This is a genomic window from Streptosporangium sp. NPDC005286, from assembly GCF_040607515.1.
Classification (GTDB): Bacteria; Actinomycetota; Actinomycetes; order Streptosporangiales; family Streptosporangiaceae; genus Streptosporangium.
In genome coordinates, this window is the sequence record NZ_JBEXGU010000063.1 from 1 (window position 1) to 48,710 (window position 48,710).

The following is a 48,710-nucleotide window of genomic DNA, read 5'->3' on the forward strand; positions in this document are numbered from 1 at the left end:
TCGCTCTTCCGTTCTCGGCGGAGCCCGCCGGGCCGGGGCCGGAAACCCCGGGACGGCACGGGTCCGGGCAGGACTTCACCGCGCTGTTCGAGCCCAGGGCGGTGGCCGTGGTGGGCGCGTCCGCGAGCAGACCGAACTTCGGGAACATGTTCCTGGAGTTCTACAAGGCCACCGGCGTGCCGCTGGTCGCGGTGCACCCGGAGGCGGACGAGATCAACGGTGTGCCCACGGTGCCGACCCTCGCGGAGGCGGACGCCGACTACGCGCTGGTCGCCGTACCGGCCGACCGCTGCGCGGAGGTGGTACGCCATGCGAAGGGCCTCTCGTTCGTCCAGGTGATGAGCGGCGGGTTCGGCGAGGCCGGGGCCGCCGGGCTGGAGGCCGACCTGGTCAGGGCGGCACGGGAGGCCGGGGCCCGGCTGCTCGGACCGAACTGCATGGGCGTCTACAGCCCGCGCGGCGGGCAGACCTTCATCGGCGGCGAGCCGGGGCCTCCGGGTCAGGTGGCGCTGATCTCGCAGAGCGGCGGCCTGGCCGGAGAGGTGGTCAGGGTGGGCGAGCGGCGCGGGCTGGCGTTCAGCCGGGTGGCCACGGTCGGCAACTCCGCCGACGTGACCCCCGCCGAGTTGCTCGGCTGGCTCGGCGGTGACGAGCACACCTCGGTCGTCGGCATGTACCTGGAGGACCCCCGGGACGGCCGTGCCCTCTTCGAGGCCCTGATGTCCGTGCGCGGACGGCTCCCGGTCGTCCTGCTGGTCGGCGGCCGGAGCGGCCAGGGGCGCAGGGCGGCCGCCTCGCATACCGGCGGCATGGTCGGCGACGGCCGCGTCTGGCGGGCCCTGGCCGACCAGACCGGCGCCGTCCTGGTCGGCAGCCAGGACGACCTGATCGGCGCCCTGTCCTTCTTCCAGTCCCACGCCTCCAGGATCGCTCCCCCCGCCGGGTCCGTCACGGACACCGCGCGGGGGCCGTGGACGGGCCGCGGCGAGGACGGCCTACCCTCCGTGCTGGTGATCGGCCCGAGCGGCGGGGCCAGCGTGCTGGCGGCGGACGTCCTCGACGCGGCGGGGCTGGTGCTGGCGGCGCTGCCCGACGAGACGCGGGACGTGCTGAAGGCCCTGGGCGCGGGGGCCGCCGGCACCTCTCCGGCCAATCCGCTGGAGGTCCCGGTGGGTCCGCGAGGCCGCCCTGAGCTGGTCAGGGAGGTCATCGGGGCGATCGTGGCGCACCGGCCGTACCCCGACGTCGTGGCGCACGTGAACGTGCAGAGCTTCTTCACCTTCGGAACCTCCGCCGACCCTCTCTACGCGTACGCGCACAACCTCGCCCGGGCACAGCGGGACCTGCCGGGAACCAGGATCACCCTGGTCACCAGGAACGGCGAGTGCGCGCCGCCCGGAGTCGAGGACGAGGTCCGCGCGATCGCCGCCGGTGCGGGAATCCCCGTCTACCGCTCGATGGAGGCGGCCGCCGTGGCCGTCGCCGCCGCCGCACGTTTCATCCGAGGAGCTTGACATGGGTCTTCTGGACGGCAAGGTCGCGCTGGTCACCGGTGGGGCCAGGGGCATGGGCGAGTCCCATGTACGGCTGTTCCTGCAGGAGGGGGCGCGGGTCGTCTTCGGCGACGTGCTCGACGAGGAGGGCAAGGCGCTCGCGGAGGAGACCGGGGCGCTCTTCGTCCACCAGGACGTGACCAGGCCCGAGGACTGGGAGCGCGCGGTCGGCGCCGCCGTCGATACCTACGGCAAGCTCGACGTCCTGGTCAACAACGCTGGAATCCTGAAATTTCGTCGGATCGAGGACATGGCGCTGGAGGAGTTCGAGCGCGTCCTCGACGTCAACCTCAAGGGCACCTGGCTCGGCGTCAAGTCCGTCATCGAGCCCATGAGGGCCGCCGGCCGGGGCTCGATCGTGAACATCTCCTCGGTCGAGGGTTTCATCGGCGCCGAGGGCATGTCCGCCTACTCCGCCTCCAAGTTCGGCGTACGCGGGGTGACCAAGGCCGCGGCCCGCGAGCTCGCCCAGTTCAAGATCCGGGTGAACTCCGTGCACCCCGGTGCGATCAACACCTCCATGGTGCTGGATCCGGAGATCATCGCCAAGGTGGACGCGGAGGCGTTCATGAAGTCCATGGTCATCAAGCGTTTCGCCAAGCCTGTCGAGGTATCTCATGTGGTGGCCTTCCTCTCCTCCGACCGGGCGAGCTACTGCACCGGTAGCGAGTTCACGGTGGACGGCGGCCTGCTGACCGGCGCGGGCTACTGATCCACCGGCGCCCATCCGGTCACGGTCACGGCGCGTACGGGGGCGAACCCCCCTGCGCATAGTGTGGATGGTGCCGGTCGGACCCGAACATGTGACGGTTCGCCTGCCGAGGCCGGCGTGAGGCGCTGATGAACGCTGATGGATGAGGTGGCACCGGCCACCCCGAAACGGTGGCAGACAGCGGGGCTGCCACCCGAGGTGACCAGTTTCGTAGGACGTCGGCATGAGGTGGCCGAGGTCAGGCGCCTGCTGTCCAAAGCCCGCGTGGTGACCCTCACCGGCCCCGGCGGTGTCGGCAAGACCCGGCTGGCCCTGCGCGTCGCGGCCGACGTCCAGCGGGCCTTTCCCGACGGGGTGTGGCTGGTCGAGCTCGCCGGGCTGAAGGACCCCGAACTGCTCGGCGCGTCGGTGAGCGAGGCCCTGACGATCAGGGACACCTCGCACCGCCCCCCGGTGGAGGTGGTCGTCGAGCACCTCGGGGAGAAGCGTGCGCTGCTGATCCTCGACAACTGCGAGCACCTCCTGCGGGACTGCGCCGTGTTGGTGGAGATCCTGGTGCGCTCGGCCCCCGGCCTGCGGATCCTCACCACCAGCCGGCAGGCGCTGGGCATCGCCGCCGAGCAGACGCTGGCCGTGCCGACGCTGCCGCTGCCGCCGCCGGCACCCGACTCCGACCGTCCGAGACTGCCCGCCGAGCCCGCCACGCAGTCCGAGGCGGTACGGCTGTTCGCCGAGCGGGCCTGCGCCGTCCTACCGGATTTCACGGTCACCGAGGCCAACCGGGCCGCCGTGGAGCAGATCTGCCGCAGGCTGGACGGCATCCCGCTCGCGATCGAGCTGGCGGCCGCACGGTTGCGCGCGCTCTCTCCCGAGGACCTGCTGGCCAGGCTGGACGACCGGTTCCGGCTGCTCACCGGAGGTTCGCCCACGACGCTGCCCCGCCAGCAGACGCTGCGCGCGCTGATCGACTGGAGCTACGCCCTCTGCACGGAGAAGGAGCAGCTGCTGTGGGCGCGCGTTTCGGTGTTCGCCGACGGCCTGGACCTCGAGGCGGCCGAGGCGGTCTGCTCGGGGGACGGCATCGATCGCGAGGAGGTGATCGACCTGGTGATCGGGCTGGTGGGCAAGTCCGTCCTGATCAAGGAGGATTCCCCCGCCACCCCCTCGGTGACCCGCTACCGGCTGCTGGAGACGATCCGGCAGTACGGCCGGGAACGGCTCGTGGACCTGGGACAGGAGACCGCGCTCCGGCGGCTGCACCGCGACCACTACCGGTGGCTGTCCGCGGAGGCGTACGCGCAGCGGTTCGGCCCGTTCCAGGTGGCCTGGTTCGGCAGGTTGAATCTCGAACACGCCAACCTGCGCACCGCGCTGGAGTACTGCTTCACCGACCCCAAGGAGACCTCCGCCGCCCTGGGCATGGCCGCCGACCTGCTCTACCACTGGATCACGAGCCACTATCTCAGCGAGGGACGCCACTGGCTGGACCGGAGCCTGTCGGCCGTCACCGGGCCCGACGAGATCCGGGGCCGCGCGCTGTGGTCCAACAGCTGGCTGGCCATCATCCAGGCCGACGTCACCGCCGCCGCGGCGATGCTGGAGGAGGCCCGGGTGCTGGGGGACCGGCCGGGGCACGAGCCGATCCTGGGCTACGTCGCGCTCTACTCGGGAATGATCGCCATGTCCCGGGGAGACCTCGGAGCCGCGATCGAGCTCTACGAGGAGGCGGCGGCGCGTCACCGCATCGACGACGACCCGGCGGGCCTGGCCCTGACGCTCATCCGGCTCTGCCTCGCCCACTCCTTCCTGGGCGACTGGACGAGTTCCGTCTCCGCGGGCGAGGAGTGCCTCACGCTCTGCGAAGCCCACAGGGAGGGCTGGCACCGGGCTTACGCGATGATGGCGCTCGGCATCGGGGTCTGGTCCCGGGGCGACGCCCGGCGCGCGATCGAGCTGGAGAAGGAGAGCCTGAGGTTCAACCGTTCGCTCGACGACCTGCTGGGCATCGGCGTCAACCTGGAGGCGCTGGCCTGGATCGCCGCCGCAGAGGGAGACCACCGGCGGGCGGCCGTACTACTGGGGATCCTGGAGACGATCTGGCAGGCGATCGGAGCGCCGATGTCCGGGTTCGGACACCTCATGCACTACCACAACGAGTGCGAGGCCCGTACGCGTGAGGCCCTCGGGAAAGCGGCCTTCGACGCCACCGTCAGGCGGGGCGCGAAGCTGCCCTGCGACGAGGCGCTGGCCTTCGCCCTCGACGAGGGCACTCGCTCCGGCAGGCATCCCGACAGGGCCGAGCCGTCGCCGTCCCCGCTGACCCGCAGGGAGACCGAGATCGCCCAGCTCGTCGCCCAGGGGCTGAGCAACAAGGAGATCGCGGCCTCGCTGACGATCGCCCAGCGCACCGCGGAGGGTCACATCGAGCACATCATGACCAAACTGGGCTTCCACTCCCGGGCCCAGATCGCCGTCTGGATCGGCGAGCGCAACCGGGACACGGACGGGAGTCACCCATCCGACACCTGATGGGAGAAGGGGACGCCGGAGCCGACGAGTGCGGCGATCTCGTCGGCTCCGGCGGCCGGCGGACGGCGAGTCGGGGAACTCTGCCTCCGCTTTTCGGAGGTGGTACGTGGGTTCGGCTCCCGGCGGGGGCGGGGGTCACCGGCGCGTATGGCGGACCCGCGGTCAGCACTCGGCGGCGGCGTGCGCGGGAAGCTCGAACCAGACGGCCTTGCCGTCGCAGGTACGGTCGCTGCCCCAGCAGCAGGAGAGCAGGTCGAGCAGGTGCAGCCCGCGTCCCCGCTCGTCGTCCTCACAGGCCTGGTACACGCGGATCGGGGAGGGGTCCGTGTCCGCGTCCTCGACCTCGCAGCGCAGCAGGCCGTCCTCGAAGGAGAGGGCGAGCCTGATGGTCCCCCGCGAGTGGTGCAGCGCGTTGGTGACCAGCTCGCTGACGAGCAGCTCGGCGACCGTGCTGTGCTCCTCCCGCAGCCCCCAGTCCGCCAGGCAGGCGCGGGTCATCCGGCGGGCCCGGGGCACGGATGACGACTCGGGAGTGAGGGAGAACGACGTCTCCTGCACGTCCGGCTTCTCAGGGAAGAGGGTCATGGGCGCCACCTCGACCGGGTGCGGCTCGCGCACGCGACCACCGTCGGCGACCGGCCACGGCTGGGTGACCCGCTGGAGCGGCGTGCTCGCCCCCTGGCCGGCGGAAACGCGAACCGGACTCATGCCGCCTGCCTCATTGGAACGCGGTGAGTGGGCATGTCGTGGACGGGAGTGCTCCGCCCGTCCGGCAGGAGCGCTCCGGTGTCATCGAAGACCACGACGCCGTTGCAGAGCAGACCCCACCCCTGCTCGGGGTGGAAGGCCACGAGGGACGCGGCTTCGTGATCGGGGGCGCTTGCGAGAGGGCATCGCGGCTGGTGCTGACACATGGCTCGTACCTTTGATCCTTCATTGGTTGCAGTTGAGCCTTCGATGTGACGAGCATCTCCCAGCACCGATACCGGCATATCGGGATAAATACCCATATCCATACCCATTTCGCCGATGGTAAAGAGATCGGCCCTCGGCAGGGGGGATGGTCAACAGGACCGATCCGCGCGGAGACAGCGCTCCTGGCTCCGATTGCGGACGCCCCGTAGATCTTTTCGCCAAATGCTCTACTCACGCAAGATCGCGCGAAAGCCCCCTGACGTCGCCTTTTGTCTAGGTATATGACGCCGAGTGACTTTGCGCGCACTTTAGACTGTCGTGACCTGTCCTTGAGGCCGGGTAGCCTCCCTCGTCACGGAAGACAACCGGCCAGTGGTGCCGCCGCACGCGTCTCACCCGTCCCCGGGAGGCTCGCGTGAACGCGCCGTCGCTCAACCGTTCGCTGATTCTCAGTGCTTCCCTGTGAGGATCAGCGAGCCACCGCGTTGCCGTGGCAGCGTTCTCCCTTTCGGGAGTTCCCGTTTCACCGGCGCGAGCCTGGCGCGAACGCCAGGACTTACCGCTCCTCCACGGGCATTTAACGTCTCCCCGCAACTCTGGGCGACGTCGGCCGCGAGCGCGGCCAGGTTGAGCGCGGCGTTGAGATCCCGGCCCAGGACCAGGCCACACGCCGCACAGTTGTAGGTACGTTCGGACAGGGGCAGTTTGGCTTTCACCGCGCCGCAACCCGAACACGTCTTACTGGACGGATACCAACGATCGGCCACGATCAGCCGCCCACCGCTCCAGCCGGTCTTGTAGGTGAGCTGACGGCGTACCTCACCCATCCCGGCGTCTGCGACCGCGCGGGCCAAGCGCCGGTTGGCGAGCATCCCGGACACGTTCAGGTCCTCGACCACGACCGTGCCGTACGTGCCCGCCAGGCAGGTGGTGAGCTTGTGCAGGCCGTCGCGCCGCTGGTTCGCCACCCGGGCGTGCGCCTTACCGAGCGCCGCCTTGGCCTTGAGCCACCGGGCCGACGCCTCGCGCCGCCCGCCGTCGGGGGTGCGTGGTCCCACCCGGCGGGCGAGTTGCCTGTTCAGTCTGCGCAGCCTGCGCAGCGCCGTCCGGTGGTGCTTAGGATTGGGGACGACCTCGCCCGTAGACAGCACGGCGAGGTCCTTCACCCCGAGATCCACGCCCACGACCGCCCCCCGCCGGGACGGCACCCGTTCGGGCCGGTCGATCTGGCAGGTGAACGCCACAAACCACCGGCCCCCCTCCAACCGGACCGTGGCCGACAGGATCCGGCCGGTGCCGCGCTCGAGGTGGCGGGCGAGTTTGCGGGTGGACTCACAGGTGCGGATCGTGCCCAGCCGGGGCAGTGTGACGTGGTGGCGATCAGCTTCGACGCGGAGGGTGCCGGTGGTGAACCGGCAGGCGGGGATGGTGCGGTGCTTGGACTTGAACCGGGGAAACCCGACCTTCTTACCCGCCCGGGTGCCGTTGCGGGAGGCCGACCAGTTCTTCAGCGCCCGCGCCACCCCGTCCAGGCCACTGTTGTAGGCCTCCTTGGAGTTCTCTGCCCACCACGGCGCCACCCCGTTCTTGGCCGCGTTCCACAGCCTGCGCAGCGCGTACAGCGACCAGGGCACCTCGGTCAGCAGCTTGGCGGGCACCCCGTAGGTCTTCTCCGCCTCCCGCTGTGACAGCGCCGCCTTGATTCGGGCCAGCGCCCAGTTGAACACGAACCGCGCCGCCCCGCCATGCGAGAACAACGCAACGGCCTGGGCGGGGGTAGGGTCGAGGGCGTAGCGGTATGCCTGATGAACCCGCACCACCCCACCCCCGGCCTTTACGCACCGCCACTGATCGCTGACGATGAGCTTACTTTCGGAAGGTGATCAACAACTCCCGGATGGCGAGAAAGCCTGACGCCGGCCCGGAACCAAACCCCGGCGTCGCGTGCCATCCTCTCCGACACCTCGGCCCGCCGGGCGGAGGTGTCCAGAGAAGAGCTGATAAACGCTGATACAACATCCAGTAGTTCACAACCCCGATGAATCTAGAAATGGTCGGCGGCGAAGGCGGCCAGCGCGGCCACGGCGTCGCGGCTGCGTCGCCAGGGGCGGACGATCATGCGGTCCACGCCGAGCCTCTCCCAGCGCGGGATCTCGGCGGGGCCGCCGAGCTCGTAGGCGTGCGCGGTGACCGAGAAGGGGCGGTCGTCGCGGAGCCCGGCGAGCCTGTCGAGCTGCGGGCGGATCGTCTCCAGGGAGTGCGGCATGCTGATCCAGCCGTCACAGAGCCGGGCGGCCCGCCGCAGGGCCGCGCCCGACTCGCCCCCGGCGAGGATCGGCAGCCGGTCCTGGACCGGTTTGGGCTCGAACGCGACCTCGGGGAAGTCGTAGAAGCGTCCCGCGTGCGCGACGACCGGCTCGGACCAGAGCCGCCGGGTCACCTCGATCGCCTCGTCCAGGCGTGGGCCCCGGGTCGCGAAGTCCACCCCGGCCGCCAGCCACTCCCCCTCGTACCAACCGGCGCCGACCCCGCAGATCGCCCGCCCTCCCGAGACCCTGTCCAGGGTGGCGAAGGCGCGGGCGGAGACGAAGGGATGCCGCAGCGCGTAGAGGTGCACGGCGGTGCCGAGCCGTACCCGCGAGGTCAGCCCGGCCAGCCAGCACAGGTAGGCGGGGGCGTCGAAGAGCGGGGTGACCGGGGAGATACCCGGCCTGTCGGTTCCCGGATAGACGGCCAGCGACAGGTCGGTGGTGAACACCAGGTGCTCGGGCAGCCAGACCGACTCGAACCCCAGCTCGTCGGCGGCGACCGCGACGTCCCGCCACGCGTCCGGATGGATCAGCCCCAGCGGGACCCCGAACCTCACGACGCCTCCCTCGGTGGCCGTGCGGGAACCGCGCCCCCGTGTGACCGGCCCCGCTCACGGCCGGCCGGGACCTCCCGGCTCACGGCCACCTCACCGGTCCGGCGGAACCGAGGATCTCGGCTCTCAGCCGGGACCGGTGCAGGGCGGTGCCGCCGTAGGCGGCGGAGAGGGACCACACCCGGGCGAGCCACAGGTGCAGATCGAGCTCCTCGGTGTAGCCGATCGCGCCGTGCACCTGAAGCGCGGTCCTGGCGGCCAACTCGGCGGCCTCTCCCGCGGCGGCCTTGGCCGCGGCGACGTCCCGGCCGGCGGTCGGCAACTCCCTGTCCACCGCGAAGGCCGCGGCGTAGACCAGCGGCGCGGCGAACTCGACGGCCACCGCCACGTCGGCGAGCAGGTGCTTGACCGCCTGGAAGGACCCGATCTGGACACCGAACTGCCTGCGGGTCAGCGCGTGGCCGACGCTCGTCTCCAGCAGATGCCTGGCCGCCCCGACCAGCTGGGCGGCGACCGCCACGGTGACCGCGCGGACCGCGGGGGCCACCGGGGCCGTGAGCCGGGTCACACCGTCGGACACACCGTCGGACACACCGCCGGACCCCGCGTCGAAGTCCACCGCGAACAGCCTTCTGGTCCGATCGACCCCCGACTGGGGCGTGAGCCGCGCCCGCCCCGGCCGCACCGCGTACGGGACGCCGTCGCGCTCGACGACCAGCAGGTCCGCCAGGTCCGCGTCGGGAGAGTAGACCTGGTCGCCGATGCGCACGCTCACCCGCAGCGAGCCCGCGGCGAGCTTGCCCAGCCCCGGGTCGCCGGCGAGCAGCACCGGGGCCGCCACCGCGGTCTCGGCCACCGGACCGGGGAGCGCGACCCTGCCCGTCTCCTCGAAGGCGAGCACCGCGTCGAGGAGCCCCAGCCCGAGGCCGTCGTGTTCCTCGGGGACCAGCAGCCCGAACAGTCCGATCTCGGCGAGCCGGGACCAGGCGGGGGTCCGCTCCGTCCGCGCGGCCCGAGCCGGGCAGTGCGCGGCGAGTACCTCCCTGACCGTGGCGGCCAGTGCGAGCTGGTCATCGGTGAAGGCGAAGTTCATCGTGGAAGCCCCAGGACGCGTTCGGCGATGATGTTGCGCTGGATCTCGTTGGTGCCCGCGTAGATCGGTCCGGCCAGGGAGAACAGGAAGCCGTCCAGCCAGCGCCCGCCGTCCTCGGCCTCGGGGGCACCCCCGTCCAGGAGGCCGCGCTCGCCGAGGAGCCGCAGGGCGAGGGTGTGCATGCGCACGTCCAGCTCGGACCAGAAGACCTTGCCCATGCTGGAGGCGGAGCCGATCTCCTCCCCCGCCGCCAGACGGCGGGCGGTGCCGAAGGTGTGCAGGCGGTAGGCCTCGGCGTCCAGCCAGGCGCGGGCGACCTGGTCGGCCAGGGCGGGATCGGTGCCCTCGGTGCCACCCGAGCGGGCCAGCCGGACCAGCCGGTCGGCCGTGGCCGTGAACCGGCCGGGGCTGCGCAGGGTGAGTCCCCGCTCCGAGGAGGTGGTCGCCATCGCGATCCGCCAGCCCTCGCCGGGGGCGCCGAGCACCAGGTCGTCGGGGACCTCGACACCGTCGAAGAACAGTTCGGCGAACCCGTGCTCGCCGTCGAGCTGGGCGATGGGCCGTACGGTGACGTCGGCCAGCGGGAACATGAAGTAGGTCAGGCCCCGGTGCCTGGCCGAGGCGGGGTCGGTCCGGAACAGGCCGAAGCCCCAGCCCGCGTAACAGGCCCGGGAGCTCCAGGTCTTCTGCCCGTACAGCCGCCAGCCGCCCTCCACCCGCTCCGCGCGGGACCGCAGGGCGGCCAGGTCACTGCCCGCCTCGGGCTCGGACCAGGCCTGCGCCCAGACCTCGTCGGCCCTGGCCATCGCGGGCAGGAAGCGCTCCCGCTGCTCCGCCGTGCCGTACGAGAAGATCGTGGGGGCCAGCAGGAAGATGCCGTTCTGGCCGACCCTGCCGGGGGCGCCCGCCGCCCAGTACTCCTCCTCGAAGATCAGCCACTCGACGAGGCCCGCCCCCCGCCCGCCGTACTCGACGGGCCAGGAGACCACCGACAGCCTGTCGGCCGCGAGCAGGCGCTCCCACTCGCGATGCGCCTCGAAGCCCTCCCTCGTGTCCATCGAGGGCAGCGGGACGGCCGGGACATGCCGGGCCAGCCAGTCCCGCACCTCGGCCCGGAATTCCCGCTCCGCGGGAGTGAAGTCCAGATCCACTACACCAACCTAGCGCACGCTTGGGTAAGCGTACAGCGGGCCGTACCGCGAAAGGCCCGGAGCGGTGGTTCCGCTCCGGACCTCGACACACGGGTGGTGCCCCTCGCCCGAAGGGCACCACCCGTGTGCTTGCCCGGCGTCACCCGTCCGAACGCCGCTGCGCGGACGACCGTCCGGCGCATTCGGACGGGTGACGCCGATTCCGCTCGGGCGGGCGCCGCCAGCGCTCCCCCCCAGGAGCGGGCATCCACCCGAGCGGACGTGATCAGCGCTGCTCGGGCGGGCGCTGCCCCATGTTCCGGCGCAGCTGCTCCAGCTCCGCCTCCAGACCTGCGATCCGGGTGTTCGCTCCTGGTCCGCCCGTCCCCTGCTGGGGCTGCGGCGGGCCGTACGGCGACTGCGGGCGGACCGCCCGGGTCTCGGGCCCCGTCGGGAGCGGGTAGGGCGGCCGCTGTTGGTACTGCTGCTGCGGCGCGCCGTACGGCTGCCCCTGCTGGCCGTACTGCGGCTGGCCGCCCTGCGACTGCGCCGGGTAGCCGGGCTGCGCCCCGTACGGAGCGGGCGGGAAGGAGGCCGGCCCCTTGGAGCGGCTCTTGCCCCTGGCGACCGCGACGATCGTGCCGATCACGAACGCGGCGACCAGGCCGCCGCCGCCCCAGAGCAGCCACGGCAGGATCGGGGTACCGCTCTCGTCCTTGCCCGCGGTGATGGCCTGCTGGGAGTCGCTGATGTACTTGGCGACGTACGGGTGGTTCGGCTGCAGCGCCTGCACCTCGCGGAACTTGGGCAGCGCGTCGGAGTACCTGTTCTGGAAGAACAAGTCGAGCGCCTCGTTGTAGGCCTTCGTCGTCGTCGACTCGGCCGGCTTGATGTTCTTCTCGTTCAGCTTCTCCTTGACGATGCTGACCGGCAGCACGAAGCTCTCACCCTCGGTGGAACCGCCGTCCTGCTGGATCAGGCCGCCGACCAGGATGCCGATGACCTTGCCGTCCTTGCTGAACACCGGACCGCCGGAGTTGCCCGGGTAGGAGGGCGCCTGGGTCTGGATGTACGGCACCCCCTCGGGGGTCTGGCGGCTGGCGTTGTAGGGACCCTCGGTGAACGCCGGGTCGAGCTTGGACTCAAGGTTGAAGATCGAGGTCTGCGTCACGGTGCCGGGGAACCCGCTGATGTAGAGGGTGTCGCCGACGCGCACGTCCGAGTCCTCGCCCAGCGGCACGGTCGGCAGGTTGTTCTGCCCGTTGGCCTTGAGGATCGCGACGTCCTTGCCCGGGTAGACCGTGCCCTTGGCGACCAGCTCGATCGGCACCGTCTTGGTGGTCTTGTCGACGCCGCCGCCCGGCAGGCTCTGCAGCAGCGAGAGCGAGCTCTGGACATTGCGGATCTTGATGTTCTCCGCGTTCCAGATCTGGAAGATCTTCGCCGCGTTCCGGAGGATCTCCTCGTCGGAGGCGATGTCTCCGAGGCTGGCGACCAGGTCCGCGGCATCCTTCTCGTTGATCTTCGTGAGCGCCTGTGCCGCGAAGGTCTGGGCCAGCTCGGTGTCCTCCTGGCCGACGCAGTGCGCCGCGGTCACCATGTAGCCGTCCGGCGTGATCCACCAGCCGGTGCACAGCCCGCCCGCCGTCGCCTCGACGACCCGCTCCTGCCCGCCGGGCGAGAAGTAGCGGCCCGGGTTCTTGGCCATCTGCTGCACGACCCAGCGGTAGATGCTGTTCTCGTCGGAGGAGATCTTGCCGCTCTGTACGGCGTTGATCCCCTGCTGCGTCAGGGTCCTGATCGCCTCCAGGTTCGCCTCGGGCGTCGGCACGGCCACGTCCGCCGTGTAGGACACCGAGGTCAGCTGGACGGACGGGTGCGTCCTGGCGGCCAGCCACGTCCCGACGGGGACGTCGACCTCTTTGGGTTTGGCCACCGCTGTACCCGGCAGTGCCAGCGTGCTCGCCAGCACCAGGCCCGCGACGGCGCTGATTCTTCCCCACATCTTCGTACTCTCCCCAAAACTTGCTTCCCGAGGCGAGAGCATGACGGGGACCACTTGGGGAGTACTTGGAAGCGACTGGTAGGCCGCCGAGAGCGCCCGACGACGTGCTGGAACCTTCCCGGCGCTCAACGGGCAGGACGGCCTCGCGCCGGTAAGCGATCAAGGTATGGGCGAGTATATGCCCACAACGGCGAGCGTCGAATCCGTACGCGCCGCGCGGCCCCCGACCGCCCCGGAATCTCACCCGCACGGAGAACGAGGTCAGCCGAGATAGGCGGCACGGACCACGGGATCCTCGCGGATCTCGGCGGGAGCGCCCGAGGCGATGACGTGGCCGAGGTCGAGGACGACGAGACGGTCACAGGTGTCCATCACGAATCCCATGTCATGTTCGACCAGCAGGATCGTCGTCTCCAACGCCCCGATGACCTCCTCGATGCGAGCGGTCTGGTCGGCGTCCAGACCGGACGTGGGCTCGTCGAGCAGCAGGAGCGACGGCGCGTCCGCGAGGGCGCGGGCCAGCTCGACCAGGCGTCGCGACCCGGCGGGAAGTGCCGCCGCGTAGGCGTCGCGCAGCCCGTTCAGCCCGCAGAGCTCCAGCACCTCGTCCACCCGCTCCCCGCGTGCCCGCTCCAGGTTCCGGCGTCCCCGCCAGCCGACCAGGTCGGCCGGGAGCCCACCTCCCCCGCCCCTCCACTCCATCGCGGCCAGCACGTTGTCCGCCACGGTCAGCCGGCCGAACACCTGAGTCCGCTGGAAGGTACGGCGCAGTCCGGCACGCGCCCGCCGCACCGCCGGGATCCCCGTGCTCTCGCGGCCCATCACCGAGACGGAACCCGAGGTCGGCCGGCGCAGTCCGGAGATCACGTCGAACAGCGTGGTCTTACCCGCCCCGTTGGGCCCGATCACCCCGCAGACCTGGCCCGCCGGCACCTCGAAGGAGACATCGGTGAGCGCGTGGACGCCCCCGAAGGAGACCGACACGGCCTCGACCCGCAGCGCCGCGCTCATCGCCACCCCGTCTCTCATGTCACGACACCCCCAGATAGGCGGCGGTGAGCCTGGCGCCGTCCACCTCGGCCCGGGGGCCGGTCCAGGTGACCCTGCCCAGGCGCATGAACGCGACGGTGTCGGCGAGTTCGAGCACCGAGGTGGCCTTCTCCTCCACCAGGAGCAGCGCGACGCCGCGCTCGCGCAGCTCGGCGAAGACCTCGAAGACCTGCTCGACGAGGAGCGGTGCCAGGCCGAGCGAGGGCTCGTCGGCGATCAGGACCCGAGGCGGCCTGACCAGAGCGGGAGCCAGGGTGAGCAGCTGCTGCTCACCGCCGGAGAGTGCCCCGGCGGCAAGCCTCCGGCGCCTGGCGAGTTGCGGCAGCCGCTCGTAGACGGGACCGGGATCGGCGAGCCAGGTCCGCAGATTCTCGTCCACGGTCAGCCCGGGGAAGACACCGCGCCCCTCGGGTGCGAGCAGCACACCTTCCCGCGCGCGGCGGTGGGCGGGCCAGGAGGTCACGTCGACCCCGTCCAGGACCACCCGCCCCGCCGTCACCCGGAGATCCCCCGCGGCGACCGCGCAGGTGGTGGACTTGCCCGCGCCGTTCGCGCCGAGCAGCGCCACCACCTCTCCCGGCCGTACCGCGAGGTCCACCCCGCGCAGCACCGTGACGTCCCCGTACCCGGCGACCGCGCCCTCCAGCCGGAACAGCGCGTCCTCGACGGCGGGTGCCCGCGGCGGTGCGGTGACCGGGCGGTGGCCGGTCCCGTTCATCGCCTTCGGCTCCGGAGCGGGCCCCGCGCTCTCGTCCCCCTCGCGCGGGGGTGTCTCGCGTTGGAGGGCCGCGGCGCGGTCACCGCGCGTGCGCCGGCGGTGGCGGGCCTCGCCCAGCTGGGCGAGCACCCCGTCCGGATGCCTGGCCAGGATCATCCCGCCGGCCCCGAAGAGGATCGCCCCGACGTGCGCGGAGACGTGCCACCCGGCCAGCAACTCGGGGAAGATCGCGGCGATCAGCCCCCCGAGCACCGCGCCGCCGATCCTGCGGACGCCCTGCAGGACGACCACGGCCAGCCAGACGAAACCCGAGAAGGCCGGCAGGTCGGTGGCCGTCACCGAGCCCTTGGAGATCGCGAACAGCACTCCGCCCAGCCCCGCGATCCCGGAGGCCAGGGCAAAGAGCATGATCTTGGTACGGGGGGCCGAGATGCCGGAGGTGGTCGCGGCGGCGGGCGCGGAGCGGACCGCCAGGACCGCCCGGCCCGAGGCCGACCGTTCCAGGTTCCGCACCAGGAGCCCGACCAGCCCGATCAGGGCCAGCAGCAGCAGGACCCGTACCCGGGGGTCGGTGGTGTCGGCGAACCCCAGTCCGAGGGCGGGCAGCGGCCAGCCGATCGTGCCGTTGCTGAACTCGTCGATCTGGAAGAGCACCTGGTCGGCGAGGAGGGCGAGGGCGAGCGTGGCCAGGGTGAGAATCCGGCCGCCCAGCCGGAGGGCGGGCAGCGCGACGAGCACGCCGACCGCTGTCGCGCCGAGCACCCCCAGCAGGATCGCCACCGGTAGGGGCAGGCCGGAGGAGAACGCCCAGCCGCAGGTGAGCGCGGCCATCGAGGCGAAGGACGCCTGCGCGAGGTTGACCATGCCGCCGATGCCGGTGACGACCACGAACGAGCAGAAGATCAGCGCGAGGACGAGCCCCTGGGCCACCACGCTCACGTAGAAGTCGTCGGCCGGGCGGGTGAGGGTCCAGGCCAGCAGCGCGACCAGGCCGAGCGCCCACGGCAGGCGCCGCCGCCACGGCGGCAGGTCGGCCAGGTGGTCGGGCGGCGGCGCGTCCTCGGCGGCGGACCCCGCGATGCGGCCCCTGGACCGGTTGAGCAGGATCAGCCCGACGAACAGCAGGATCACCGGTACCGCCGTGCGCAGTCCGGTGACGTCCTCGGCGAAGTCCGCGTACCCCGCGACCAGGTTCTGCACCACGCCGAGCCCGAGCCCGGCCGCGAACGTCCATGGGATCGACCGGAGCCGGCCGAACACCGCGGCCGTCGCCGAGACGAACAGCATCACGGTGAACGCGGTGGAATCCAGGCCCAGGGTCGAGACCGCCAGCACCCCGGCGAGCCCGGCGAGTGTCGAGCTGAGCGTCCAGGCCATGGCCGAGGAGGCGTCGACGTCGATCCCGCGCAGGGTGGCCAGCCCGCGGCAGTCCACCGAGGCGCGCATTCTCAGGCCGTACGGCGTGTGCCGCATGAAGGCCCACAGCCCCGCGGCGGCCAGCACCGCGAAGGCGAAGGTGATGAGCTGGTCGGAGTCGAGGTGGACGCCGCCGAAGGCGTAGGTGGCCGCCGGGTAGGGGCCCAGGCCGCGCGGCAGCGAGGTCGCGTCGGCACGGGGCAGCCCGAGCGGCTCGGCGACCAGGTCGACGACCAGCAGCCCGAGTGCCGGGAGCGCGATCGTCAGGCCGATGGTCCCGACGATCTGCGCCGTCTCCCCCGCCTGGGCGAGGCCGCGGAACATGACCCTGTGCAGCAGGTATCCGAGCAGCGGTGCGAAGAGCGCCACCGCGACCACTCCGGCCGCCCAGGCGGGCAGCCCGAGGCCCACGTTGAGTTCGAAGTACAGCAGCGCGGCCAGGAACCCGATGGCCCCGTGAGCGAAGTTGAACACGCCCGTCGCCGCGTAGGACAGGGTCAGCCCCGAGGCCATGACCGCGAAGACGGCTCCGGTGACGAGGCCGCTGAGAATGTAACCAACAAGCTCGGACATAAGGGCCATCACCCCGGAATTTCGCGCCTGGTTGCTGACTGCTCACGGGTGTGACCCGTTCGCCTGCGGGACCGGTACGACCGGCCTTCGCGCGGGCCGGAGCCGCTCCCCGAAGAGGACGACGGTCGGATGGTGGGGTTGACGGGTGAGGGGCGGCGGGGCGGCCGGAGGTGCCCCCGGCTCGCCGCTCACGTGGCCCGCCAGACGCGTGAGCGGCAAGCCCGCGCCCGCTATTTCAGCGGGACGTTGTCGAAGCACTTCATGTTCTTGGCCACCTTGAAGGCGCCCCCCTCCAGCTTGACCAGGGCGCCGCAGCCGTTGGGCTCGGTGTGGTCCCTGGGATAGCGGATCCGGCCGAAGCCGGGATTCTCGTAGTCGAAGGAGCCGTTGGCCGCGGCCAGGAACCTCTCCCGGGTCAGCTCCTTGCCGGTCTGCTCCAGGATCTTGAGGAAGATGTCGGCCGCCCAGTAGCCGATGGCCAGATGCTGGGTGAGCTGAGTCCCCGGTGCGGCCTTCTCCACGTCCGCCTTGAGCTGCGCGATCTCCGGGGCCTGCGACTCGAAGGGCTCGAACATGGGGGCCGCGATCACGCCTTCGAGCGCCTGGGCGATCGCCGGGTCCGCCAGGATCGCGGCGTCGTAGCTGGTCGCGTCGGAGATCAGGCCCTGGTAGCCGGCCTTCTTCAGCGCGCCGTACAGGCCGACGTTGAACTTGGTGCCGGCGATGATCGAGACCACCAGGTCCGGCGGCCCGCCGCCGTCGGAGGTCATGATCTTGTTGATGTACGGGAGCCAGTCGGGCGGCGGGGCCGCGGCGGGCAGACCCGAGTTGAGGCCGACCAGTTTGAAGCCCGCGGCCTCGAAGGACTGCGAGATGGTCTTGCCCCCGTACTTGCTGCCGCTGGAGTCACTCGTCTGGATGTAGACGCTCTTGCCCGCCGAGCCGCCGATGAGCTCGGCCATCTGGTTGCCCCACCAGGTCTGCGAGCCCGCGCCCGGCTGCGGCGCCAGGCAGCCGTTGTAGCCGAAGCCCGTCTTCGTGCCGCACCACTGCGGCCCGGTGGCCCAGCCGAACCACGGCACGCCCTGCTGCTCCAGGAAGGTCGCGCCGCCGAAGTTGGGCGCGTGCACGGGGACCAGCGCGAACACCCTGTCCTTCTGGACCAGCTTCTTGGCCGCCGCATCCCCCTTGGCCGCGTCCTGGTTGTCGTCCTCGGCCCCGATGAACTCGATGGTGCGTCCGTGCACGCCGCCGGCCTCGTTCGCGCGCTGGAACCTGGCTCTGGCCCCGATCTCCGCGTCCTTGGTGGAGTAGCCGCTCGCGCTGGTCTTGGTGAGCACGCCACCCACCTTGACCGTCGTGGCGGTCACCCCCGCCGCCCCCTCGGAGCCACCGCCCCCCGCGGCCTTCTGCTCGGCCGCGCAGCCGCCTGCGGCGAGCGCCGCCGCGGCCACCAGGCCGATGAGTCGCACTGCCTGCCGTCTCATAGGTCGCTCCCTGCCGTGCCGTGCCGTGCGGCGCGCGCCTGACACAATTTGGCCTAGCGCTCGCTTGGTTTCGTCAGCGTAGATTTGGCATCCGGGGGTGTCAATGGAAGATCACCACACCCCCCACACGGGCCACCCGACCACCTGGAAGGCGCGGCGGCACCCCGGCACGGTAGATAACCAAGCAACTGCTTGCTTATAATGCCGCTCCGGGCTAGCGTGCGGAGCACACGGGGCCCTCGGCTCGACGGGAGCGGACATGTTGATGCGTGCGGCCGTACTCACCGGGTTCGGCACGGCGCTGGAGGTACGCGAGGTCGAGATCGCCGACCCGGGACCCGGCGAGGTGCGGGTGCGGATCAAGGCGTCCGGCGTCTGCGGGTCCGACATCAAGGCGCTGGACGGCAAGAGCCCGGTGGTGCGACGGCTCCCCTTCGTACTCGGCCACGAGAGCGCCGGGATCGTGGAGAGCACCGGAGCCGGGGTGACCGGCGTCAGACCCGGTGACCATGTGATCATCGCGATGAACGGCGCCTGCGGGCGCTGCCGCAACTGCGGCGCCGGCCGGTTCCACCTGTGCGGCGGCCCCGCCAGGATGGCGGCCATCATGGGCACGATGCGCGACGGCGGTACCCGGATCACCGTGGACGGCGACGGTGCCAGGACGATGATCGGCATCGGCTCGTTCGCCGAGTACGCCGTGGTCAACGAGGCGATGTGCGTGAAGATCGCAAAAGACGCGCCGTTCGACACCATGTGCCTGCTGGCCTGCGGGGTGATCACCGGCGTCGGCGCGGTGCTGAACGTCGCGCAGGTCACCCCCGGCTCCAGCGTGCTGGTGGTCGGCTGCGGCGGGGTCGGGCTGAACGTCGTCCAGGGCGCCGCGCTGGCCGGAGCCACCACCATCGTCGCCGCGGACGTGGCCGAACAGAAGCTGAAGCTGGCCGAGGAGTTCGGCGCCACCCACACGATCCTCGTCACCGACCTGCCCAAGCAGGTGGGCGAGATCGTCAGGGGCGGCGTGGACTACGCCTTCGACGTGACCGGCGTGGCCGGCGTGCTCGGCGCCGCCCTCGCCTCCACCCAGCCCGGCGGCACGACGGTGATGGTCGGCAGCCCGCCGCAGGGCGAGCCGCTCAGTGTCGAGCCGGGCCTGCTGTTCGCCTCCAGACGCCTGATGGGCACCCAGGGCGGCGACGCCGCCCCGATCAGGGACCTGCCCATGCTCGCCGAGCAGTACCTGCGCGGCCGCCTCGACCTCGACCGCCTGGTCAGCGAGCGCCTCCCGCTGGAGGAGATCAACGAGGCGATCCGGCACGTCCGCGAGGGGGCGGTGGCCCGCAGCGTCATCGTCTTCGACTGACCGCCGCCCTCGTGCACGACCTCCCCGGTCGCCGCTTCGGCTCAGCCGCGACCCGCGCCGACGAGTTCCCTGCTCGGCTCCTCGATCTCCTCGTCCTCCTCCTGCCCCTCGATGGAGAGGTTGGGCAGGAGACGGTCCAGCCAGGCGGGGCACCACCAGTTGAACCTGCCGAGCAGGACCATGGTCGCCGGGACCAGCAGGCCCCTGATGATCGTGGCGTCCACCGCGATGGCCACCGCCAGGCCGACACCGAAGATCTTTACCATCGGATCGGGGTAGGCGACGAACGCGACGAAGACCGAGACCATGATCAGAGCGGCGGAGGTGATCACCCGGCCGGTCGACCCCAGCCCCTCGGCCACCGCCCTGCGGTTGTCGCCGTGCCTCAGGTACGCCTGCCGCACGGCGGTGAGCAGGAAGACCTCGTAGTCCATCGACAGGCCGAACAGGATCGCGAACAGCATCAGCGGGATGTAGCTGTCGATCGGCACGGTGAAGAAGAGCGTGCTCAGATAGGAGGCGTCCACGTTGACCGGCGGGTCCATGCCGACCAGGCCACTGCCCAGCCCCAGGGAGAAGACCAGCGAGAGCGCGCCGAACGCGGCCCCGAGCGAGATCAGGTTCATCACCGCGGCCTTGATCGCGACGACCGGCGAACGGAACGCCAGGAGCAGCAGCAGTGCGCTCAGCAGGACCACGACGCCGACGACCAGCGGGGTGCGTGCGGCGATCTTGGAGTTGGCGTCGGCCATGCCCGCGACCTCACCGCCCACGTGTACCTTGGCTCCCTCGATCTCGAGCGCGCGTACCGCCTTGACCACATCCAGCGCCCGAGGGTCACTGGGGGCGTAGTCGGGGATCGCCTGGACCAGGGCCGCCGTGCCGCGCTCGTTGAGAACCGGGTCGCCGACATGGGCCACCCCTTCGACGTCCGCGACGCGGTCCTTCAGGTTCTGCAATACGGCCGGGGCGGGCTTCCGGTCGACGACCGGGGTCTCCAGATCCGCCACCACGATGAGCGGGCCGTTCATGCCGGGTCCGAACCCGGCCTGCAGCAGTTCGTAGGAGCGCCGCGCGTCGGTGCCGCGATCGCCGTAGCCGTTGTCGAGCGTGCCCAGCTTGAGTCCCAGGGCGGGGGCGGCGAGCGCTCCCAGGAGCACGACGCTGAGCGCGAGCACGCTCCAGGGACGCCTGGCCACCCAGTTGCCCAGCGAGGCCCAGCCGGAGGAGCCGTGGCTGCCCCGGCGCCCCATGAACGGCAGGCGGAACGCGTTGACCCGCTGTCCGAGCATCCCGAGCAGCGCGGGGACCAGCGTGACGGCGGTGAGCACCGCGCAGACCACCGAGATGCCGGTGATCCAGCCGAGTGTCTGCAGCATGGGGAAGTCGGCGAGCAGGAGCGCGCTGAGCGCGATGATCACCGTGCCGCCGGCGAACACCACCGCACCACCGGAGCTGGCGGCCACCCGGCGGATCGCCTCGTGGACGGGCACATCGTCGGCCAGCAGCTTGCGGTACCTGCTGAGCAGGAAGAGCGCGTAGTCGATGCCGACGCCGAGGCCGATCATCGTCGCCAGGATCGGCGCCTGCTTGGGCACGTCCACCAGGTGGCCGAGCAGGCCGATCGTGCCGAGCCCGGTCGCGATGCTGACCAGCGCGACGAAGATCGGGATCATCGCGGCGACCAGGGTGCCGAACGCGAACAGCAGGACCAGCAGCGCGCAGATCACTCCAATGATCTCGCTCGTCCCGGTCTTGATCTCCTTGTTCGCCGGGCTCGACGAGCCGGCGGGCACGACCTCCAGGCCCGCCGCCCGCGCGGGCTCGGCCGCCTCGACGAGGAGCTTGGCGGTCTCGGCCATCTTGGTGGTGTCGTGCCCCGCAAGCTTGACCGCGATGAAACCGATCTCCAGGCTGGGCGCGATCCCGCCCGTCCGGGAGGGAGGGGTCACCTCCACCACGTGCGGGACCTTGCGGATCTGCTCCGCGGCGCGTTCCACCGCGCTCTTCCTCGGCTCGGCGATGAGGGAGCCGTCGGGAGAGTAAAGGACGAGCTGGACCGAACCACCTATCTCGTAACCGGGGCCGAAGCCGTCCTTCAGCAGGTCCACCGCCCGCTGGGCGTCGGTGCCGGGGAGGCTGGTGTCGTTGGTGGCCGGTCCGGGGAACAGCACCGAGCCCGCCATCAGCAGTGCCGCGGCGACGACCCACAGCGCCAGCACCGCCTTGCCATGCCGCGCGCACCAACTCCCCAGCCGCCCCAGCAAACCAGACATTCGGTGACCGCCCTATTAAAGTCTGAAATGTACCTGAAACGCCGTACTGTACGGCCGTACAGAACCTACGATACGAGAGTAGGCGCGCAAACTGGGAAATACTCCCAATAGCGTGGGATTGAGACGATGACCACACTTGAACATGGACACGACACGCGCGGCCGGATCCTCGACGCCGCTCGCCGGTTGTTCGCCGAGCGCGGCTATGCGGCGACCTCGCTGGCCGACATCGCCGCGGCCGTCGGCCTGACGAAGACCGCCGTCGCCTACCACTTCCATCCCAAGGACCGGCTGGCCGCCGAGCTGCTCGCACCCGCCGCCGAGGACATCATGGTCCTGATCGAGAGCGACTTCGACGACGACCGCGCCTTCGTCGAGGCCCTGGTGACCTTCGTGGTCAGGTACCGGGCGATCATCCGGCTGATCATGGAGGACATCGGCGGCGCCGACGACGCGCCCCCCGGCTCCCCCGGCGAGATCATTCGCGCCTTCCGTGACGAGATCTACCACCGGCTGGCCGGACCCGACCCCGATCCCGACCGCCAGGTCTGGGCCTGGGCCCTGCTGGGGTCGCTTCAGTACGGGGTGGTCAAGACGATCGACCTCCCCCAGGAGGACGTCAGGAAGGCCCTGCTGGCCACCACCCTGGCCGCCATCTGACCGCTACCCCGTCGCCCCGCGAACACCACACCCGAGTTCCCCGCTCCCCCGCGGGCGCCCATCGCCCCGGCCCGCCGCCGTACCGGGATGCCGTCATCCCGACGGAGCCGCCTCTCCGGGTACCGGATCCGGCGGGTCGGGCGGATCCGGAGGCGCGGTGGTCTCCCCCGGGCCGTGGCTCGGTCCCGGACCAGGCCCCGGACCAGGCCCGCTCTGGCCCGCCACACCCACCGTGATCACGACCGTCGCGCCCGGCCGGGCACAGGTGCCCGGCGCCACGCTCTGCGCCAGCACCACACCGTCCTGGGCGTCGTCGGTGACCAGCCGCGCCCGGGTCCGTACCGCGAAACCCGCCCCGCCGAGCGTGTTCGAGGCATCGGCCGCGCTCTGGCCGGTGATCGACGGCACCGAAACGCCGTACCTGGAGATGACGAGCGCCACCGCGCTGCCCGGCGAGACGTGCTTGCCCGCGCCGGGGGTGCTCGCCAGCACCCGCCCGGCCGGCTGGTCCGAGCAGCGCGTACTCACCCCTCCGGCGACCAGCCCGGCCTGGGTAAGCGCCGCCTGGGCGGCACTCCTGGCGAGGCCGACCAGCGTGGGCACCTGGATCCCCGCGGAGACCTCCAGGTTGACCTTGCCCTTCCTCGGCAGGGTGGCCCCCGCCACCGGGTTGCTCGCGAGCACCTCCCCGACCGGCCGGTTGGAGTTGACCGCCTGGACGGTCCCGGCGACCAGCCCGGCCTGTTTGATCAGGCGCGCCGCCCCGGAACGGTCCAGCCCGACGAGGGCCGGCACGACCGTCATGACCTCGGGCGGTGGCAGCGGGGAGGATCTGACACCCTCCGCGCGCGGCGGCTTGGCCGGATTCGTCGGGAGCGGCCTGACCGGCGGGCTCGTCCTGCTCGGCTGCGGCGCCGTCTCGACCTGGGGACTGCTCTCCACCACCGGCACCGCCGGCGGTACCGCCGCGCCTTTCGGGGTGACACCGCTCAGTGCCGGGACCAGCACCCCCACCAGCACCGCGGCGCTCACCAGCAGCGCCCCGGAGACCGCCATCGACGCCCTGGTGGCCGCCCGCCCCGGGTGAGTGCGGGGCTCGTCGAAGTCCTCGCCTTCGGTGAAGTGCCCGCGCCCACCGGACATCGCCCGCCAGGCGGACCCGGAGGTGCGCGACCTCCCCGCGAGGCCCGACACATCGGAGGAACCGGGCGTATCCGAGGAATCAGCGGGACCGGACACGCCGGACGGGTCTGAGACGTCAGGCTCGCCGGAGCCGGCCCGCAGGGCGAGACCGCCGGGCACCGGAGGGGTCCGGGAGTCGAGCACCGACCTGTGCCCGTCGTTGCCGAGCAGCGCGAGCAGCAGCTCCCGGCTGCTGGGACGGTTACCGGGATTCTTGTCCAGGCAGTCGACCACCAGCGCGCCGAGCAGCCCGTCGAGGCGCCCCAGCCGCGGGGCCGCGGTGAGGATCCGGTTCAGGACCGCCGCGATCGAGTCCTGGCCGAAGGGCGCCTGGGCGTTGGCCGCGAAACATATCGTGGCGCCCCAGGCGAAGACGTCGGCCGCCGGGTTGATCTCGGCGCCCTCCACCTGCTCGGGCGCCATGTAGGCCGGAGTACCCGCACCGCGCCCGCTCTGGGTGGCCGCCGCGTCCAGCGCCCTGGCCAGCCCGAAGTCGATGACCCTCGGCCCGTCCGGACCGAGCAGCACGTTCTGCGGCTTGAAGTCGCGGTGCACGATCCCGGCCCGGTGGATGGCCGCGAGCGCGGTGGCCGTGCCGATGGCCAGACGCTCCAGCCGGCCTCCCTCGCGGGGCCCGCTGACCGCGACCTCGCGGTGGAGCGACGGGCCGTCGACGTACTCGCTGACGATGTAGGGCCGGTCGCCGTCCAGCCCGGCACCGATCACCTGGGCCGTGCAGAACCGGGCCACCTGCTTCGCCAGCTCGACCTCGCGCAGGAAGATCTCAGGGTTCTCCCCCACCGAGCCGTGCAGAAGCTTGACCGCGTAGGGCTCTGATCCGGTGTCGGGGCGCACCCCGACATAGACCACTCCCTGGCCTCCCTCTCCGAGCCGCCCGATGATCTCGTACTCACCGAGCGCCGCCGGATCCCCCGTTCTGAGCGGCTGCGCATACGGCACGCGAGCCTCCCCTCGCCGCCACCCTTCTCACTCAAGAAGAAGCATCGCCGACAGTCAACGGGCAGACAGGTCTTCTCTCCCTCACCGTGATATTCATGTGATGCTCAGGTCAGGGCAAGTCCCAACACACCTCCCGAATCGCCAACGCCCAGCACAGAGCCGGTGCCGGGCCGGCCGTCCGGTACGGCCCGCGGGACCAGGCCCCGGCGCGTCGTTCCCCCGGAGTCAGCGACCTGAACAGGCCCACGACCTCGTGCCCACCGGGAATGCCCGGACTGCGGCCGGTCAGCGGAGGAAGGCCGTGTACTCGTCGAGGATGGGGAGGATCTGGTCGGCCTCGGCGCTGGGAAGGCTGAGTATGACCTCCTCGATGCCCATTTCGGAGTAGTAGTCGAGTTTCTCCGCGTTGGGGAGCGTGCCGAAGGGGACGATCTTGGCCATCTCGCGTTCCGCCTTGTCGCAGGCTTCGCGCAGGGCGGGGAGGGCGGCCCTGATGCCCCGGCCGCCGATCGGCATCCAGCCGTCGGCGTACTCGGCGACGTGGGCGAAGAGCTTGGGGCCCGCGGCCCCGCCCACGTAGACGGGGGGACCGGAGATCGGCTTGGGCCAGGACCAGGAGGGCTCGAAGCCGACGTGGCGGCCGTCGAAACCGGCCTCCTCCCGGCTCCACAGGGCCTTCATCGCCAGCATGTGCTCGCGGGCCACGTCGCGGCGGGAGCGGAAACCCTGCGGGCCGAGGTGATCCTCGACCTCCTCGACGTTCCAGCCGAACCCGATGCCGAGCACCACCCGGCCGCCGGAGAGGTGGTCGAGGGTGGCGACGGCCTTGGCGGTGACCAGGGGTTCGCGCTGGGCGACGAGCATGATGCCGGTGCCGAGGGTGATCTCGCTCGTCACGGCGGCGGCGTGGGAGAGCGCGACGAGCGGGTCGAGCGTGCGCCGGTACTCCTCGGGGAGCACCGCCTGTCCCGCGGCCGGGGGCGTACGGCGGGAGATGGGGATGTGCGTGTGCTCCGGCAGGTAGAGGGAGGCGAACCCGCGCTCCTCGGCCGCCCCGGCCAGTTCGGCGACCGGCATGGACCGGTCGGTGGCGAACATCGTGACACCCAGCCGCATCAGCGCCTCCGTCTTCACGTCCGGACCTTCGACGGGCGTCTCGCCTCTCGGCCGGACACCCCGTCTTCGCCGGACATTCTGTCCCGTATCCCAGCCGTCCGCCCAGGTTGCCGGGGGGAACGTCCCGGCCAAGCGGACCCGCTTGGTTAACCAAGCGATTGCTCGTTTATCATCCCTAGGGTAGCTTGCTCACGTCACCAAAGACGAGGCGTTCACCGGGCACGGCTGAGCACCGCGGCCGGCGGACACGGCAATCCTCACGGGAGGACGCTGATGGCGTTCACGGATCTGGGCGACGTCCGGCTGTTCCACACCGACGACGGCTCCGGCGACACGACGCTGCTGCTCGTCCACGGTCTGGGCGCCGACTCCCACGAGTGGGTCCACCACATCCCCACCCTCGCCAGGGACCATCGGGTGATCGCGGTGGACATGCGCGGGCACGGCTACTCCTCCGCACCCGAGGAGGGCAACACCCCCCGGCAGATGGCGGACGACCTCGCCGGGCTCTGCGCGGCCCTGGGCGTGGAGTCCTGTGTCGCCGTCGGCCACTCGATGGGCGGCCAGATCGTCTCCCATCTCGCCGTGGAGTACCCCTCGCTGGTCAGGGCGCTGGTCACGGTCGATCCCGGCTACGGCTTCGCGGGCGCGCTGAGCGAATACCTCCCCACCCTGATCGAGCAGATGCGCGAGGACGTCGTGGGGGTCTCACTGCGCAACGACGAGTGGACCCAGACCGCCGCCACGCCCGAGTGGCTGCGCGAGTGGCACCGGCGCCGGATCCTCGCCACTCCTCCGCACGTACTGCTCCAGGCGTTCGAGGCGATGTTCGGCGGTCCGGACGCGCTCGGCCTGCGCCCCAACTCCGACGAATACCTCGCGCGCCGGACCTGCCCGGTGCTCACCTTCTGGTTCGACCCCTCACAGGCGACCTGGGAGGCCGGACTGTTCAAGAACCCGCACTCCAAGGCGGTCACCTGGGAGGGCAGCGGTCACCGGCTGCACGAGGAACGTCCGGGCGAGTTCCTCATCGTCGTCACCAACTGGCTAAGGAGCCTGCCGTGAAGTTCTCGTTGATGCTCAACCCGCAGATCCCCGGCTCGGGCTACAGCCAGGAGGAGAACGCGAAGGCCAGGAGGCCGATCGGGCGCGACACCGAGTCGTACCAGAGGCTGCTGGACGAGGTGCGCGAGATCGCCGTCCACGCCGACCAGATCGGTTTCGACGCGTTGATGATGACCGAGCACCACTTCCACTCCGAGGGTTTCGAGTTCTCGGTCAACCCGCTGATGTTCCTCACCGACCTGGCGGCCAGGACCGAGCGCATCCTGCTCGCCCCGCTCGGCCTGGTGCTGCCCGCCTGGGACCCGATCAGGGCGGCCGAGGACGTGGCCCTGCTCGACCAGTTCAGCAAGGGCCGGCTCCGGCTCGGCGTGGCCCGCGGCTACCAGAACCGCTGGATGAACGTGCTGGGGCAGCGCTGGCACGCCTCGGCCGCCAGGTCCGACGGGTCGAACTCCGACAACCGCAACTTCGACGTGTTCGGCGAGGTGCTGAACATCATGAAGATGGCGTGGACCCAGGAGACGCTCCGCTACAAGTCCGACGTGCTCGACTACGAGGTCCCCTCGCCCTTCGACGGGATCGAGGGCTGGCCCGCGCAGGAGTGGACCAGGACCTTCGGCGCCCCGGGTGAGCTCGACGACGACGGGAAGATCCAGGCGATCTCGGTCTGCCCCCGGCCGTACCAGAACCCCCACCCGGAACTGTGGCAGCCGTTCACCATCTCCGACCGCTCGGTGGTCAGGGCGGCGCAGGAGGACATCCTGCCGTGGATGTTCACCCCGAACCCCGACGATCACGCCGCCAAGGCCAGGCTCTACCAGGAGGAGTCGGCCAAGTGCGGCCGTGACTACAAGCTGGGCGAGCACACCGGCATCCTCAAGATCGTCGGAATGGCCGACACCAAGGAGGAGGCCATCGCCACCTACGGCAAGAGCATGCAGAAGGACTTCGCCGCCTTCTTCGGGCCGTTCGGCTACCTGGAGGTCCTGCGTAAGAAGGAGGACGACAGGCACCAGCCGATCAGCCCCGAGAAGGGCGACTTCAAGCGCATGAACGAGGTCGAGATGGCCCTGCTCGGCGGCCCCGACGACGTCAAGCGCGGCATCCAGCGCATGCTCGACCGGATGCCGGACCTGGAGTGGTTCGGCCTGTTCATGCAGGGTCAGCAGGGCGTCCTGCCCCTCGACACCGTCAAGCGCAACCTGGAGCTGTTCGCCACCAAGGTCATCCCCGAGTTCTCCGACTGACCTTTCGCTGATCCGGCCCTCCAGAGGTCCCCACCCTCCGGGAAATCCCCGTCGGGAATCCCGGTGGGAAGTAAGGACAGGGACGGCACCCGCAGATGTCCCCCGGCTACCCCGGGGGGACATCTATCGAAATTTCAGCATTTCGGAGCCCAGGAGGATCCGTGCAGTTCTGGCTTGGAGCGTCATTCGTCGAGACCGGCCAGTTCGTCGAACTGGCCAGGGCCGCGGAGCGGTGCGGCATTCACACGCTCACCCTGTCGGACCACATCTTCTATGCCGACTTCGAGTCGCCCTATCCCTATTCCAGAACCGGCGCCCCCCGCTGGAACGCCGGGACGCACTGGCCGGACGTGTGGGTGACGATCGGCGCAATGGCCGCCGTCACCACCACCCTGCGTTTCGCGCCCAACGTCTACATCGCCCCGGCCCGTGATCTGTTCACCGTCGCCAAGCAGGTCTCCACGGCCGCGGTCCTGTCCGGGAACCGGGTGACCTTCGGCGTCGGCGTCGGCTGGTGCAAGGAGGAGTTCGTCCAGACAGGCCAGGACTTCCACACCCGGGGACGCAGGCTGGACGAGATGATCCCGGCCCTGCGCGAACTCTGGGCCGGCGGCACCGTCACCCACCACGGCACCCACTACGACTACGGCCCGCTCTCGATCTCCCCCGTACCCTCCGTGCCCGTGCCGTTCTTCGTCGGCGGCGACAGCGAGGCGGCGCTGCGCCGCGCGGCCAGGACGGGCGACGGCTGGATGGGCAACCGGATCTACACCGAGGAGCAGCTCGACCCGGTCCTCGCCGACCTGCGGCGCTACCTCAAGGAGTACGGCAGGGCGGAGGACGCCCTGCAGATCATCGCGCCACTCGCGGTCATGCCCGACGCCGCCACCTACCGCCGCTTCGCCGACAAGGGGGTGACCGGAACGATGGCCGCGCCCTGGTGGCTCGCCACCCCCGAGGAGAAGGCCGGGTACGGCGAGGGCATCGAGCTCAAGATAGCCACCATGGAGCGCTTCGCCGAGGAGGTCGTCTCGAAGATGTGACGCCTCGCCCGACGCACACGCCCGGCACGGCCCCGTATCGGGCCGCGTGTCGGGCCGCGGTGGATCCCGGTGGTGATCACCGCACCGAACCGGCACAGCGTGCCCCGGCCGGGCCCGCATGCCGGGTGGCCGGTCGCCCGGCGGCCCGAGCCGATAGCCTGGCCGGGTGCTCGAAAAGATCAAAGCCACCCGTTACGTGACGCCCCTGCGGGAGGGCGGCTCGCTCCCCGGGGTCATGGAGGCGGACGACCTCGGCACGCACGTCGTGAAGTTCCGCGGCGCCGGCCAGGGCCGCCGGGTCCTGGTGGCGGAGATCGTGTCCGCCGGACTGGCCCGGCGTCTCGGCTTCCGCACGCCCGAGCTGAAGGTGATCGACGTCGATCCACAGCTCGGCGCCCGCGAGCCGGACGAGGAGATCCAGGACCTGCTCAAGGCCAGCGAGGGCAACAACCTGGCCGTCGACTTCCTGCCGGGCGCGCTGGGCTTCGAGCCGCTGGCCTGGCCTCCAGAGCCCGGTTTCGCCTCCCGCCTGCTCTGGTTCGACGCGCTGATCCACAACGTCGACCGGAGCTGGCGCAACCCGAACCTGCTCCTGTGGCACGGCGACACCTGGCTGATCGACCACGGGGCCGCGCTCTGGTTCCACCACAACTGGCCCTCGGCCGACCCGCTGCGCGGCTTCGACGCGCGCGACCATGTGATGGCCCCCTTCGCCACCCGGATGTCCGAGGCCGACGCCGAGTTCAGCGAGAGGATCACCAGGGACCTGCTCGACGGGGTGGTGGACGAGGTTCCCGACGAGTGGCTGGAAGGCGAGCCGGGGTTCGACGGGGCGCAGGCCGTGCGGCAGGCGTACGTCGAGCACCTGCTGACCCGCGCCCAGGGCCCGCGCACCTGGCTGCCGGCTCCCTCGGCCGCCTCCGGCCAGGACTCGGCGGCTCAGCAGGGAAAGCCCGGCTCGGTGGGCGCGTTCTGGAAGGACAGCCGGTGAAGGACGTCTACGAGTACGCGATCATCCGGGTCATCCCCCGGGTGGAGCGCGGCGAGCTGATCAACGCCGGCGTGCTGCTCTACTGCCAGCCACGCGGCTACCTGTGCGCCCGCGTGGAACTGGACGAGGCACGCCTGCGCGCCCTCGACCCCCAGGTGGACCTCGACGGCGTACGGCACGCGCTCGACGTCTACCGGCGCTCCTGCGGCGGCGACGAGGGACCGCTGACCGAGGAGCCGCTGGGCAGCCGGTTCCGCTGGCTGACCGCCCCGCGCAGCACGATCGTGCAGACGGGCCCGGTCCACGCCGGTCTCACCGCCGACCCGGAGGCGGAGCTGGAGCACCTCGTGACCTGCCTGGTCCGCAGCCCCTGAGCCGAGACCGGAAAGCGGCTTCGGTCGTCCAGGTGCACGGTCTCGACCTCGATCCGCCGGTAGCCGAGTCGCTCGAAGACCGGCGATCCGCCCGGAGCGGCGGGACGCCGGTCAGAAGAGCACGGACATGAAGGTGCCGACCTCGACGAAACCGGCCCTGCGGTAGGCGGCCCTGGCCGGGGCGTTGTAGTCGTTGACGTACAGCGAGACCACCGGTGCGAAGTAGTCGAGCGCGTGCTTGACCACCGCGGCCATCCCTGACACCGCGTGGCCTCGGCCACGCAGGTCGGGGTGGACCCAGACGCCCTGGATCTGGCAGGCGTGCGGCGTCACCGCGCCGATCTCGGCCTTGAAGACGACCCTGCCCCCCTCGATGCGGGCGTACGACCTGCCGATCCTGATCAGCTCGGCGACCCGGGACCGGTAGAGGGCTCCGCCGTCCCCCAGCTCAGGGGAGACGCCCACCTCCTCGGTGAACATCGCCACGCAGGCCGGCAGCAGGATGTCGAACTCGTCGGGCCGGACCCGCCGCACCAGCGGGTCGGCCGGGAGCGGCGACGGCTCCGTGGTCACCATGAGCGGCTGCGCCCAGCGGATCGCACGGGCGGCTCCCCAGTGCGGCTCCAGCCGCTCCCAGAGCACCTCGACCGCGTCGGCCGGGCCGACGATCGAGGAACAGCGGCGGCCCTGCTTGCGTGCGCGTTCGGCGAAGGCGTAGACGGCGTCGGTACCGGCGTTGACCGGAACCAGGTTCGCCCCGGCGTAACAGAGGGAGGTCAGGCCACCGCGCGGCCCGAACCCCCACATCTGGCCGCCGAGTCTGGCCGGATTGAGCCCGACAGAACGGACCCTGGAGGCGACGAAAACGTTACCGACGGGGTCGATGTCGAGAAGCGCCAGGACCTCGTCTCGATCGTTGTCGTCGAGCACGCGCGACGCCGTTGTACGCAGCATCACATGCTCAGCCTACGCGACCCCCTCGATTTTGGCAGGAACCAACACAGAGCATCTCATCTACCTGCTAGGTCGCCCTTCCCCCCGGGTGCCCGGCGGGCACCCGGACGGGCGAGGGTCCGATCACCGGCACGGGCACCGGCAGCGGCAGGCCGGGGCAACGCGCGTCCGGACTGCCGGAGTCCCGCCGTGCTCCACCGGGGAGGGTGCCGTCCCGCAGGTAGGCGGCCAGGCGACGGTCGACGCAGGCGTTCCCGTTGAGCGAGATCCCGTGGTTGCCGCCGGGTACGACCAGCAGCCGGGAGCCGCGGAGCAGGGTACGCATCCGCAGCGCCCCCGTGTACGGGGTGGCGGCGTCGCGCTCACCCTGGATCAGCATGACCGGTGGCAGCCTGGTGCTGTCGTGCACCCGCACGGGGGTGCCTCCCTGCACGGGCCAGAACGCGCACGGCGCGTTGTACCAGGCGTTGGGCCAGGTGAGGAAGGGTGCCCTGGCGTTGGCCCTGGTCATGTCCGTCCGCCAGCGTGTCCAGTCGCGCGGCCAGACGGCGTCGCTGCACTGCACCGCCAGGTAGACGGCGTAGCTGTTCTCATCCTTGGCATCGTTCTCCGCGTGCTTGCGGTAGGCGTTGAGCAGGAGTGCCGTCTCCCCCTTCTTGACGTAGGCGGAGAAGGCCTTGGCCAGCTGCGGCCAGACGGCGTCGGAGTAGCCGCCGACGGTGTAGAGGTCGTCGAGCTCGCTCGGGCCGATCACTTCCGCCGCGGGGTGGCCGCCCAACCGGGTACGCATGGCGTCCCAGGCGAAGGAGACGGCCCTCTCGGTGGTGCCCAGCCGGTAGACCGGATTGTGACGGGCGATCCATCTGAGGAATTCCCGGTGCCTGCTCTGGAAGGCGATGCTCTGGCTCAGGTTCGAGCGGTACCAGATACCGCGCGGATCCACCACGCTGTCCAGGACGAGCCGCCTGAGCCGGTCGGGAAAGAGCGTCGCGTAGACCGCGCCCAGGTAGGTCCCGTACGAGTAGCCCAGGAAGCTGATCTTCGACTCGCCGAGCGCCTCCCTGATCAGGTCCATGTCCCTGGCGGAGTTCTCCGTGGTCATGTGGGGCAGCATCCAGCCCCACCGGACGCCACACGCCTGGGCGTACTCGCGGGCCCGGTCGATGAGCATGCTCTCGTCCCGCCTGGTGACCGGCACCTGGTCGGGACGGGGCGGCTTGTAGTACTCCACGGGATCGACACAGCTCAGCGCCGGCTCGCTGGCCCCCACCCCGCGCGGGTCGAAACCGATCACGTCGAACCGGTCGGCCAGGCCGCCGGGAAGCCCTGCCACGACGGCCTTGACCAGATCGCGACCGGACGCCCCGGGACCGCCTGGATTGACCAGCAGCGCGCCGAGACGGTCGTGGGTGGCCCTCCCTCTGATCCGGTTCAGGGCGATGTTGATGGTCTGGTACGGGTTGTCGTAGTCGAGCGGCACACTCAGCGTGGCGCACTCCATCCGGCTGTCCGCCCGCTGCCCGGGAACGGACGGCGTCACCCCGGGCACCGAGGTCCCGCCCTCGCAGGGCCCCCAGACCAGCCCCTCCCTGCCCTGGGCCACCGCCCCCTGCGGCACTCCCACCGCGGCTGCCAGCATCGCGATGCTCGCGGCAATCCCGACGACCCTCTTCTTCACTGTGCGGTCCCCCTACTCGTACGGCAGAGGCGATGGTCTCCCGGAGGTGGCGCGATTCACCCGGGACACAACCGGATATCTAGCAAAGTGTAGTCAGATGATTGCTAAGTGTAATGATCCCAGGTCGGACGGCGCCACCAGGTGGGCCAGCAGAACACCGCAAACGGCCACGGAGGCTACGGAGACCGGAGATCTCCGGCGAAGAGCACCCCACAAAAGGTGCGCCCCCGGCGGCGAGAGAGCGACCGGGGGGCGGACACGTGCGGGAAGCGGGACGGTGCCTAGCCGACGACGACCTGGGGGCCCGTGACGTCGTCGTCGAGGTCGACCTCCACACCCATCTGCTCGGCGAGGCGCAGCGCCTCCTCGATCAGGGTCTCCACGATCTGCGACTCGGGAACGGTCTTGATGACCTCGCCCTTGACGAAGATCTGGCCCTTGCCGTTGCCGGAGGCGACACCGAGGTCAGCCTCGCGGGCCTCACCGGGGCCGTTGACGACGCACCCCATCACCGCGACGCGGAGCGGGACCTTCAGCCCCTCCAACCCCGCCTGGACCTGCTCGGCCAGGGTGTAGACGTCGACCTGGGCGCGCCCGCAGGAGGGGCAGGAGACGATCTCCAGGCCGCGCTCGCGCAGGTTGAGCGACTCCAGGATCTGGTTGCCGACCTTGACCTCCTCGACCGGCGGGGCGGACAGCGACACGCGGATGGTGTCGCCGATCCCCTCGGCGAGCAGGGCCCCGAAGGCGACGGCGGACTTGACCGTGCCCTGGAAGGCCGGGCCCGCCTCGGTGACACCGAGGTGGAGCGGATAGTCGCACCGGGCGGCGAGCAGGCGGTATGCCTGAACCATCACGACCGGGTCGTTGTGCTTGACGGAGATCTTGATGTCGCGGAAGCCGTGCTCCTCGAAGAGCGAGCACTCCCAGAGCGCCGACTCCACCAGCGCCTCGGGGGTGGCCTTGCCGTACTTCTGGAGCAGGCGGGGGTCGAGCGAGCCGGCGTTGACGCCGATCCTGATCGGCACGCCGCGGTCGGCGGCGGCCCGCGCGATCTCACCGACCTTGTCGTCGAACTTCTTGATGTTGCCGGGGTTGACCCGGACCGCCGCGCAGCCCGCCTCGATCGCGGCGAAGACGTACTTCGGCTGGAAGTGGATGTCGGCGATCACCGGGATCTGCGACTTCCTGGCGATGGTCGGCAGCGCGTCGGCGTCGTCCTGCGAGGGGACCGCGACCCTGACGATCTGGCAGCCCGAGGCGGTCAGCTCGGCGATCTGCTGGAGCGTCGCGTTGACGTCGGCGGTGACCGTGGTGGTCATCGACTGGACGGAGACCGGCGCGTCCCCGCCCACGGGGACGGAGCCGACCATGATCTGACGAGATATGCGTCGCTCGGCGATCGGCCTGGTCCTTACGGACGGGATTCCGAGAGCAACAGAAGTCATTTTCAGCCCTTGAAGAGTCGACGACGCTCACCAGTCTAGGCAGTCCCGGTGAGCTCCCGTGCCCTTATCCGTGCCCAGGAGTCGGCATCGAGCACCTCGGCCACCGATCCGGCCTCGGTGACGGTGTGCTCGGAGACCACCGAGGCCACGGTGTCGACGATGCCGAGGAAGGGCAGCCGACCGGCCAGGAACGCCTCGACGCAGACCTCGTTGGCGGCGTTGTAGACGGCCGGTGCCGTGCCGCCGGCCGCGCCGACGTGGCGGGCCAGCGCGACGGCGGGGAAGGCTCCGTCGTCGAGCGGCTCGAACGTCCAGGTGTGGGCGGCGGTCCAGTCGACGCCGGGCGCGGCGTCGGCGACCCGCCCGGGCCAGCCGAGGGCCAGCGCGATGGGCAGGCGCATGTCGGGCGGGCTGGCCTGGGCGATGGTCGAGCCGTCGACGAACTCGACCATCGAGTGGATGACCGACTGCGGGTGGACCACGACGTCGATGTGCTCGAAGCCGATGTCGAAGAGCAGGTGCGCCTCGATGACCTCCAGGCCCTTGTTGACGAGCGTGGCGGAGTTCACCGTGATCACCGGTCCCATCGACCAGGTGGGGTGGGCGAGTGCCTGCTCGGGGGTCACCTCCGCGAGGTCCGCGCGCGACCTGCCGCGGAAGGGCCCGCCGCTCGCGGTGACGACCAGGCGCCGCACCGCGGAGGCGTCGGGGCCGGTGGGACCCGCCGCCCACAGGCACTGGGCCAGCGCGGCGTGCTCGGAGTCGACCGGGATCAGCTGGCCCGGCTTGGCCAGGCGCTTGACCAGCGGCCCTCCGACGATCAGTGACTCCTTGTTGGCGAGCGCGAGCGCCCGGCCGGCCTCCAGCGCGGCCAGCGTGGAGGTCAGCCCCAGCGCGCCGGTGATGCCGTTGAGCACGACGTCGGCGGGCCAGGAGGCGGCCTCCGCCACCCCTTCCTGGCCGGCCAGCACCCGCGCGTCCACCCCGCGCGCGGCCAGGGCCTCGCGCAGTTCCGGCACCGCGGCGGGATCGGCGACGGCGATCACGTCGGGCCTGAACTCGGCCGCCTGCCGGGCCAGCAGGTCGATCCGGCCACCGTAGGCGGCCAGCGCGACCACCCGGAACCGGCCGGGGTTGCGGGCGATGACGTCAAGGGACTGGGTCCCGATGGACCCGGTCGAGCCGAGCAGGACGACGGAGCGGACGGTGTCTGGCTGCACCGTCCCATTCTCCCGGCTCGGGCCGCGCTGTCGAATCGGCCTCATCCACACGGAAATCTGTTAGACGTGAAACACGCGATAAAAGGCGATATTTAAGTCCGAATTTCGTCATATCAATAGCTGTAAATCTTGAGAAATGCACACGTACGGCGCACTAGCTTCCCGGAACAGCAACGGGCCTCGGGAGGTACATATGCGACGCACAGCACGACTCATCCCCCTTCTCACCGCGGTCGCGGGAAGCACTCTGCTCACCGCGACGATCGCGCACGGCGCCACGGGCACGGGTGCGGGCGGCCCGGGTACGGGCGGGGGCGTCACCGCGACGCGGGCCGTCCCCCAGCCGGTCGAGAAGGAGGCGGCCGACACCAAGGCGGAGCAGCGGACCGTCCAGCGCTACTGGACGGAGGCGAAGATGGAGGCGGCACAGCCGCTCGCCACTCTCATCCCGGAGAAGGAAGGTGCCCGCCTCACCTCGGCGGCGATCGCGGCGCAGGCCGCGGCCGACCCCGTCTCCATCCCCGCGACCACGTCGGACGGCGAGGCCGTCCCGGCCACCGGAATGGCCGCCAAGGGCACGGCGGCCGTCCGCGCCTCCACCGGCGCGCCGTGGACCCGCGGCGGGGCGATCGCCAAGACCACCGGCCGCGTCTTCTTCACCTACCAGGGCCGCAACGCCTCGTGCTCGGCGAACGCGGTGACGAGTGAGAACAGGAGCACCGTGATCACCGCGGGGCACTGCGTGCGGATGGGCGGGGCCTTCCACAGCAACTGGGTGTTCGTACCGGGATACGAGAACGGCAACCGGCCCTACGGCACGTGGGTGGCGACCACGCTCTACACCACCCCGCAGTGGAACAACACCGAGGACATCAACTACGACGTGGCCTCGGCCGTGGTGGCCCCGCTGAACGGCAGGTCGCTGACCGACGTGGTCGGCGGCCAGGGCGTCTCCTTCAACCAGTCGCGCCGGGCGCAGATGCACTCCTTCGGCTACCCGGCGGCCGGTCCCTACGACGGTTCCAAGCTGGTCTACTGCGCCGGACGGGCCTTCGACGACTTCCTGATGTCCCGCGACATCGGGTTGAACTGCAACATGACCGGCGGGTCGAGCGGCGGCCCCTGGTTCCTCGGCTTCAACGAGAGCACCGGCCTGGGCACCCTGAACTCGGTGAACAGCTTCAAGTACGACTTCGCCTCCGGCTGGATGTTCGGCCCGTACTTCGGCACCGACGCGCAGGCCGTCTACGAGGCCGCCCAGACAACCGGCGCTCCCTGAGACTCACCGGGCCCTCGACGACCCCGGATACCCTAAAGTAAGCACAGAAACACTCTCCGTAGTGCAAACTCGGGCCTCATGACCTCAAGCCTCCCCCTGCTTGCGGCCGCCCCGCTCGTCGCCGGGCTGCTGGGCGTCCCGACGACCGGAGTGACGGCCATCCGGCAGACGGCCGCCGAGTCCGGGCAGCAGGCCGCGAACGCCCCCGTCCCCCTTCTCACCGCGAAAGTCGCGACGCCCGGCATGCCGGACGTCGTCGAGCACACGATCGCTCCCACCGCGTCGGAGCGAAAGCGCGTGCTCGGCTACTGGACCCCCCGCCGGATGGCCTCGGCGCTTCCCGTCGACCGGCTCTCGAAGGCCGGCGGGTTGCTCGGGCGGCTCTTCGCCCGAGCCGGCCGGGGGGTCGCCCCCCACCGGAGCCCGAACGGCGCCGCCGCACGCACCTCCGGCGCCCGCTGGACCTCCGGCGGGATGGTCGAACGCACCACGGGGCGGGTGTTCCTGACCATCAAGGGCAGTGACTTCGTGTGCTCGGCGAGTTCGGTCAGGAGTGCCAACAGGGATCTGGTCGTGACCGCCGGTCACTGCGTCAAGGACGGCGCCGGCGCCTGGGCCGACAACTGGACCTTCGTCCCCGGCTACTCCCAGGGCCGCCGCCCGTACGGGCAGTACACCGCGCGCCGCATGTTCGTCGCGGGTCCCTGGTCGCGTGGCGGCGACGACAGCCACGACATCGGCATGGTGGCGGTCAACACCAGTGACGGCAAGCACCTCGGCGACGCCGTCGGCGGTCAACAGATCGCTTTCGGCACCCCCAGAGGGCGCCCCACCAGCGGTTTCGGCTTCCCCGCCGACTCGCCCTACGACGGCGAGCACCTGGTCTACTGCGCGGGCACGCTCCGCGACGACCCGAACGGGCAGACCGGCGACCAGGGGATGCGCTGCGACATGACCGCCGGATCCAGCGGGGGCCCGTGGCTGAGCGGCTTCGACCCCTCCACCGGCCGCGGCACGATCGTCTCGGTCAGCAGTTTCAAATACAGCGACGACCACCGCACCATGTACGGCCCCTACTTCGGCGACTCGGCCAGGGAGCTCTACGCCATGGCCGCAACGTCATGACACCGGCGGAAGAAGCGCGGAGCGAGATGGTCGAGGAGGCCGCGTCTCCGCTGGGGAGCGGCGCCGGCCTCGTCGACGCCGGAGGCCGCGACCGGTTCGGAGGGCCGTCACCGGCGAACCGGCCGCGGGACACCGCGACCGGGGCACCGGGGCGGGCTCAGAGGGTCAGGCCGGTGAGGACCATGACCTTCTCGTAGGTGAGGTCGGCGATGGCCGAGCGGATGCCCTCGCGGCCGACGCCCGAGTCCTTGACCCCGCCGTAGGGCATCTGGTCGGCGCGGTACGACGGCACGTCACCGATGATCACTCCGCCGACCTCAAGCTCCCGGTTGGCCCGGAAGGCATTGTCGAGACTGCGGGTGAACACCCCGGCCTGCAGGCCGTACTTGGAATCGTTGACCGTGGCGAACGCCTCGTCCACTCCGGACACCGTCTGGACGATCATCACGGGGCCGAAGACCTCCTCGCAGGAGACCTTGGCGTCGGCCGGCACGTCGGCGAGGACCGTCGGCGCGACGGTCGCGCCGTCGCGGGTGCCGCCGGTCAGCAGGCGGGCACCGGCCGCGACGGCCTCGCCGACCCACTGTTCCACGCGCTCCGCGGCCTCGACGGACACGAGCGGGCCCACCTGCGTCTTCTCGTCGGCGGGGTCGCCGACGACCAGGGCCTCGACGGCCGGGACGAGCCTGGCCACGAAGTCGTCGTGCACCGACGCCTCGACGATCACCCTCTGCACGGCGATGCAGCTCTGACCGGCCTGGTAGTTGGAGAACAGGGCGATCCGCGAGGCGGCCCAGTCGAGGTCGGCGTCGGCGAGAACCACCGCGGCCGCGTTGCCGCCGAGTTCCAGGGTCACGTGCTTGCGCGGGACCGTCTCCAGGATCGCGTACCCCACGGGAGCCGATCCGGTGAAGGAGACGACGGGCAGGCGCGGGTCCTCGACCAGCCCTCCGGCGCGGTCGTTGGGCACCGGGAGCACCGAGAACATCCCCTCCGGCAGGTCGGTCTCGGCCAGGATCTCGCCCAGGACCAGCGAGGAGACCGGTGTCGCCGGGGCGGGCTTGACGATGATCGGGGCGCCGGCCGCGATCGCCGGGGCCACCTTGTGCGCCACCAGGTTGAGCGGGAAGTTGAACGGGGTGATGCCCAGGACCGGGCCGTGCGGGACGCGCGAGATGTAGGCGAGGCGGCCCGCGGAGGCGGCCTCGGTGTCCAGGCGCATGGTCTCGCCGCTGAGGCGACGGGTCTCCTCGGCCGCAAACCTGAAGGTGGAGATCGCACGGCCGACCTCGCCGCGGGCCCAGAAGATCGGCTTGCCGTTCTCCTCGCTGATGAGGCGGGCGATCTCGTCGGCGCGCTCGGCCAGGCGGCGCGAGACGTGCGCGAGGGCGTCGGCGCGCACGTGGATCGGGAGCGCGGCCGCCTCCTTCCGCACGGCCGCCGCGGCGGCTACGGCCTCCTCGACCTGGTCGGCCGTCGGCACGGAGCAGACGGCGACGACTCGGCCGTCATGCGGATTGGTCACGGTGAGCTCGGCGTCGCCTGTGGCGGGGCGGCCGGCGAGCCAGAAGGGGCGCACGTCCATACCTCGACGCTATGTCACCTGCGCCGATGTGGTCTTACTCCACTCCGCACAAGATCCCGGTACCGGCACACCTTTCCGGCCAATAGCCCGTTCCCCCCGGCCTGTAACGAAAAGAGGGGCATTCGGGGATATTCCTTACATGGCGCCGGTTTAAATGATCTTCATCATGGCTAAGTCACCGAATGAACACTCAGAGCGGAAGGGCGTGGGCGCATGACCTCCTCGGCGCCGCGCGGCCTTCAGGGCGCGTATCTCCTCGGTGAACGGGCCTCACACGACGAACTGCGCACCAGGCTGCTCGACGTCGCCAGCCAGTTGCTGGTCACCATCGGCCCCGAGAGCCTGTCGATGCGCCGCATCGCCACCGAGGCGGAGTGCTCCACAACGGTCATCTACACCATGTTCGGCAGCAAGGAGGGCCTCGCCGAGGCTCTGTACCTGGAAGGCTTCGAGCGCTTCCGGCGGCGCCTGGAGGCCGTTCCCCCGCGCAGGGACGCCCTGGAGCACCTCATAGCGCTCGGCCCCGTCTACCGGGAGGCCGCGCTGGACGAGCCCGGCTACTACGCCCTGATGTTCGAGCGTGCGATTCCCGGCTTCGTACCGAGCGAGCGGGCCAGGACCCTGGCCCGCGCGGCGCTGAACATCGTCGACCGGGTGATCGCCGACTGCATCTCGGCCGGGTACATCGTCCCCACCCAGCCCAGGAAGATCGCCGATGCCGTGTGGGCCGCCGCCCAGGGCGCGATCAGCCTGGAACGTGCCGGGCACCTGCGCGACAGCAGCACCTACGACACGGTCACCCAGGCCGTCATCTCCCGCTACCTGGTCGCCGACGCCTCCCGGGCGTGACCGGCTCCCCGGCCTCTCCGTGGGCGGAGCCCCCGCCCCGGCTCACCGAGCGGACCCGTCACCCGGCGACGGCCAGGGCGATCCAGAGTTCGGCACGGGCCGCCGGGTCGTCGAGGTCACGGCCGACGAGTTCGGCGACCCGGCGCATGCGGTAGCGCAGGGTGTGACGGTGCACTCCGAGCCGCTGCGCCGCCGCATCCCAGTGGCCGTTGCAGTCCAGGTAGACCCGGAGGGACTCCAGCAGATCCGCGCGCGAGCCGTACTTCCTGAGCGGGGCGAGCAGCGCCGCGGAGAACGCCGCCGCCGCGTCGGAGTCGAGCAGGCAGAGCAGTCCCCGGCCCGCCAGATCGGCGAAGCGCATCACCGGCACGGCACCGCGCCTGGCCGCGGCGAGCGCCTGGCCTGCCTGGTCGAGTCCGGTACGCAGATCGTCGAGACCGGCGGGATCGCCGACCCCGACGGGGCCGTGCTCGCCGAGCGCCGCCGCCACGGCATCGGCCCGCGAGGCCGGGACGAGCAGGACCACCCTGTCACCGCCGGTGTCATCGGCGGCGTCACCGTCTGCCGCCGCGAACTCGTCCCCCGCGGCCTCCAGCACCGCCTCCCGCTCACCGGCGCAGGCGATGGCCACCAGCGGCCCGGCGGGAAGCCGCTCCCCCAGCCGCTCCAGCGTCTCGCACCCGGCGTCCACCTGCCCGGCCAGCAGCAGCCGCAGCACCGCCGAGCGGACCCGGCGCTCGGCGGCCAGGTACTCCCTGCCGTGCTCGGCGGCGAGCGTCAGCAGGGAACCGGCGGCGTTGACCACGGTGTGCGCGACCGGGGTGAAGGGCCGGCCGAGGCCGACGGCGAGGAATCCCCTGACCCGGCGGGCCCCGAACGGCTGCACGATGACGTGCTCCCTGGGCGAGGAGAGGGCGACGCTCGCGGGCGCGCCACGGTTGGTGATCTTTCTCAACCGCTCCAGCTCGGGGCCGAGGTCGTCGGCGGCGCCGGCCGAACCCCGGCCCGCCGCGTGCCGCACAGCCCCCGCCTCGTCGAGCAGGACCGCCCAGCCGCCCAGCTCGCGGGCCAGGCGGTCGATCACCGCGCGAGGCCCCTCCGGGCGCAGGGCGGCGCGGGTGAGCCGGCCCTGGGCGGCGAAGGCACGGCTGAGCTCGTCATACTGCTCCGCGGCGAGCAGTTCGCTGACCACCTTGCCGATGGCGACGAACGGGGTGTCGCGCGGCACCTCGAGCAGCGGCAGCCCCGCCCGGGTGGCGGCCTCGACCAGTTCCCCGGGGATCGTCTCGTGCCCGAGCCCGACGCCGAATCCGAGGCCGGCGACCTCCCTGCCGACCAGGCGCTCGACGTAGGACGCGGCGTTGCCGGCGTCCAGGCGCATGCCCGTGGTGAGGACCAGTTCCCCGCCCTCAAGGAACGGGGTGGGATCCTCCAGTTCGCTGACCGCCACCCAGCGCACCGGCCGGTCGAGCGCGTCTCCACCGGCGAGCACGCCGAGCCCGAGCGGCGACCGCCGTACGACGGTGCGCAGCGTCGGCGCCACAGCCACCCCCGTTTTGTACGTTACGTCCAGTGCTCCCCGTCAATTTTGACATAGTGCATCATCGGCACACCGACATCCACCGCATACCTTCACATCATGAGCACCGTCACCGAGGGCGGCCCCTCGCTTCCGCAGGAACGCCGCATCGTCACCGAGATCCCCGGCCCGAAGTCCCGTGAGCTGTTCGCGCGCAAACAGGCCTCCGTACCACCGGGCATCGGCACCACACTGCCCGTCTTCGTGACGCACGCCGGAGGCGGTGTGGTCGTCGACGCCGACGGCAACTCCCTGATCGACTTCGGTTCCGGCATCGCGGTGACCAACGCCGGCAACGCCGCTCCGCGCGTCGTCGAGCGGGTGCGCAAGCAGGTCGCCGACTTCACGCACACCTGCTTCATGATCACACCGTACGAGTCGTACGTGCAGGTCGCCGAGAAGCTCAACGAGATCACCCCCGGCGACCACGAGAAGCGCACCTTCCTGCTCAACAGCGGCGCCGAGGCCGTGGAGAACGCGGTCAAGGTCGCCCGCCAGGCCACCGGCCGCCAGGCGGTCGTCGTCTTCGACCACGGCTACCACGGCCGGACCCTGCTGACGATGACGCTGACCGCCAAGAACATGCCGTACAAGCACGGCTTCGGCCCGTTCGCCCCCGAGGTCTACCGGGTGCCGCTGGCCTACCCGTTCCGCTGGCCCTCGGGCCCGGAGAACTGCGCCGAGGAGGCCGCCGCCCAGGCGATCGACCAGATCACCAAGCAGATCGGCGCGGAGAACGTCGCCGCCGTGGTGATCGAGCCGATCGCGGGCGAGGGCGGCTTCATCGAGCCCGCCAAGGGCTTCCTGCCGAGGATCGCGGAGTTCTGCCGGGAGAACGGCATCGTCTTCATCGCCGACGAGGTGCAGACCGGCTTCTCCCGTACCGGCGACCTGTTCGCCTGCGAGGACGAGGGCATCGTGCCCGACATCATCGTCACCGCCAAGGGCATCGCGGGCGGCCTCCCGCTGTCCGCGGTCACCGGCCGGGCCGATCTCCTCGACAGGGTTCACGTGGGCGGTCTGGGCGGCACCTACGGCGGTAACCCGCTCGCCTGCGAGGCGGCACTGGGCGTGCTGGAGACCATCGAGGCCGACGACCTGACCGGAAAGGCCCGCCGCATCGGCGAGACCATGCTCCCCCGGCTGCGCGCCATGGCGGAGCGGAACCCGATGATCGGCGACGTACGCGGCCGGGGGGCCATGATCGCCATCGAGCTGGTGGTTCCCGGCACCAAGGACCCGCACCCCACGGCGGCGGGCGAGATCGCCAGGAGGTGCCACGCCGAGGGCCTGCTCGTGCTGACCGCGGGCACCTACGGCAACGTGCTGCGCTTCCTGCCGCCACTGGTCATCCCCGACCACCTCCTGGAGGAGGGGCTCACCATCCTGGAGAAAGCCATAAGCGAGGTCTGACGGTTTAGATACCACTAAATAGGGCACCCGGCTTGATGCTGAGTGCCCTATTTGCCGTTATACGGCCTGCATGTAGGCCGTGATTTAACCACCACTTGACACCTACCACAACGGTCACGGGCTGTGATCGCGTTATAACAGTTCCGATATGAAAGTGCTCGATCACCACAGGAAACGTGTCGACATCCTCCCCACGGCCGAGCCGCGGGAGAGAACCAGGGGTCTCCACGCTGGAGGAATTCAAGATGAGTTGGCGGCCGGCCAGAACGGCACACGGCACGATGACCTTCGACCCCGAGGGGCTGACCCGCACCCAGCGTGAGGGCGACGCCTGCGTGGCCTGTCACAAGAAGTGGCCCCGCCCGCGCATCAGGATCGGCCGCCTTCCGGACGGCAACGCCCTCTTCGCCTGCCCCGAGTGCGCGGAGGCACTGCTGCCGCAGCAGGACGACGCCCACTCCCTCCCTCGCCACGTGGCCTTCTCCTAGACCTCCGACCCCGCACCGTCCCGAGGCGTGAACCGTTCGGGTAGCTTCTCCAGCATCGGAGCGCGCCCGTGCACGAGGTCAGACCGCCGTACGGCCCGGTGCTCGCGGCCACGGAGGTGCGGGCGCCACTTTTCCTTGCGGATGGATGTCGAGACCGGACCACCCGCTCCGACCTGACCGTGAGAGGCACCCGCGCCGGGCGCCGCGAGCACGAGGAGCGAGAGCGTGAAGTACATGCTGCTGATCTACAGCAACCCCGCGACCTGGGAGACCCTGTCCCCGCAGGAGGTCGACGGGATAATGGGCGAGGCCGGCGCCCTCATGAAGGAGCTCACCGACTCCGGCGAGTGGGTCGGCGGGGAGGCGCTGGCCGACCCTTCGCAGACCAGGACCGCGCGGATGCGCGACGGCGTGCCGGCGACCACGGACGGGCCGTTCCTTGAGGCCAAGGAGCACCTGGCCGGATACTGCGTGATCGACTGCGAGAGCCCCGAGCGAGCGGCCGAGATCGCCAGACGCTGGCCGGACGCCCGGCTGTGCGCGGTGGAGATACGGCCGATCATGAGCACGGCCGGTACCGAGGCGTGACCCTTGCCGGTGGAACCGAGGACCTGCTGCGCGAGCTCGCGCCGCAGGTCCTCGGCGCGCTCGTCCGGCGCCACGGTCACTTCGACGCGTGCGAGGACGCGGTGCAGGAGGCATTGCTGGCCGCCACCCTGCAGTGGCCCGGCGAGGGCGTACCGGACAATCCCCGCGGCTGGCTGATCACGGTCGCCTCCCGCCGGCTGACCGACGAGCTGCGCAGCGAGTACGCGCGCACCCGCAGGGAGACCCTGGTCGCGACGCGGACGCCCGCGGACGAGTTCCGCTCGCCCGCCGCCGACGCCGAGCGGGCAGGCGGGCAGGACGACACCCTGACCCTGCTGTTCCTGTGCTGCCACCCCGCGCTCTCCCCTGCCTCGCAGGTCGCGCTCACCCTGCGCGCGGTCGGCGGTCTGACCACGGCGCAGATCGCCCACGCGTTCCTCGTCCCCGAGGCGACCATGGCCCAGCGCATCAGCCGGGCCAAGCAGCGGATCAGGAGCACGGGCATTCCCTTCACACCGCCTCCCGAGCCGGAGCGGGCCGAGCGGCTGCGAGTGGTCCTGCACGTGCTGTACCTGATCTTCAACGAGGGCTACACGGCCACCTCGGGACCCGACCTGCAACGCCCCGAGCTGGCCGGGGAGGCGATCCGGCTCACCCGCATGGTCCGCGGGCTGCTGCCCGGAGACGGCGAGGTGGCCGGACTGCTCGCCCTCATGGTGCTCACCGATGCCCGGCGGCCGGCCCGCACCGGGCCCGGTGGCTCGCTGATACCGCTCGCCGAGCAGGACCGGAGCCGCTGGAACGGGGAGGCCGCCGCCGAGGGGGTCGCGCTCATCACGGACGTGCTGGCCTGGGCACCTCTCGGCCCTTACCAGCTCCAGGCGGCGATCGCCGCGGTGCACGCCGAGGCGACCTGCGCCGAGGAGACGGACTGGCCGCAGATCCTCGCGCTGTACAGGCTGCTCGGACACCTGGCCCCCAACCCGATGGTCACGCTCAACCACGCCGTCGCGCTCGCGATGGTGAAGGGCCCGCGGGCCGGACTCGACCTGCTCGGGAACCTGGAGGCCGACGAGCGGGTGGCCGGGCACCACCGCCTGCACGCGGTGCGCGCGCACCTGCTGGAGACGGCCGGTGACCGCGAGGCCGCCCGCGCCGGCTACCGCGAGGCCGCGCGCCGTACCACCAGCCTTCCCGAGCAGCGCTACCTGGAGACCCGGGCCGCCCGGCTGGCGCAGGCGGAACGGTAACGGCTCGCCGGAGGGCGCGGCGCGTCAGGCCGGCAGGAGAGCCGGGGTGGTCTGGTCGCGCATGCCCCACGGCGAGCCGTAGGCGTTGAGCAGTTCCAGGAAGGGCACCGCGTCGAACGCCTCGGGGCCGAGCACCCCGGTGCCCGACCAGGCACCGGTGGCCAGCAACTCCAGGGCGACCACCGGGTGCACCGCCGTCTGCCAGACCACGGCCTGGCAGCCGTACTCCCGCATCGACCACTCGTTGTCGACCACGTGGTAGAGGTAGACCTCGCGCGGCCGCCCGTCCTTGCCCACGCCCTTCACCCAGGTTCCGGCGCAGGTCTTGCCCCGCATCCGGTCACCGAGCGTGGCCGGGTCGGGGAGGCTGGCCGCGACCACGTCGCGCGGCGAGGTCTCGACACCACCCACCTTGATCTTGCCCGCCTTGTCCAGGCCCAGCTTGTGCAGGGTCTTCAGGACTCCGATGAACTCCTCGCCGAGACCGTACTTGAACGTCACCCGCCTGGCGTCGATGTAGCGCGGTACGAGAAGCACCTCCTCGTGCTCGACATTGACGCACTCGACGGGCCCGATCCCCTCGGGGAAGTCGAAGACCTCGGGCTCGCTGAACGGCTCGGTGGTGTGCCAGTCACCGTCCTCCCAGACCACCGGCGGGTTGAGGCACTCCTCGATGGTCGTCCAGATGGAGAAGGTCGGCGCGAAGTCATAGCCCTCGACCACCAGGTTGGAGCCGTCGCGGATACCGATCTCCTCGATGCTCTCGAAGAGGTGCTCGGCGGCGTAGCGCGCGAAGACGTCGGCCAGCCCAGGTTCCACGCCCATGCCGACCAGCGCCAGCCCGCCCCGCTCCCGCCATGCCTCGCCGAGGGCGAACTGCTCGTCGCCGAGCTTCACCCCGGTCAGCTCGTACGGTCTGCGGGGATGGGGGCGTGACAGCGACATCGCCATGTCGAGGTAGTGGGCTCCGGCGTTGAGCGCCGCCTCGAACAGGGACATGGTGAAGCGGGGGTCCACCGCGTTGAAGAGCACGTCACAGCGGTGCTCGGTGAGCGCGGCCTCGACCGCCACCCGGTCGGAGGCGTCCAGCCCGATGGCGCTGAAACGCGGGTCCGCGATCCTGTCCACCACGGCGGCGGCCCGGTCCTGTTGAGAGTCGGCGACCACGATGTGTTCGAAGAAATCTCGGCGTGCGGCGATCGGGACGACGGCGGAGCCAACGCCGCCTGCTCCAACAAGAAGGATTCTCATGGCGACTAGCCTACCCACTGACTGGTCGACCAGTCGATATTAAGAGCATGATTTTCCCACTGAATCCATCGTCAAAAACGATCAGAGCAACGGAAAACGTAGCCTGTCGCCGAGAGCGCAGACATAGCAGGGTAGAGGGAACATCGCGGAGCCTCCTTTTCCCGACGAGGAGGCGATCGGGTGCGGCCTCAGTCGGAGATCCGGGGCTTTCCGGGCTCCGAGGATGCTCGGAGGCTTTTCCAGCGCTCCGCCCAGTCGGCGTAGTCGGTGCACTCCCCGCCCAGGCCGCCGCAGTCCCTCGCCGGGCGGGCGGCGAAGAGGACGTCGCGCAGCCGGCGGTCGTCACGCACGTGGTAGATCTCGCACATCCGGCGGGCGCGCCCGCCGCACGCCTCCGGATTGGCCGGGGCGAGGCCGGTCCAGGCCGCGGCGGGGCGCTGCGCCCGCGCCGAGCTCATCCAGTTCAGCCACCGGTAGGCGCAGTTCGGGCTGGCCGGCTTGGCCGCGAGCATCCATGAGTCGACCCACCCTGTCGCCGGGCCCCCCTTCAGCACCTTCATCGACCGGCCCGCGCGCTGGAAGAGGTCGAGGTGGTAGGGCAGGACCTGGGCGATCCGCACCCGCTCCGCCGACAGTGCCCTGACCAGGTCGAGCGAGCCGTCCCAGTAAACCCGGTCGGGGCCGTCGCCCTCGGCGAGGAGCTTCATCGCGGCGTCGAGCTGGGCGGGGGTGAGCTGGAACGGATTCTTGATCTTCAACTGGGGGCGCGTCCCCTTGAGGGCGAGCGCGGCGTCGGCGATGCTCAGCGGGCTGTTCCTGATCGCCGCCGGAGCCGCCCCGTAGAGGGCAAGGGGCCCCCGCGGCCCGTCCCCTTCGCGGACCACCCGGTTCACCCCCCACAGGTAGGGAATGCCGTAGACCTTGCCGTCCTCACGCAGACCGGGCAGCTCGCGCAGGCGCTTGGGGATCCGCCGGTAGTCGGCGACCAGCGCGGTGTCGAGCGGCGCGACCTTCCCCTGCTCCACCAGCAGACCGGCCAGGTCGGGGGCGGCCGAGAGCACGTCGTAGCCGCCCCGGGCGAACCTGGCGGCCATCTCCTCGCTCGTCCTGACCCGGTCGAGCTTGACGACGCAGCCGCTCTCCCGCTCGAAGGGCGTCAGCCAGTTGACCCGCGAGCTGACCCCGCCGTACTCGACGTACCCCTGGAACGTGAGCACCTGGAGCATGCCCTCGCCCTTGCCGATGGACGCCGACGGCGCCGGGCTGGAGGTGGTTCCGGACTCGGAGCCGGGCGTCGCGACGGGCGTGCCGGAGGGCGTGGGGCTCCGCACCGGCTGGGCCGCGCTCGCGGCCCCCGCCTGGGCCAGGGTGGCGAGCGCCAGGCCGCCCGCCCCCAGCACTGCCCCGAGACGCGCGCGACGGAGCCTGTCCCTGCCCACGAGGCCCACGAGGTTTCCTCCCGACGTCGCCACCGATCTGCCCGGGAGCCTACCGGCCATCCTCGGCCTCCTGCGGTCCGTTGGGGTGTGTGCCCGGTTCCCACAGGCCAGGCGTGGGCGAGCCCCGCCCCGCGGCAGAGATGTCAGAGCACGCGTGAGGCCGAGGATGGCCGGTAGGCTCCCGGGCAGATCGGTGGCGACGTCGGGAGGAAACCTCGTGGGCCTCGTGGGCAGGGACAGGCT

At 71.0% G+C, this 48,710-nt stretch carries 38 protein-coding genes; 17 read left to right on the plus strand and 21 right to left on the minus strand.

Annotation, left to right across the window (positions count from 1 at the left end; genetic code table 11):
- From ABZU75_RS22860 to ABZU75_RS22870, 3 genes are all read left to right on the plus strand, one after another.
- Positions 1–1,514 (plus strand): CoA-binding protein (locus ABZU75_RS22860; RefSeq protein WP_355557556.1); only part of this gene is annotated, 1,514 nt, incomplete at its 5' end.
- A 1-nt stretch (position 1,515) separates the two neighbouring features.
- On the plus strand, positions 1,516–2,265 hold the full coding sequence (locus ABZU75_RS22865) for a glucose 1-dehydrogenase (RefSeq protein ID WP_343966456.1): 750 nt from the start codon (positions 1,516–1,518) through the stop codon (positions 2,263–2,265).
- Between the two features lie 138 nt (positions 2,266–2,403).
- The gene (locus tag ABZU75_RS22870; protein ID WP_355557560.1) at positions 2,404–4,794 is read left to right on the plus strand and encodes a LuxR C-terminal-related transcriptional regulator; all 2,391 of its coding nucleotides are present in this window, start codon (positions 2,404–2,406) and stop codon (positions 4,792–4,794) included.
- A 162-nt stretch (positions 4,795–4,956) separates the two neighbouring features.
- On the opposite strand, the gene ABZU75_RS22875 is transcribed toward ABZU75_RS22870, so the two are convergent.
- From ABZU75_RS22875 to ABZU75_RS22920, 10 genes are all read right to left on the minus strand, one after another.
- The gene (locus tag ABZU75_RS22875) at positions 4,957–5,502 is read right to left on the minus strand and encodes an ATP-binding protein (RefSeq protein WP_355557563.1); all 546 of its coding nucleotides are present in this window, start codon (positions 5,500–5,502) and stop codon (positions 4,957–4,959) included.
- The gene (locus tag ABZU75_RS22880; RefSeq protein ID WP_350912810.1) at positions 5,499–5,708 is read right to left on the minus strand and encodes a DUF5999 family protein; all 210 of its coding nucleotides are present in this window, start codon (positions 5,706–5,708) and stop codon (positions 5,499–5,501) included. Before ABZU75_RS22880 ends, ABZU75_RS22875 begins: the two co-directional genes overlap by 4 nt.
- Positions 5,709–6,158: 450 nt before the next feature.
- Positions 6,159–7,526: an IS607 family element RNA-guided endonuclease TnpB gene (gene tnpB / locus ABZU75_RS22885; RefSeq protein ID WP_355557566.1), complete on the minus strand. Its 1,368-nt coding sequence runs from the start codon at positions 7,524–7,526 to the stop codon at positions 6,159–6,161.
- Positions 7,527–7,753: 227 nt separating this feature from the next.
- On the minus strand, positions 7,754–8,575 hold the full coding sequence (locus ABZU75_RS22890) for a TIGR03619 family F420-dependent LLM class oxidoreductase (protein ID WP_355557568.1): 822 nt from the start codon (positions 8,573–8,575) through the stop codon (positions 7,754–7,756).
- A 79-nt stretch (positions 8,576–8,654) separates the two neighbouring features.
- Entirely contained in the window at positions 8,655–9,665 is a 1,011-nt protein-coding gene (locus ABZU75_RS22895; protein WP_355557571.1) for an acyl-CoA dehydrogenase family protein, read from the minus strand.
- Positions 9,662–10,816 (minus strand): acyl-CoA dehydrogenase family protein, encoded by a 1,155-nt coding sequence (locus ABZU75_RS22900; RefSeq protein WP_355557574.1) that lies wholly within the window; start codon positions 10,814–10,816, stop codon positions 9,662–9,664. The genes ABZU75_RS22895 and ABZU75_RS22900 overlap by 4 nt, the downstream gene beginning before the upstream one ends.
- A gap of 265 nt (positions 10,817–11,081) precedes the next feature.
- Positions 11,082–12,800 (minus strand): serine protease, encoded by a 1,719-nt coding sequence (locus ABZU75_RS22905; protein ID WP_355557576.1) that lies wholly within the window; start codon positions 12,798–12,800, stop codon positions 11,082–11,084.
- Between the two features lie 261 nt (positions 12,801–13,061).
- Entirely contained in the window at positions 13,062–13,829 is a 768-nt protein-coding gene (locus ABZU75_RS22910; protein ID WP_355557579.1) for an ABC transporter ATP-binding protein, read from the minus strand.
- Position 13,830: 1 nt separating this feature from the next.
- The gene (locus tag ABZU75_RS22915; protein WP_355557582.1) at positions 13,831–16,557 is read right to left on the minus strand and encodes an ATP-binding cassette domain-containing protein; all 2,727 of its coding nucleotides are present in this window, start codon (positions 16,555–16,557) and stop codon (positions 13,831–13,833) included.
- A gap of 230 nt (positions 16,558–16,787) precedes the next feature.
- The gene (locus ABZU75_RS22920; RefSeq protein ID WP_350952217.1) at positions 16,788–18,044 is read right to left on the minus strand and encodes an ABC transporter substrate-binding protein; all 1,257 of its coding nucleotides are present in this window, start codon (positions 18,042–18,044) and stop codon (positions 16,788–16,790) included.
- A 259-nt stretch (positions 18,045–18,303) separates the two neighbouring features.
- Here ABZU75_RS22920 and ABZU75_RS22925 point away from each other — a divergent pair, with 259 nt between their 5' ends.
- A complete protein-coding gene (locus ABZU75_RS22925) occupies positions 18,304–19,407 on the plus strand; it encodes an alcohol dehydrogenase catalytic domain-containing protein (protein WP_350912792.1) in 1,104 nt (367 codons plus the stop codon).
- Between the two features lie 41 nt (positions 19,408–19,448).
- Here ABZU75_RS22925 and ABZU75_RS22930 read toward each other — a convergent pair whose 3' ends face one another.
- The gene (locus ABZU75_RS22930; protein WP_355557587.1) at positions 19,449–21,683 is read right to left on the minus strand and encodes an MMPL family transporter; all 2,235 of its coding nucleotides are present in this window, start codon (positions 21,681–21,683) and stop codon (positions 19,449–19,451) included.
- A gap of 126 nt (positions 21,684–21,809) precedes the next feature.
- Between ABZU75_RS22930 and ABZU75_RS22935 the strand changes: the two genes are divergently transcribed.
- Positions 21,810–22,343, plus strand: a complete 534-nt coding sequence (locus tag ABZU75_RS22935) for a TetR family transcriptional regulator (protein ID WP_355557591.1) — start codon at positions 21,810–21,812, stop codon at positions 22,341–22,343.
- A 93-nt stretch (positions 22,344–22,436) separates the two neighbouring features.
- Here ABZU75_RS22935 and ABZU75_RS22940 read toward each other — a convergent pair whose 3' ends face one another.
- Positions 22,437–24,485, minus strand: coding sequence for a PASTA domain-containing protein (locus tag ABZU75_RS22940; RefSeq protein WP_355557594.1), 2,049 nt, complete (start codon positions 24,483–24,485; stop codon positions 22,437–22,439).
- 285 nt (positions 24,486–24,770) lie between these two features.
- Entirely contained in the window at positions 24,771–25,619 is an 849-nt protein-coding gene (locus tag ABZU75_RS22945; protein WP_355557597.1) for an LLM class F420-dependent oxidoreductase, read from the minus strand.
- A gap of 255 nt (positions 25,620–25,874) precedes the next feature.
- Here ABZU75_RS22945 and ABZU75_RS22950 point away from each other — a divergent pair, with 255 nt between their 5' ends.
- The 5 genes from ABZU75_RS22950 (at position 25,875) to ABZU75_RS22970 (ending at position 30,321) form a co-directional block, all read left to right on the plus strand.
- Entirely contained in the window at positions 25,875–26,666 is a 792-nt protein-coding gene (locus ABZU75_RS22950) for an alpha/beta hydrolase (protein WP_355557600.1), read from the plus strand.
- Complete coding sequence (locus ABZU75_RS22955) at positions 26,663–27,913, plus strand: LLM class flavin-dependent oxidoreductase (protein ID WP_355557603.1); 1,251 nt, start codon at positions 26,663–26,665, stop codon at positions 27,911–27,913. The genes ABZU75_RS22950 and ABZU75_RS22955 overlap by 4 nt, the downstream gene beginning before the upstream one ends.
- Before the next feature lie 161 nt (positions 27,914–28,074).
- Positions 28,075–28,956, plus strand: a complete 882-nt coding sequence (locus ABZU75_RS22960) for a TIGR03619 family F420-dependent LLM class oxidoreductase (RefSeq protein ID WP_350912778.1) — start codon at positions 28,075–28,077, stop codon at positions 28,954–28,956.
- 166 nt (positions 28,957–29,122) lie between these two features.
- Complete coding sequence (locus ABZU75_RS22965; RefSeq protein WP_355557607.1) at positions 29,123–29,947, plus strand: HipA family kinase; 825 nt, start codon at positions 29,123–29,125, stop codon at positions 29,945–29,947.
- The gene (locus ABZU75_RS22970) at positions 29,944–30,321 is read left to right on the plus strand and encodes a DUF3037 domain-containing protein (RefSeq protein ID WP_350912774.1); all 378 of its coding nucleotides are present in this window, start codon (positions 29,944–29,946) and stop codon (positions 30,319–30,321) included. Before ABZU75_RS22965 ends, ABZU75_RS22970 begins: the two co-directional genes overlap by 4 nt.
- 111 nt (positions 30,322–30,432) lie before the next feature.
- Here ABZU75_RS22970 and ABZU75_RS22975 read toward each other — a convergent pair whose 3' ends face one another.
- From ABZU75_RS22975 to dxr, 4 genes are all read right to left on the minus strand, one after another.
- Positions 30,433–31,275 (minus strand): DUF4081 domain-containing protein, encoded by an 843-nt coding sequence (locus ABZU75_RS22975; protein WP_350913421.1) that lies wholly within the window; start codon positions 31,273–31,275, stop codon positions 30,433–30,435.
- A gap of 67 nt (positions 31,276–31,342) precedes the next feature.
- A complete protein-coding gene (locus ABZU75_RS22980; protein ID WP_355557611.1) occupies positions 31,343–32,953 on the minus strand; it encodes an alpha/beta hydrolase in 1,611 nt (536 codons plus the stop codon).
- Positions 32,954–33,234: 281 nt separating this feature from the next.
- The gene (ispG, locus tag ABZU75_RS22985) at positions 33,235–34,401 is read right to left on the minus strand and encodes a flavodoxin-dependent (E)-4-hydroxy-3-methylbut-2-enyl-diphosphate synthase (protein ID WP_350912770.1); all 1,167 of its coding nucleotides are present in this window, start codon (positions 34,399–34,401) and stop codon (positions 33,235–33,237) included.
- A gap of 35 nt (positions 34,402–34,436) precedes the next feature.
- A complete protein-coding gene (gene dxr, locus ABZU75_RS22990; RefSeq protein ID WP_355557615.1) occupies positions 34,437–35,621 on the minus strand; it encodes a 1-deoxy-D-xylulose-5-phosphate reductoisomerase in 1,185 nt (394 codons plus the stop codon).
- 193 nt (positions 35,622–35,814) lie between these two features.
- On the opposite strand from dxr, the gene ABZU75_RS22995 reads away from it, so the two are divergent.
- Both ABZU75_RS22995 and ABZU75_RS23000 read left to right on the plus strand, forming a co-directional pair.
- A complete protein-coding gene (locus ABZU75_RS22995) occupies positions 35,815–36,900 on the plus strand; it encodes a peptidase (RefSeq protein WP_355557618.1) in 1,086 nt (361 codons plus the stop codon).
- Between the two features lie 78 nt (positions 36,901–36,978).
- Positions 36,979–38,025 (plus strand): hypothetical protein, encoded by a 1,047-nt coding sequence (locus tag ABZU75_RS23000; RefSeq protein WP_355557621.1) that lies wholly within the window; start codon positions 36,979–36,981, stop codon positions 38,023–38,025.
- 157 nt (positions 38,026–38,182) lie between these two features.
- Here ABZU75_RS23000 and ABZU75_RS23005 read toward each other — a convergent pair whose 3' ends face one another.
- The gene (locus ABZU75_RS23005) at positions 38,183–39,610 is read right to left on the minus strand and encodes an aldehyde dehydrogenase family protein (RefSeq protein ID WP_350912762.1); all 1,428 of its coding nucleotides are present in this window, start codon (positions 39,608–39,610) and stop codon (positions 38,183–38,185) included.
- 213 nt (positions 39,611–39,823) lie between these two features.
- Here ABZU75_RS23005 and ABZU75_RS23010 point away from each other — a divergent pair, with 213 nt between their 5' ends.
- On the plus strand, positions 39,824–40,459 hold the full coding sequence (locus ABZU75_RS23010; protein ID WP_355557625.1) for a TetR/AcrR family transcriptional regulator: 636 nt from the start codon (positions 39,824–39,826) through the stop codon (positions 40,457–40,459).
- 58 nt (positions 40,460–40,517) lie between these two features.
- Here ABZU75_RS23010 and ABZU75_RS23015 read toward each other — a convergent pair whose 3' ends face one another.
- Positions 40,518–42,008, minus strand: a complete 1,491-nt coding sequence (locus tag ABZU75_RS23015) for a PucR family transcriptional regulator (RefSeq protein WP_355557628.1) — start codon at positions 42,006–42,008, stop codon at positions 40,518–40,520.
- 90 nt (positions 42,009–42,098) lie between these two features.
- On the opposite strand from ABZU75_RS23015, the gene gabT reads away from it, so the two are divergent.
- The 4 genes from gabT (at position 42,099) to ABZU75_RS23035 (ending at position 45,777) form a co-directional block, all read left to right on the plus strand.
- Positions 42,099–43,451 carry a 4-aminobutyrate--2-oxoglutarate transaminase gene (gene gabT, locus ABZU75_RS23020; protein WP_355557631.1) on the plus strand — a complete coding sequence of 451 codons (1,353 nt, stop codon included), beginning with the start codon at positions 42,099–42,101 and terminating at the stop codon, positions 43,449–43,451.
- A gap of 245 nt (positions 43,452–43,696) precedes the next feature.
- Positions 43,697–43,939, plus strand: a complete 243-nt coding sequence (locus tag ABZU75_RS23025; protein WP_350912754.1) for a hypothetical protein — start codon at positions 43,697–43,699, stop codon at positions 43,937–43,939.
- A 234-nt stretch (positions 43,940–44,173) separates the two neighbouring features.
- Positions 44,174–44,527, plus strand: a complete 354-nt coding sequence (locus ABZU75_RS23030) for a YciI family protein (RefSeq protein WP_350913419.1) — start codon at positions 44,174–44,176, stop codon at positions 44,525–44,527.
- Positions 44,524–45,777 carry a DUF6596 domain-containing protein gene (locus tag ABZU75_RS23035; protein ID WP_355557635.1) on the plus strand — a complete coding sequence of 418 codons (1,254 nt, stop codon included), beginning with the start codon at positions 44,524–44,526 and terminating at the stop codon, positions 45,775–45,777. Before ABZU75_RS23030 ends, ABZU75_RS23035 begins: the two co-directional genes overlap by 4 nt.
- 24 nt (positions 45,778–45,801) lie before the next feature.
- Here the strand turns inward: ABZU75_RS23035 and ABZU75_RS23040 are convergent, their stop codons facing one another.
- Entirely contained in the window at positions 45,802–47,028 is a 1,227-nt protein-coding gene (locus tag ABZU75_RS23040; protein WP_355557638.1) for a saccharopine dehydrogenase C-terminal domain-containing protein, read from the minus strand.
- A gap of 188 nt (positions 47,029–47,216) precedes the next feature.
- Entirely contained in the window at positions 47,217–48,527 is a 1,311-nt protein-coding gene (locus ABZU75_RS23045) for a hypothetical protein (protein WP_355557641.1), read from the minus strand.
- Positions 48,528–48,710: the final 183 nt, after the last annotated feature.

Excerpts from the sequence above, each read along its gene's own strand:
- ABZU75_RS22865 (WP_343966456.1), top strand. The coding sequence starts at position 1,516 with ATGGGTCTTCTGGACGGCAAGGTCGCGCTGGTCACCGGTGGGGCCAGG.
- ABZU75_RS22870 (WP_355557560.1), top strand. The coding sequence starts at position 2,404 with ATGGATGAGGTGGCACCGGCCACCCCGAAACGGTGGCAGACAGCGGGG.
- ABZU75_RS22875 (WP_355557563.1), bottom strand. The coding sequence starts at position 5,502 with ATGAGTCCGGTTCGCGTTTCCGCCGGCCAGGGGGCGAGCACGCCGCTC.
- ABZU75_RS22880 (WP_350912810.1), bottom strand. The coding sequence starts at position 5,708 with ATGTGTCAGCACCAGCCGCGATGCCCTCTCGCAAGCGCCCCCGATCAC.
- ABZU75_RS22895 (WP_355557571.1), bottom strand. The coding sequence starts at position 9,665 with ATGAACTTCGCCTTCACCGATGACCAGCTCGCACTGGCCGCCACGGTC.
- ABZU75_RS22905 (WP_355557576.1), bottom strand. The coding sequence starts at position 12,800 with ATGTGGGGAAGAATCAGCGCCGTCGCGGGCCTGGTGCTGGCGAGCACG.
- ABZU75_RS22910 (WP_355557579.1), bottom strand. The coding sequence starts at position 13,829 with ATGAGAGACGGGGTGGCGATGAGCGCGGCGCTGCGGGTCGAGGCCGTG.
- ABZU75_RS22915 (WP_355557582.1), bottom strand. The coding sequence starts at position 16,557 with ATGTCCGAGCTTGTTGGTTACATTCTCAGCGGCCTCGTCACCGGAGCC.
- ABZU75_RS22920 (WP_350952217.1), bottom strand. The coding sequence starts at position 18,044 with ATGAGACGGCAGGCAGTGCGACTCATCGGCCTGGTGGCCGCGGCGGCG.
- ABZU75_RS22925 (WP_350912792.1), top strand. The coding sequence starts at position 18,304 with ATGTTGATGCGTGCGGCCGTACTCACCGGGTTCGGCACGGCGCTGGAG.
- ABZU75_RS22930 (WP_355557587.1), bottom strand. The coding sequence starts at position 21,683 with ATGTCTGGTTTGCTGGGGCGGCTGGGGAGTTGGTGCGCGCGGCATGGC.
- ABZU75_RS22935 (WP_355557591.1), top strand. The coding sequence starts at position 21,810 with ATGACCACACTTGAACATGGACACGACACGCGCGGCCGGATCCTCGAC.
- ABZU75_RS22950 (WP_355557600.1), top strand. The coding sequence starts at position 25,875 with ATGGCGTTCACGGATCTGGGCGACGTCCGGCTGTTCCACACCGACGAC.
- ABZU75_RS22975 (WP_350913421.1), bottom strand. The coding sequence starts at position 31,275 with ATGCTGCGTACAACGGCGTCGCGCGTGCTCGACGACAACGATCGAGAC.
- ispG (WP_350912770.1), bottom strand. The coding sequence starts at position 34,401 with ATGACTTCTGTTGCTCTCGGAATCCCGTCCGTAAGGACCAGGCCGATC.
- ABZU75_RS22995 (WP_355557618.1), top strand. The coding sequence starts at position 35,815 with ATGCGACGCACAGCACGACTCATCCCCCTTCTCACCGCGGTCGCGGGA.
- ABZU75_RS23000 (WP_355557621.1), top strand. The coding sequence starts at position 36,979 with ATGACCTCAAGCCTCCCCCTGCTTGCGGCCGCCCCGCTCGTCGCCGGG.
- ABZU75_RS23005 (WP_350912762.1), bottom strand. The coding sequence starts at position 39,610 with ATGGACGTGCGCCCCTTCTGGCTCGCCGGCCGCCCCGCCACAGGCGAC.
- ABZU75_RS23010 (WP_355557625.1), top strand. The coding sequence starts at position 39,824 with ATGACCTCCTCGGCGCCGCGCGGCCTTCAGGGCGCGTATCTCCTCGGT.
- gabT (WP_355557631.1), top strand. The coding sequence starts at position 42,099 with ATGAGCACCGTCACCGAGGGCGGCCCCTCGCTTCCGCAGGAACGCCGC.
- ABZU75_RS23025 (WP_350912754.1), top strand. The coding sequence starts at position 43,697 with ATGAGTTGGCGGCCGGCCAGAACGGCACACGGCACGATGACCTTCGAC.
- ABZU75_RS23030 (WP_350913419.1), top strand. The coding sequence starts at position 44,174 with ATGCTGCTGATCTACAGCAACCCCGCGACCTGGGAGACCCTGTCCCCG.
- ABZU75_RS23040 (WP_355557638.1), bottom strand. The coding sequence starts at position 47,028 with ATGAGAATCCTTCTTGTTGGAGCAGGCGGCGTTGGCTCCGCCGTCGTC.
- ABZU75_RS23045 (WP_355557641.1), bottom strand. The coding sequence starts at position 48,527 with ATGGCCGGTAGGCTCCCGGGCAGATCGGTGGCGACGTCGGGAGGAAAC.